60 protein-coding genes (2 of these 60 running past the window's edge) are annotated in these 55,793 nt (G+C 69.1%); 41 read left to right on the forward strand and 19 right to left on the reverse strand.

Annotation, left to right across the window (positions count from 1 at the left end; all coding sequences use genetic code 11):
- A protein-coding gene (locus A5700_RS22650; RefSeq protein WP_068073555.1) for a prolyl oligopeptidase family protein crosses the window boundary here: on the reverse strand, positions 1-1,621 show its 5' portion. The gene continues 485 nt to the left of window position 1, outside the view; the window shows 1,621 of its 2,106 coding nt (coding positions 1-1,621); the start codon lies at positions 1,619-1,621; the stop codon falls past the left edge of the window.
- A 66-nt stretch (positions 1,622-1,687) separates the two neighbouring features.
- Here A5700_RS22650 and A5700_RS22655 point away from each other — a divergent pair, with 66 nt between their 5' ends.
- Genes A5700_RS22655 through A5700_RS22680 form a run of 6 tightly spaced genes read left to right on the forward strand, consistent with a single transcriptional unit; the run spans position 1,688 to position 6,261 of the window.
- Complete coding sequence (locus A5700_RS22655; RefSeq protein WP_068073556.1) at positions 1,688-3,211, forward strand: aldehyde dehydrogenase family protein; 1,524 nt, start codon at positions 1,688-1,690, stop codon at positions 3,209-3,211.
- The gene (locus tag A5700_RS22660; protein ID WP_068205039.1) at positions 3,211-3,681 is read left to right on the forward strand and encodes a DUF779 domain-containing protein; all 471 of its coding nucleotides are present in this window, start codon (positions 3,211-3,213) and stop codon (positions 3,679-3,681) included. The genes A5700_RS22655 and A5700_RS22660 overlap by 1 nt, the downstream gene beginning before the upstream one ends.
- A 19-nt stretch (positions 3,682-3,700) precedes the next feature.
- Entirely contained in the window at positions 3,701-3,979 is a 279-nt protein-coding gene (locus A5700_RS22665) for a putative holin (RefSeq protein WP_197502918.1), read from the forward strand.
- On the forward strand, positions 3,972-4,541 hold the full coding sequence (locus A5700_RS22670; RefSeq protein ID WP_068073558.1) for a hypothetical protein: 570 nt from the start codon (positions 3,972-3,974) through the stop codon (positions 4,539-4,541). The genes A5700_RS22665 and A5700_RS22670 overlap by 8 nt, the downstream gene beginning before the upstream one ends.
- Positions 4,542-4,573: 32 nt before the next feature.
- The gene (gene lpdA, locus A5700_RS22675; RefSeq protein ID WP_068073559.1) at positions 4,574-5,971 is read left to right on the forward strand and encodes a dihydrolipoyl dehydrogenase; all 1,398 of its coding nucleotides are present in this window, start codon (positions 4,574-4,576) and stop codon (positions 5,969-5,971) included.
- A gap of 5 nt (positions 5,972-5,976) precedes the next feature.
- Positions 5,977-6,261, forward strand: coding sequence for a hypothetical protein (locus A5700_RS22680; RefSeq protein WP_068073561.1), 285 nt, complete (start codon positions 5,977-5,979; stop codon positions 6,259-6,261).
- Here the strand turns inward: A5700_RS22680 and A5700_RS22685 are convergent.
- Positions 6,252-6,821 (reverse strand): carboxymuconolactone decarboxylase family protein, encoded by a 570-nt coding sequence (locus A5700_RS22685; RefSeq protein WP_068073562.1) that lies wholly within the window; start codon positions 6,819-6,821, stop codon positions 6,252-6,254. The genes A5700_RS22680 and A5700_RS22685 overlap by 10 nt on opposite strands.
- The gene (gene ramB, locus A5700_RS22690; protein ID WP_068073563.1) at positions 6,818-8,242 is read right to left on the reverse strand and encodes an acetate metabolism transcriptional regulator RamB; all 1,425 of its coding nucleotides are present in this window, start codon (positions 8,240-8,242) and stop codon (positions 6,818-6,820) included. Before ramB ends, A5700_RS22685 begins: the two co-directional genes overlap by 4 nt.
- Positions 8,243-8,403: 161 nt before the next feature.
- On the opposite strand from ramB, the gene A5700_RS22695 reads away from it, so the two are divergent.
- From A5700_RS22695 to A5700_RS22705, 3 genes are all read left to right on the forward strand, one after another.
- Positions 8,404-9,198 carry an acyl-[acyl-carrier-protein] thioesterase gene (locus A5700_RS22695; protein WP_068073564.1) on the forward strand — a complete coding sequence of 265 codons (795 nt, stop codon included), beginning with the start codon at positions 8,404-8,406 and terminating at the stop codon, positions 9,196-9,198.
- 267 nt (positions 9,199-9,465) lie between these two features.
- Positions 9,466-10,752: an isocitrate lyase gene (gene aceA / locus A5700_RS22700; protein WP_068073566.1), complete on the forward strand. Its 1,287-nt coding sequence runs from the start codon at positions 9,466-9,468 to the stop codon at positions 10,750-10,752.
- 200 nt (positions 10,753-10,952) lie between these two features.
- Positions 10,953-11,816 carry a 3-hydroxybutyryl-CoA dehydrogenase gene (locus A5700_RS22705; protein WP_068073567.1) on the forward strand — a complete coding sequence of 288 codons (864 nt, stop codon included), beginning with the start codon at positions 10,953-10,955 and terminating at the stop codon, positions 11,814-11,816.
- Between the two features lie 135 nt (positions 11,817-11,951).
- On the opposite strand, the gene pcaA is transcribed toward A5700_RS22705, so the two are convergent.
- Both pcaA and A5700_RS22715 read right to left on the reverse strand, forming a co-directional pair.
- Entirely contained in the window at positions 11,952-12,824 is an 873-nt protein-coding gene (gene pcaA / locus A5700_RS22710; protein ID WP_068073569.1) for a cyclopropane mycolic acid synthase PcaA, read from the reverse strand.
- A 186-nt stretch (positions 12,825-13,010) separates the two neighbouring features.
- Positions 13,011-13,697 carry a TetR/AcrR family transcriptional regulator gene (locus A5700_RS22715; protein WP_082960633.1) on the reverse strand — a complete coding sequence of 229 codons (687 nt, stop codon included), beginning with the start codon at positions 13,695-13,697 and terminating at the stop codon, positions 13,011-13,013.
- A 223-nt stretch (positions 13,698-13,920) separates the two neighbouring features.
- Here A5700_RS22715 and A5700_RS22720 point away from each other — a divergent pair, with 223 nt between their 5' ends.
- From A5700_RS22720 to deoC, 6 genes are all read left to right on the forward strand, one after another.
- Complete coding sequence (locus tag A5700_RS22720; protein ID WP_068073573.1) at positions 13,921-15,246, forward strand: DUF445 domain-containing protein; 1,326 nt, start codon at positions 13,921-13,923, stop codon at positions 15,244-15,246.
- Positions 15,247-15,324: 78 nt separating this feature from the next.
- A complete protein-coding gene (locus A5700_RS22725; RefSeq protein WP_068073694.1) occupies positions 15,325-15,741 on the forward strand; it encodes a helix-turn-helix transcriptional regulator in 417 nt (138 codons plus the stop codon).
- A 242-nt stretch (positions 15,742-15,983) separates the two neighbouring features.
- Complete coding sequence (hbhA, locus tag A5700_RS22730) at positions 15,984-16,613, forward strand: heparin-binding hemagglutinin HbhA (protein WP_068073575.1); 630 nt, start codon at positions 15,984-15,986, stop codon at positions 16,611-16,613.
- Between the two features lie 109 nt (positions 16,614-16,722).
- Positions 16,723-17,010, forward strand: coding sequence for a DUF2516 family protein (locus A5700_RS22735; protein ID WP_068073577.1), 288 nt, complete (start codon positions 16,723-16,725; stop codon positions 17,008-17,010).
- Between the two features lie 4 nt (positions 17,011-17,014).
- Complete coding sequence (locus A5700_RS22740) at positions 17,015-17,455, forward strand: DUF2599 domain-containing protein (protein WP_068073579.1); 441 nt, start codon at positions 17,015-17,017, stop codon at positions 17,453-17,455.
- Positions 17,452-18,144, forward strand: a complete 693-nt coding sequence (deoC, locus tag A5700_RS22745; protein WP_068073581.1) for a deoxyribose-phosphate aldolase — start codon at positions 17,452-17,454, stop codon at positions 18,142-18,144. Before A5700_RS22740 ends, deoC begins: the two co-directional genes overlap by 4 nt.
- A gap of 6 nt (positions 18,145-18,150) precedes the next feature.
- On the opposite strand, the gene A5700_RS22750 is transcribed toward deoC, so the two are convergent.
- Genes A5700_RS22750 through A5700_RS22760 form a run of 3 tightly spaced genes read right to left on the reverse strand, consistent with a single transcriptional unit; the run spans position 18,151 to position 20,571 of the window.
- The gene (locus tag A5700_RS22750; protein WP_197502920.1) at positions 18,151-19,188 is read right to left on the reverse strand and encodes a DUF2993 domain-containing protein; all 1,038 of its coding nucleotides are present in this window, start codon (positions 19,186-19,188) and stop codon (positions 18,151-18,153) included.
- Entirely contained in the window at positions 19,185-20,006 is an 822-nt protein-coding gene (locus A5700_RS22755; protein ID WP_068073582.1) for a carbon-nitrogen hydrolase family protein, read from the reverse strand. Before A5700_RS22755 ends, A5700_RS22750 begins: the two co-directional genes overlap by 4 nt.
- Before the next feature lie 46 nt (positions 20,007-20,052).
- Positions 20,053-20,571, reverse strand: a complete 519-nt coding sequence (locus tag A5700_RS22760; protein ID WP_068073584.1) for a DUF2505 domain-containing protein — start codon at positions 20,569-20,571, stop codon at positions 20,053-20,055.
- A 26-nt stretch (positions 20,572-20,597) separates the two neighbouring features.
- Here A5700_RS22760 and A5700_RS22765 point away from each other — a divergent pair, with 26 nt between their 5' ends.
- A complete protein-coding gene (locus A5700_RS22765) occupies positions 20,598-21,695 on the forward strand; it encodes a UDP-N-acetylmuramate dehydrogenase (RefSeq protein ID WP_068073585.1) in 1,098 nt (365 codons plus the stop codon).
- A 71-nt stretch (positions 21,696-21,766) separates the two neighbouring features.
- Positions 21,767-23,128 (forward strand): Ig-like domain-containing protein, encoded by a 1,362-nt coding sequence (locus A5700_RS22770; protein WP_068073589.1) that lies wholly within the window; start codon positions 21,767-21,769, stop codon positions 23,126-23,128.
- On the opposite strand, the gene A5700_RS22775 is transcribed toward A5700_RS22770, so the two are convergent.
- Entirely contained in the window at positions 23,112-23,861 is a 750-nt protein-coding gene (locus A5700_RS22775; protein ID WP_068073591.1) for an SDR family oxidoreductase, read from the reverse strand. The two genes, A5700_RS22770 and A5700_RS22775, sit on opposite strands and share 17 nt — an antisense overlap.
- Before the next feature lie 233 nt (positions 23,862-24,094).
- Here A5700_RS22775 and A5700_RS22780 point away from each other — a divergent pair, with 233 nt between their 5' ends.
- The 6 genes from A5700_RS22780 (at position 24,095) to regX (ending at position 30,191) form a co-directional block, all read left to right on the forward strand.
- The gene (locus A5700_RS22780; RefSeq protein WP_369828301.1) at positions 24,095-25,375 is read left to right on the forward strand and encodes an ROK family protein; all 1,281 of its coding nucleotides are present in this window, start codon (positions 24,095-24,097) and stop codon (positions 25,373-25,375) included.
- A 60-nt stretch (positions 25,376-25,435) separates the two neighbouring features.
- On the forward strand, positions 25,436-26,710 hold the full coding sequence (gene mshA / locus A5700_RS22785) for a D-inositol-3-phosphate glycosyltransferase (protein ID WP_068073597.1): 1,275 nt from the start codon (positions 25,436-25,438) through the stop codon (positions 26,708-26,710).
- Positions 26,707-27,216, forward strand: coding sequence for a YbjN domain-containing protein (locus tag A5700_RS22790; RefSeq protein WP_068073599.1), 510 nt, complete (start codon positions 26,707-26,709; stop codon positions 27,214-27,216). Before mshA ends, A5700_RS22790 begins: the two co-directional genes overlap by 4 nt.
- A gap of 110 nt (positions 27,217-27,326) precedes the next feature.
- Entirely contained in the window at positions 27,327-28,076 is a 750-nt protein-coding gene (locus A5700_RS22795) for a phosphoglyceromutase (protein WP_068073601.1), read from the forward strand.
- Positions 28,077-28,228: 152 nt separating this feature from the next.
- Positions 28,229-29,458, forward strand: a complete 1,230-nt coding sequence (locus tag A5700_RS22800) for a cell wall metabolism sensor histidine kinase WalK (protein ID WP_156671383.1) — start codon at positions 28,229-28,231, stop codon at positions 29,456-29,458.
- 49 nt (positions 29,459-29,507) lie between these two features.
- Positions 29,508-30,191 carry a two-component sensory transduction protein RegX gene (gene regX, locus A5700_RS22805; RefSeq protein ID WP_007768263.1) on the forward strand — a complete coding sequence of 228 codons (684 nt, stop codon included), beginning with the start codon at positions 29,508-29,510 and terminating at the stop codon, positions 30,189-30,191.
- A 31-nt stretch (positions 30,192-30,222) separates the two neighbouring features.
- Here regX and A5700_RS22810 read toward each other — a convergent pair whose 3' ends face one another.
- Positions 30,223-31,017, reverse strand: a complete 795-nt coding sequence (locus A5700_RS22810; protein WP_068073604.1) for a hypothetical protein — start codon at positions 31,015-31,017, stop codon at positions 30,223-30,225.
- A gap of 118 nt (positions 31,018-31,135) precedes the next feature.
- On the opposite strand from A5700_RS22810, the gene A5700_RS22815 reads away from it, so the two are divergent.
- The 9 genes from A5700_RS22815 (at position 31,136) to A5700_RS22850 (ending at position 38,625) form a co-directional block, all read left to right on the forward strand.
- Positions 31,136-32,152, forward strand: a complete 1,017-nt coding sequence (locus A5700_RS22815; RefSeq protein WP_068073606.1) for a Ppx/GppA family phosphatase — start codon at positions 31,136-31,138, stop codon at positions 32,150-32,152.
- Positions 32,149-33,126 carry a hypothetical protein gene (locus A5700_RS22820; RefSeq protein WP_068073608.1) on the forward strand — a complete coding sequence of 326 codons (978 nt, stop codon included), beginning with the start codon at positions 32,149-32,151 and terminating at the stop codon, positions 33,124-33,126. The genes A5700_RS22815 and A5700_RS22820 overlap by 4 nt, the downstream gene beginning before the upstream one ends.
- 15 nt (positions 33,127-33,141) lie before the next feature.
- Entirely contained in the window at positions 33,142-33,984 is an 843-nt protein-coding gene (locus tag A5700_RS22825; protein WP_068073610.1) for a sugar phosphate isomerase/epimerase, read from the forward strand.
- 28 nt (positions 33,985-34,012) lie between these two features.
- Positions 34,013-34,834 (forward strand): thioesterase family protein, encoded by an 822-nt coding sequence (locus A5700_RS22830; RefSeq protein WP_068073612.1) that lies wholly within the window; start codon positions 34,013-34,015, stop codon positions 34,832-34,834.
- A 27-nt stretch (positions 34,835-34,861) separates the two neighbouring features.
- Positions 34,862-35,734, forward strand: a complete 873-nt coding sequence (gene proC / locus A5700_RS22835) for a pyrroline-5-carboxylate reductase (RefSeq protein ID WP_197502921.1) — start codon at positions 34,862-34,864, stop codon at positions 35,732-35,734.
- 138 nt (positions 35,735-35,872) lie between these two features.
- A complete protein-coding gene (locus tag A5700_RS22840; RefSeq protein ID WP_068073618.1) occupies positions 35,873-36,130 on the forward strand; it encodes a cell division/environmental response transcriptional regulator in 258 nt (85 codons plus the stop codon).
- Between the two features lie 152 nt (positions 36,131-36,282).
- Positions 36,283-36,384: a 30S ribosomal protein bS22 gene (locus A5700_RS25665; RefSeq protein ID WP_003402602.1), complete on the forward strand. Its 102-nt coding sequence runs from the start codon at positions 36,283-36,285 to the stop codon at positions 36,382-36,384.
- 46 nt (positions 36,385-36,430) lie between these two features.
- Entirely contained in the window at positions 36,431-37,558 is a 1,128-nt protein-coding gene (locus A5700_RS22845; protein WP_068073621.1) for an SDR family oxidoreductase, read from the forward strand.
- On the forward strand, positions 37,540-38,625 hold the full coding sequence (locus A5700_RS22850) for a lysophospholipid acyltransferase family protein (protein ID WP_197502922.1): 1,086 nt from the start codon (positions 37,540-37,542) through the stop codon (positions 38,623-38,625). The genes A5700_RS22845 and A5700_RS22850 overlap by 19 nt, the downstream gene beginning before the upstream one ends.
- Before the next feature lie 104 nt (positions 38,626-38,729).
- On the opposite strand, the gene A5700_RS22855 is transcribed toward A5700_RS22850, so the two are convergent.
- The 7 genes from A5700_RS22855 to A5700_RS22885 all read right to left on the reverse strand — a co-directional run bounded on the left by A5700_RS22855 (position 38,730) and on the right by A5700_RS22885 (position 45,156).
- A complete protein-coding gene (locus A5700_RS22855) occupies positions 38,730-39,653 on the reverse strand; it encodes a cyclopropane mycolic acid synthase family methyltransferase (protein WP_068073626.1) in 924 nt (307 codons plus the stop codon).
- 10 nt (positions 39,654-39,663) lie between these two features.
- Complete coding sequence (locus tag A5700_RS22860) at positions 39,664-40,176, reverse strand: MaoC family dehydratase N-terminal domain-containing protein (RefSeq protein ID WP_068073628.1); 513 nt, start codon at positions 40,174-40,176, stop codon at positions 39,664-39,666.
- Between the two features lie 46 nt (positions 40,177-40,222).
- The gene (locus A5700_RS22865; protein WP_068073630.1) at positions 40,223-41,140 is read right to left on the reverse strand and encodes an HAD family phosphatase; all 918 of its coding nucleotides are present in this window, start codon (positions 41,138-41,140) and stop codon (positions 40,223-40,225) included.
- A gap of 159 nt (positions 41,141-41,299) precedes the next feature.
- Entirely contained in the window at positions 41,300-41,980 is a 681-nt protein-coding gene (locus tag A5700_RS27120) for a hypothetical protein (RefSeq protein ID WP_231973893.1), read from the reverse strand.
- Positions 41,981-42,070: 90 nt separating this feature from the next.
- On the reverse strand, positions 42,071-44,557 hold the full coding sequence (locus A5700_RS25670) for a glycohydrolase toxin TNT-related protein (RefSeq protein WP_231991446.1): 2,487 nt from the start codon (positions 44,555-44,557) through the stop codon (positions 42,071-42,073).
- A 4-nt stretch (positions 44,558-44,561) separates the two neighbouring features.
- Positions 44,562-44,852, reverse strand: a complete 291-nt coding sequence (locus A5700_RS22880; protein ID WP_068073634.1) for a WXG100 family type VII secretion target — start codon at positions 44,850-44,852, stop codon at positions 44,562-44,564.
- On the reverse strand, positions 44,845-45,156 hold the full coding sequence (locus A5700_RS22885) for a WXG100 family type VII secretion target (RefSeq protein ID WP_068073635.1): 312 nt from the start codon (positions 45,154-45,156) through the stop codon (positions 44,845-44,847). Before A5700_RS22885 ends, A5700_RS22880 begins: the two co-directional genes overlap by 8 nt.
- Positions 45,157-45,250: 94 nt before the next feature.
- On the opposite strand from A5700_RS22885, the gene A5700_RS22890 reads away from it, so the two are divergent.
- From A5700_RS22890 to A5700_RS22920, 7 genes are all read left to right on the forward strand, one after another.
- Entirely contained in the window at positions 45,251-45,520 is a 270-nt protein-coding gene (locus tag A5700_RS22890; protein WP_068073637.1) for a glutaredoxin family protein, read from the forward strand.
- Positions 45,521-45,644: 124 nt separating this feature from the next.
- Positions 45,645-47,021, forward strand: a complete 1,377-nt coding sequence (locus A5700_RS22895; RefSeq protein WP_068073639.1) for a glutamyl-tRNA reductase — start codon at positions 45,645-45,647, stop codon at positions 47,019-47,021.
- A gap of 13 nt (positions 47,022-47,034) precedes the next feature.
- Complete coding sequence (hemC, locus tag A5700_RS22900; RefSeq protein WP_068073702.1) at positions 47,035-47,982, forward strand: hydroxymethylbilane synthase; 948 nt, start codon at positions 47,035-47,037, stop codon at positions 47,980-47,982.
- 23 nt (positions 47,983-48,005) lie between these two features.
- Positions 48,006-49,664: a uroporphyrinogen-III synthase gene (locus tag A5700_RS22905; protein WP_068073641.1), complete on the forward strand. Its 1,659-nt coding sequence runs from the start codon at positions 48,006-48,008 to the stop codon at positions 49,662-49,664.
- Positions 49,665-49,671: 7 nt separating this feature from the next.
- Positions 49,672-50,661, forward strand: coding sequence for a porphobilinogen synthase (hemB, locus tag A5700_RS22910; RefSeq protein WP_082960631.1), 990 nt, complete (start codon positions 49,672-49,674; stop codon positions 50,659-50,661).
- 40 nt (positions 50,662-50,701) lie between these two features.
- Entirely contained in the window at positions 50,702-51,253 is a 552-nt protein-coding gene (locus A5700_RS22915; RefSeq protein WP_068073642.1) for a DUF3093 family protein, read from the forward strand.
- Positions 51,250-51,513 (forward strand): hypothetical protein, encoded by a 264-nt coding sequence (locus tag A5700_RS22920; RefSeq protein WP_068073643.1) that lies wholly within the window; start codon positions 51,250-51,252, stop codon positions 51,511-51,513. Before A5700_RS22915 ends, A5700_RS22920 begins: the two co-directional genes overlap by 4 nt.
- Here the strand turns inward: A5700_RS22920 and A5700_RS22925 are convergent.
- Positions 51,497-51,934 carry an STAS domain-containing protein gene (locus tag A5700_RS22925; protein WP_068073644.1) on the reverse strand — a complete coding sequence of 146 codons (438 nt, stop codon included), beginning with the start codon at positions 51,932-51,934 and terminating at the stop codon, positions 51,497-51,499. The genes A5700_RS22920 and A5700_RS22925 overlap by 17 nt on opposite strands.
- Positions 51,935-52,282: 348 nt before the next feature.
- Between A5700_RS22925 and A5700_RS22930 the strand changes: the two genes are divergently transcribed.
- The gene (locus A5700_RS22930) at positions 52,283-53,515 is read left to right on the forward strand and encodes an acyltransferase (protein ID WP_068073646.1); all 1,233 of its coding nucleotides are present in this window, start codon (positions 52,283-52,285) and stop codon (positions 53,513-53,515) included.
- An 85-nt stretch (positions 53,516-53,600) separates the two neighbouring features.
- On the forward strand, positions 53,601-54,287 hold the full coding sequence (locus A5700_RS22935) for a GDSL lipase (RefSeq protein ID WP_068073705.1): 687 nt from the start codon (positions 53,601-53,603) through the stop codon (positions 54,285-54,287).
- A gap of 186 nt (positions 54,288-54,473) precedes the next feature.
- On the opposite strand, the gene A5700_RS22940 is transcribed toward A5700_RS22935, so the two are convergent.
- A protein-coding gene (locus A5700_RS22940; protein ID WP_068205042.1) for an acyltransferase family protein crosses the window boundary here: on the reverse strand, positions 54,474-55,793 show its 3' portion. 831 nt of this gene lie beyond the right edge of the window; 1,320 of the gene's 2,151 nt are visible here — the last part of the coding sequence; its start codon lies off the right edge, out of view; its stop codon occupies positions 54,474-54,476.

Consider the following 55,793-nt stretch of genomic DNA (forward strand, 5'->3'; position numbering starts at 1 on the left):
TGTTGCGGCTCACCAAATCCGTTGCCACGGCAGCGAAGTCCTCGGCCACCTTATGCCGGCCCTCCCGCATCGCCTGGGTGTGCCAGTTCGGCCCGTACTCGCCGCCGCCGCGGATGTTGGCCAGCACGTAGGTGCCGCCCCGGGCCAGCCACAACCGGCCGAGCACGCCGCTGTAGGCGGGGGTGTTCGCGTTCTCGAAGCCGCCGTAGCCGTAGAGCATGGTGGGCCCGGGGCCGGCCGCGTCGGTGGGCCGCACCACGAAGTAGGGAATCCTGGTCCCGTCGTCAGAGGTTGCGAAATGCTGTGCGACGGCCAGGTTTTCGGCGTCGAAAAAGGACGGCGCGGACTTGACCTGCTCGAGGGCTCCGTCGCCGGTGCCGCGCAGCAGGCGTGAGGGCGTGACGAATCCGCTGGAGTCGAGGAAGAACTCGTCACCGTCGTCGTCGGCGGTGACGACGACGGTGTTGGTCGCCTCCGGGATGCCGGCCAGCGGCTCACGTCGCCAGGGCGGCGGCGAAGCCGGGCGCTGCGGGTCGTCACGTGGTGGTGGCGTGACGATCTCGACCCGGCTGGCCACGTCGGCGAGGGTGACCATGAGCAGACGGTCGCGCGTCCACGCGTAATGATTCAACGCGGTGTGCTCGTCGGGCTCGAACACCACGCTCAATTGCGCTGTCCCGGCGAGAAACTCGTCGTAGTCCGCCGCCAGCAGGGACCCCGCGGCGTAGCTGGCGGATCCGAATAGCCAGTCGGTGCGCAGCTCGATCAGCAACCAGTTGCGGTGGACCGACACGCTGGCGTCGGTGGGCGCGTCGATGCGAATGAGCTCCGCGCCGCGCAACTCATAGACCTGCTCGTTCCAGAAGTCGACCGCCCGCGCCAGAAAGGTGCGTTCGAAACCCGGCGTGCGGTCCACCGACACCGCGACGCGCACGTCGGCGCGGTCGCCTTCGAAGACCGTCTCCGCGTCGGCCAGCGGCGTGCCCCGGTGCCACCGCTTGATCACCCGCGGGTAGCCCGACTCCGTCAGCGACCCGGCCCCGAAGTCGGTGCCCACGAACACCGTGTCGGGGTCGGCCCAGGTGATCTGCGACTTGGCCTCCGGCAGCGTGAACCCGCCGGCGACGAAATCCCGTGTCTGCATGTCGAATTCGCGCACGATCGAGGCGTCCGAGCCGCCGCGCGACAGGCCGACGAGCGCCCGCGTGTATTCCGGGGCGATGACCCCCGCCCCCGCCCACACCCACTTTTCGTCGTCGGCCCGGCCCAACGCGTCGACGTCGATCAGCACGTCCCAGTCGGGGGTTGCGGCGCGGTAGCTGTCCAGCGTGGTGCGCCGCCACAGGCCGCGGGGGTTGGTGGCGTCGCGCCAGAAGTTGTACAGGTAGTCCCCGCGGCGCACCACGTACGGAATGCGGGCGTCGGTGTCGAGGACCTCGAGCGCCTCGGCGCGCATCCGTTCGAATTCCTCGTCGCGGAATCGCGCCAGAGTGGGCTCGTTGCGCGCGCGCACCCAGTCCAGGGCCCGCTCGTCGGTGACCTCCTCGAGCCAGAGGTACGGGTCGTCGGGCGCGGCTACGCCGGGGGCGGCGTCGGGAGTCTCGGAGGAGAGCGAAGGCATGGGACCCATTGTGGCCAACGGCGGTACTGTGAGGTGTATTACACGAGGGACGAGGGGTGAGAGCGAATGACCGTTTTCGCACGTCCCGGCTCTGCCGGGGCGCTGATGTCGTATGAATCCCGCTACGAGAACTTCATCGGCGGCCAGTGGGTGGCGCCGGTGGGCGGCCGCTACTTCGAGAACCCCACCCCGGTGACCGGCCAGCCGTTCTGCGAGGTGGCCCGCTCGGAGGCGGCCGACGTGGAGAAGGCGCTGGACGCCGCCCACGGCGCGGCCAAGGCGTGGGGCAAGACCGCACCGGCCGAGCGGGCGGCGATCCTGAACAAGATCGCCGACCGCATCGAGGAGAACACCGCCGCCCTCGCGGTGGCCGAGGTGTGGGACAACGGCAAGCCGGTCCGCGAGGCCTTGGCCGCCGACATCCCGCTGGCCGCCGACCACTTCCGCTATTTCGCCGGCGCCATCCGGGCGCAGGAGGGCTCGCTGTCCCAGATCGACGAGGACACGGTGGCCTACCACTTCCACGAGCCCCTCGGCGTCGTCGGACAGATCATCCCGTGGAACTTTCCGATCCTGATGGCCGCCTGGAAGATGGCCCCGGCGCTGGCCGCCGGCAACGCGGTGGTGCTCAAACCCGCTGAGCAGACGCCGGTCTCGGTGCTCTACCTGATGTCGCTCATCGGTGACCTGCTTCCGGCCGGCGTGCTCAACGTCGTCAACGGGTTCGGGGCCGAGGCCGGCAAGCCACTGGCGTCGAGCAACCGGATCGCCAAGATCGCCTTCACCGGCGAGACCACCACCGGGCGCCTGATCATGCAGTACGCGTCGCAGAACCTGATCCCGGTCACCCTGGAGCTGGGCGGCAAGAGCCCGAACATCTTCTTCTCCGACGTGCTGGCCAGAGCCGACGACTTCCAGGACAAGGCGCTCGAGGGCTTCACCATGTTCGCCCTCAACCAGGGCGAGGTGTGTACGTGCCCGTCGCGCAGCCTGATTCAGGCCGACATCTACGACGAGTTCCTCGAGCTCGCCGCGATCCGCACCAAGGCCGTCCGGCAGGGCGACCCCCTGGACAGCGAGACGATGCTGGGTTCTCAGGCTTCCAACGACCAGCTTGAGAAGATCCTGTCCTACATCGAGATCGGCAAGGACGAGGGCGCCACGATCGTCACCGGCGGCGAGCGCGCCGAACTCGGCGGCGACCTGTCCGGCGGCTACTACATGCAGCCCACCATCTTCGCCGGCACCAACCGCATGCGGGTCTTCCAGGAGGAGATCTTCGGGCCGGTGGTGACGGTCACGTCATTCGACGACTACGACGACGCGATCTCGATCGCCAACGACACCCTCTACGGCCTCGGCGCGGGCGTGTGGAGCCGCGACGGCAACACCGCTTACCGGGCGGGTCGCGACATCCAAGCCGGCCGGGTGTGGGTGAACTGCTACCACCTCTATCCCGCGCACGCCGCGTTCGGCGGCTACAAGCAGTCCGGCATCGGCCGCGAGAACCATAAGATGATGCTCGACCACTACCAGCAGACCAAGAACCTCATGGTGTCCTATTCGGAGAAGGCGCAGGGCTTCTTCTGATGGTCACCGGGGTGGTGATGACCGCGCCGGCCGCCGAGCTGCTGGCGTCGCTGCAGGAGCGGCACGGCCCCGTGATGTTCCATCAGTCCGGCGGCTGCTGCGACGGGTCGTCGCCGATGTGCTATCCCCGCGGCGACTTCCTGGTCGGCGACCGCGATGTGCTGCTCGGCGTGCTGGACGTGGGCGCCGACGGGGTGCCGGTGTGGATCTCGGGCCCGCAGTACCAGGCGTGGAAACACACGCAGCTGGTGATCGACGTGGTGCCGGGCCGCGGCGGTGGCTTCAGCCTGGAGGCCCCCGACGGGGTGCGGTTCCTGAGCCGCGGCCGCGTGTTCACCGAGGAGGAACGGGCGGCGCTGGCGGCCGCGCCGCCCATCACCGGCGCCGATTATGAGGGCGGACAGCGCCCCGCGTCCCGCGGTCAGGTGGTGACCGGCGGAGCTTCCGCGACCTGCCGCACCGGCGGCTGACGGCAGTACAGTCGTCACCGTGATCCCCCTGCCGCGGCCCTGGCTTCTGGCCAGCGCCATGCTGATTGGCAGCGCGGTCGGGTTTTTGGCGGGGGTGGCCTGCAAGGTGGTCGTGCACGCCGCCGTCCACCCGGGTGTCGCCGTCGCGGCCGCGGTCGGGGTTCCCAGCGTCGTCGGGCTGACCATGATGCTGCTGTCCGGACGGCGGTGGGTCACGACCCTCGGCGCGTTGATCGTGGCGGTGGCGCCCGGCTGGTTGGGTGTGCTGGTCGCCCTGCGGGTGAGCGCCGGTGGCTGACGATAAGGACGGGACCAACCCGGGCACCGAGGCGTTCGTGCCGGACTTCTCCGAGGACGACGACGAGGACACCGGCACCCGCTCGTGGGTCCCCGACTTCTCCGACGACACCGGGCCGCAGGCTGTAGAACCCGCCGCCGCGACACCGGCCGAGGCGGCGGCGGTCGAGGCGCCCGACGAACAGGAGGACGGGGCGGGCGCGGGCGGGCCGGTGCAATCGGTCACCGTGCCCGGCCGCTACGTCTACCTCAAGTGGTGGAAGCTGGCCCTGGTCCTGCTGGGCGTGTGGCTGGTGGCCGCCGAGGTGGGGCTCGGCCTGTTCTATTGGTGGTATCACTCGCCGGACAAGACACCGGCCGGGTTCGCGGCCCTGGTGTACGTGGTGGCGTGCATCGTCGCGGGCGTGATGCTGGCGATGGTGCCGGGCAAGCCGCTCGTGTCGGCCCTGTCGGTCGCGGTGATGTCGGGGCCGTTCGCCGCCGTCGCCGCCGCGGCGCCCCTGTACGGCTACTACTACTGCGAACGGGTGGGCCACTGCGTGGCCGGCGTCCTTCCGTATTAACGCCGCGCCCACGTGCCCACTAGGGTGGGCACGTGACTTCTCACTTTGACGTCGTCGTCCTCGGGGCCGGTCCCGGCGGATATGTCGCAGCTATCCGCGCCGCGCAGCTCGGCCTGAACACCGCGGTCATCGAGCCGAAGTATTGGGGCGGGGTCTGCCTCAACGTCGGCTGCATCCCGTCCAAGGCATTGCTGCGCAACGCCGAACTGGTGCACATCTTCACCAAAGAGGCCAAGACCTTCGGTATCACCGGCGAGGCCAGCTTCGACTACGGCGTCGCCTACGACCGCAGTCGCAAGGTGGCCGAGGGCAGGGTCGCCGGCGTGCACTTCCTGATGAAGAAGAACAAGATCACCGAGATCCACGGCTACGGGAAGTTCACCGACCCGCACACGCTGTCGGTCGACCTCAACGAGGGCGGCACCGAGACCGTCACCTTCGACAACGTCATCGTCGCCACGGGTGCCAGCACGCGGCTGGTCCCGGGCACCACGCTGTCGGAGAACGTGGTGACCTACGAGGAACAGATCATGAAGCGGGAGCTGCCCGCGTCGATCGTGATCGCCGGGGCCGGCGCCGTCGGCATGGAATTCGGCTACGTCATGAAGAACTACGGGGTCGACGTCACCATCGTCGAATTCCTGCCGCGCGCGCTCCCCAACGAGGACGCCGAGGTGTCCAAGGAGATCGAGAAGCAGTTCAAAAAGCTCGGCATCACCATCCGCACCGGGACCAAGGTGGAGTCCATCACCGACGACGGGTCTGGGGTCACCGTCGTGGTCAGCAAGGACGGCAAGTCCGAGGAGCTCAAGGCCGACAAGGTGCTGCAGGCCATCGGGTTCGTGCCCAACGTCGAGGGCTACGGGCTGGACAAGGCGGGCGTCGCGCTCACCGACCGCGGGGCGATCGGCATCACCGACTACATGCGCACCAACGTCGAGCACATTTACGCTATCGGCGACGTGACCGGCAAGCTGCAGCTGGCGCACGTCGCCGAGGCCCAGGGCGTGGTCGCGGCCGAAACCATCGCGGGCGCAGAGACTTTGGCGTTGGGTGACTATCGCATGATGCCGCGCGCGACGTTCTGCCAGCCGCAGGTGGCCAGCTTCGGGCTCACCGAACAACAGGCCCGCGACGCGGGGCACGACGTGGTGGTCGCCAAGTTCCCGTTCACCGCCAACGCTAAGGCGCACGGGGTGGGTGACCCGAGCGGCTTCGTCAAGCTGATCGCCGACGCCAGGTACGGCGAGCTGTTGGGCGGGCACCTGATCGGCCACGATGTCTCCGAGCTGCTGCCCGAGCTGACGCTCGCGCAAAAGTGGGACCTGACGGCGACCGAGCTGGCGCGCAACGTGCACACGCACCCGACGCTGTCGGAGGCGTTGCAAGAGTGCTTCCACGGCCTCATCGGCCACATGATCAACTTCTGAGCGCCATGAGGAGCACCGTCCGGCCGGAGACCCTCGCGGGCGCCATCGGCGGCCTGGGAGCGGGTTACGTGCTGTGGCTGCTTGCCATTTCGATCGGCGAAGACACCGCGACGGCAAGCGTGTGGAGCCTGACGGTGTTGGTGGTGTCGGCCGCGGTGGGCGTGATCGCGGCGCTGTGGGGCCTCTGGCAGCGCCGACGCCGCAGGTACGGGCTGGCGGCGCTGGCGTTCGGGCTGCCGGTGCTGCCGCTGGTGTTGACGCTGGCCGTGCTGGCCGACCTCTACTTGTAGCCGGCCGGGTTGTCCAGCGGGATGGCCAGCGCCGACATGGTCGCGGCCAGGCCGTCGTATTGGCTTGCCAGCAAGCAGAATTCGATGAGCTCGCGCCGGTCGAGGTGACCGGCCAGCGCGGCCCAGGTGTCGTCGGTGACGGTGCGCCTCTCGACGAACTCGTCGGTCGCCGTCAGCAGGGCGCGCTGGCGTGCGCTCAACCGGTCCGCGGCCGCGACCGTGGTGTCGGGCCAGGCAAAGATCGCGGCCTGCAGGTCCGCGTCCAGGCCCTGGTTGCGGGCCATCCTGCGGTGATGCTGCAGCTCGTATTCGCAGTTCCGCAGGTGCGCGACGCGCAGGACCACCAGTTCGGCGTCGATCGCGGGCAGCCGGCCGCGCAGGAGGCGGCCGCTGTAGATGCTCCACGCCACAAACAGGGACCGGTGCTGCCCCAGCGTGGTGAACAGGTGCATCTCGGGCGCGCGGACGGTCCGCGCCGCCGCCTTGGCGAGCACCCAGTTGAGGGGGCCCAGCTCGCGGAACCGTCCCGACGGGATGCGGCCGACCGTCCCGCCCGTCACGGCTGCTTCACCAGGTAGGGCGACACCGTGCTGCGGTGCTCGTCGAGATCGAGCGCGTGGCCCAGCGCGGGGAAGGCCCGCTGCGGGCAGTTGTCGCGTTCGCAGACGCGGCAGCCCGCGCCGATGGGCGTGGCCACGACGTTGAGATCCCCCGACAAATCGAGTCCTTCCGAGTAGACGAGCCGGTGAGCGTGGCGCAACTCGCAGCCCAGCCCGATCGCGAAGGTCTTACCCGGCTGACCATACCGGGCGGCGCGCCGCTCGACGGTGCGGGCCACCCACATGTAGTTGCGGCCGTCGGGCATCTGCGCTATCTGCACCAGGATCTTGCCCGGGTTGGCGAAGGTCTCGTAGACGTTCCACAACGGGCAGGTGCCGCCGCTGGAGGAGAAGTGAAAACCGGTGGCGGACTGACGTTTTGACATGTTGCCGGCCCGGTCCACCCTGACGAAGGAGAAGGGCACGCCGCGCATCGAGGGCCGTTGCAACGTGGAGAGCCGGTGCGCGATGGTCTCGTAGCTGACCGAGTAGAACGAGGACAGCCGCTCGACGTCGTAGCGGAAATTCTCCGCGACGTCGTGGAACTGCCGGTACGGCAGCACCGTCGCGGCGGCGAAATAGTTGGCCAGGCCCAACCGGGCGAGCGTGTGTGACTCGTCGCTGGTGAACTTGCCGTCGGTGACCAGGGCGTCGATCAGGTCACCGAATTCGAGGTAGGCCAATTCGGCGGCCATCTTGAACACCTGCTGCCCCAGCGACAGGTGGTTGCTGATCTCCAGCGTCTTGGTCTGCGGCTCGTAGCGGTGTAATACCGTGTCGCCCAAGTCGATTCGACGGTTGATGTGCACCCCGTGCACCTCGGTGAGCCGGCGGTTCAACTCCCGGGCCAGGTCGCCGTGGTGCAGGCGCATCTTGCTGGTGAGGTCCTCGGCGGCGGTGTCCAGCTCGTGCAGATAATTCTGGCGCTGGTAGAAGTAGTCGCGGACTTCCTCGTGCGGCATGGTGATCGAACCGCTGCCGCTGCCGTCGGAGTAGCGCTCCTCGGTGGCGGCGGCGAGCTGGGCCGTGGTGATGCGGTAGCGGCGGTGCAGGTTGACCACCGCGCGGGCCAGCGCGGGATGCGCGCTGACCATCTCGGCAACCTCGGTCGGGTCCACGTCGATGTCGAGGTCCCGGTCCATCGTCACCTCGCGCAGCTCGGCGACCAGGCGGGTGTCGTCGTGTGAGGCGAAGAAGGTGGCGTCCACCCCGAACACCTCGGTGATGCGCAGCAGCACGGCCACGGTCAGCGGGCGGACGTCGTGCTCGATCTGGTTGAGGTAGCTCGGGGAGATCTCCAGCATCTGCGCGAGCGCGGCCTGGGAAAACCCACGCTCGCTGCGCAACTGGCGCACGCGTGACCCCACGAAGGTTTTCGACACGCTTTTCAGGGTACGACGCATTGCGAAGTTGCGCTTCGCAGAGTTCGCAGAGCTCGACGTCGGGTCAGGTTTGGCATTCGGCGCGCCGCGTTGGCATGATTCGCAACAAGGCCCCAGGGCTAGCCTGAGGTGACCAACCAGGAGGAAATGGGAGCGACGCCGTGAGCCTGGACAAACAACTGATGCCGGTGCCCGACGGCCACCCCGACGTCTTCGACCGCGAATGGCCGCTGCGCGTCGCCGACATCGACCGCACGGGACGCCTGCGCCTGGACGCGGCCGCCCGGCACATCCAGGACATCGGCCAGGACCAGCTTCGCGAGATGGGCTTCGAGGAGACCCATCCCTTGTGGATCGTCCGGCGCACCATGGTGGACCTGATCAAGCCGATCGAGTTCGGTGACATGCTGCGCTGTCGGCGCTGGTGCTCGGGCACCTCCAACCGGTGGTGCGAGATGCGGGTGCGCATCGACGGCCGCAAGGGTGGGCTCATCGAATCCGAGGCGTTCTGGATCAACATCAACCGGGACACCCAGATGCCGTCGCGCATCGCCGACGACTTCCTGGCGGGCCTGCACAAGACGACCTCCGTCGACCGGCTGCGGTGGAAGTCGTACCTGAAGCCGGGCAGCCGCGACGACGCGGTCGAGATCCACGAGTTCCCCGTGCGCGTCACCGACATCGACCTGTTCGACCACATGAACAATTCGGTGTACTGGAGCGTGGTCGAGGACTATCTGGCGTCGCATCTGGCGCTGATGGCGCGGCCGCTGCGCATCACGATCGAGCACGAGGCGCCGGTCGCGCTGGGCGACAAGTTGGAGATCATCTCCCACTTGCACCCCGCGGGATCCACCGATCAGTTCGGCCCGAACCTCACCGATCGGCCTGTTACAACGCTCACATATGCGGTCGGCGACGAGACGAAAGCCGTCGCCGCGCTCTTCAACCGCTAACCGGACAAGCGTCCCGTTAAATGCCCAGCTGACCTGCGGATTCTTGTTACCGGCGGGTAGATTCTGAAACGGTTCAGTTCCCCCGCAGCTTCGCAAGATTCGCAAATACGGGCGGTGCCGTTGCTGAAATTGGCAACTGAAATGGGTGGACCTGCGGGAACATGGTGTGCCATCTTCGAGTTAGCACATCAGCGAAGTTAAGCACGTAGCTACCGCCGGTGAGGCCTTCTGCAATCCAGTAGTGAAGATCGTGAAGGAGCATGCCCAATGTCTGTCGTTGGCACCCCCAAGAGCGCCGAACAGATCAAGAAGGACTGGGACACCAACCCCCGTTGGAAGGGTGTCACCCGCACCTACAGCGCCGAGGACGTCGTCGCGCTGCAGGGCACCGTCGTGGAGGAGGCCACCCTGGCCCGGCGCGGCGCCGAGGTCCTGTGGGAGCAGCTGCACGACCTGGAGTACATCAACGCGCTGGGCGCGCTGACGGGCAACATGGCCGTCCAGCAGGTCCGCGCCGGCCTGAAGGCCATCTACCTGTCGGGTTGGCAGGTCGCCGGTGACGCGAACCTGTCCGGCCACACCTACCCGGACCAGAGCCTGTACCCGGCCAACTCGGTGCCGCAGGTGGTCCGCCGCATCAACAACGCGCTGCTGCGCGCCGACGAGATCGCCAAGGTCGAGGGCGACACCTCGGTCGAGAACTGGCTGGCCCCGATCGTCGCCGACGGTGAGGCCGGTTTCGGTGGTGCGCTCAACGTCTACGAGCTGCAGAAGGCGATGATCGCCGCCGGTGTGGCCGGTTCGCACTGGGAGGACCAGCTGGCCTCGGAGAAGAAGTGCGGCCACCTCGGTGGCAAGGTGCTGATCCCGACACAGCAGCACATCCGCACCCTGACCTCGGCCCGCCTCGCGGCCGACGTCGCCGACGTGCCGACCGTCGTGATCGCGCGCACCGACGCCGAGGCCGCCACGCTGATCACCTCCGACGTCGACGAGCGCGACCAGCCGTTCATCACCGGTGAGCGGACCAAGGAGGGCTTCTACCGGGTCCGCAACGGGCTGGAGCCCTGCATCGCGCGGGCCAAGGCCTACGCGCCGTTCTCCGACCTGATCTGGATGGAGACCGGTACCCCGGACCTCGAGCTGGCCGCCAAGTTCGCCGAGGGCGTCAAGTCCGAGTTCCCCGACCAGATGCTGGCCTACAACTGCTCGCCGTCGTTCAACTGGAAGAAGCACCTCGACGACAGCACCATCGCGAAGTTCCAGAAGGAGCTTGGCGCAATGGGATTCAAGTTCCAGTTCATCACGCTGGCCGGCTTCCACGCCCTCAACTACTCGATGTTCGATCTGGCCTACGGCTACGCCCGCAACCAGATGAGCGCTTACGTCGAGCTGCAGGAGCGCGAGTTCGCCGCCGAGGAGCGCGGCTACACCGCCACCAAGCACCAGCGCGAGGTGGGTGCCGGTTACTTCGACCGCATCGCCACCACGGTGGACCCGACCTCGTCGACCACCGCGCTGACGGGCTCCACCGAAGAGGGGCAGTTTCACTGAGACCGAGCGGGCTTTAGGCCGCGAGGGTGAAGTGAAACCGGCGGGTTGAGTCACTGAGACCGAGCGGGCTTTGGCCCGAAGGACTGAGCCGCTAGAGGAACCAAGCCGTAGATCCGGCTGAAGTAGCATAGGCCCCGCCCAGCGATCCTGGGCGGGGCCTATTGCGGTGCAAGGCGATACAACGTCGAAAGAAGAAGACAGTGAGTGACGCAGGGATTCAGCGAGTGGGCGTAGTCGGGGCCGGTCAGATGGGGTCCGGCATCGCCGAGGTCTCCGTGCGCGCCGGCGTCGACGTGACGGTGTTCGAGACCACCGACGCCCTGATCACCGCGGGGCGCAACCGCATCGTGAAGTCGCTGGAGCGCGGCGTCAGCGCGGGCAAGGTCACTGAGCGGGAACGCGACCGGGCGCTGAGCCAGCTGACCTTCACCACCGACCTCAAGGACCTGGCCGACCGCCAGCTGGTCATCGAGGCGATCATCGAGGACGACGCCGTCAAGGCGCAGGTGTTCGCCGAACTCGACCGGGTCATCACCGACCCGGACGCGGTACTCGCGTCCAACACCTCCAGCATCCCGATCATGAAGATCGCCGCGGCCACCAAGAACCCGCAACGGGTGCTGGGCCTGCACTTCTTCAACCCGGTCCCGGTGCTGCCGCTGGTCGAACTGGTCAGCACGCTCGTCACCGACGAGGCCGCCGCCGCCAGGACCGAACAGTTCGCCAGCGCGGTGCTGGGCAAGCAGGTGGTGCGCTGCTCCGACCGGTCCGGTTTCGTCGTCAACGCGCTGCTGGTGCCCTACCTGCTCTCGGCGGTCCGCATGGTCGAAGCGGGGTTCGCCAGCATCGAGGACGTCGACAAAGCCGTGGTCGCCGGGCTGTCGCACCCCATGGGCCCGCTGCGGCTGTCCGATCTGGTGGGGCTGGACACGCTGAAGCTCATCGCGGACAAGATGTTCGAGGAATTCAAGGAGCCACACTTCGCTCCGCCGCCGCTGCTACTGCGCATGGTGGAGGCGGGCCGGCTGGGCAAGAAGACGGGGCAGGGCTTCTACTCGTACTGACGAGGCGTGCGGCGCCGCGCGAAACATGCTGGGGCGCAACGACACCCGATACGGTAGCCCTGGGCGGTAGGCGCGCGAAACCCCAAGCCGGACAGCGCCCGCCGGCGACGGCCAGTTGAAAGCCGCCCTGGCGGACTACTTTTGCAACTTCTCCAGCGTGAACTGGTCGACGTCGGTGTACCCCTCGTGGAACAGCTTCGCGCAGCCGGTCAGGTACTTCATGTAGCGGTCGTAGACCTCTTCGGACTGGATCGCGATGGCCTCGTCGCGGCGGGCCTCCAGGGCGGCCGCCCACGTCTCCAGCGTGCGGGCGTAGTGCAGCTGCAGCGACTGGACGCGCGTCAGTTCGAACCCCGCCGTCACGCCGTACTCGCCGACGGTCTGCGGCGTCGGAAGCCAACCGCCGGGGAAGATCTCGGCCAAGATGAATTGCGAAAACTGCACGATTTCGTGCGTCAGCTTCATGCCGCGCGCGCGGGCGTCCTTGAACGAAGGCCGAACGATGGTGTGCAGCAACATCACTCCGCCGGGCGGCAGCGCCTCGTAGGCCATCTTGAAGAAGCGGCCGTAGCGTTGCCGGCCGAAGTGTTCGAACGCGCCGATCGAGACGATCCGGTCCACCGGCTCGTGGAACTTCTCCCAGCCCTCCAGCAGCACCCGACGGGTGCGCGAGGTGTCCATCTCGTCGAACTTCTTCTGCACGTGCTGCGCCTGGTTCTCCGACAGCGTCAGGCCCACGACGTTGACGTCGTACTTCTCGATAGCCCGCCGCATGGTGGCCCCCCACCCGCACCCGATGTCGAGCAACGTCATGCCGGGTTGCAGCTTCAGCTTGCCCAGCGCCAGATCGATCTTGGCGAGCTGCGCCTCTTCCAGGGTCATGTCGTCACGCTCGAAGTAGGCGCAGCTGTAGGTCTGCGTGGGATCGAGGAACAACCGGAAGAAGTCATCGGACAGGTCGTAGTGGGCCTGCACGTTGCCAAAATGCGGCGTGAGCTGGACGGACATCGCGAGGAGGGCCTTTCTATTTTCGGAAGCAGGGGAGGGCGGCCGACCAGCGGGCCTCGCATCACCCCCGATGCATCCCCTGCATGCTAGCCCTTTGGGCGGCTGTCGCGCCTTCCCCGGCGCACTCTAGCGTCACACGGAAGGGCCGAAATACCCAAAACGGCACTCGTCAGCAAATGGCTTCTGCTATAACGCGGATCCGTCTCGGCGGTCGCGGGGCGGCACCATCGGCGAGGGGTGGGGTTCGGCGCGGAATTGTTCGAGCGATCCGCCGACCTCCACGATGCCCTTGAGGGCGTTCCAGCTCAGCATCGTCAAGTAATCGATCAACGCGTCCCGGCTCATCCGGGGGTCCGACATCCACGAGTGCGTGGCCAACTGCACGCCGCCGACGATCAGATAGGACCAGGGCTCGACGCCGCCGGTGTCCATGCCGGCCTGCTGCATCCGCCGGCGGATCATGACCGCCAGCATCCGGGCGATGATCCGCTCGGAATCGGCGATCACCTTGCTCTTGCTGGCCGAGTTGTTGGTCATCACGAACCGGTACGGCTCCGGCTCGTTGGCGACGGTCTCGACGTACACCCGGATGACCTCGCGGGCCAGATCGAACCCGTCCAGGTTCGATGTGAGGGCGGCGGCCATGTTGGGAATCAGGGTGGTCTGGGTGAACCGCATCATCACCGCGGTCGTCAGGTCGTTCTTGTCGACGAAGTAGCGGTACAACACGGTCTTGGAAACGCCGATCTCCGCGGCGATCTCGTCCATGCTCAGAGCGCCGCCGTGCCGGCGAATCGCGTCGATCGTGCCGTCGACGAGCTCGTTGCGGCGCTCCACCTTGTGCTGGTGCCAGCGCCGCTTGCGGCCGTCCATTTTGACGCTCACAACCGAGATTTGCTCTGTCACTATCGTCAATTTCCGTTCACTCGACGCCCTCGATCTTACGGCGGTGAGGCGGGGTTTGAGTCCTCGGCACCGGCCCCCGGGGTTGCCGCGAGCTGTGTCGTCGCACCAATCGGCCGCGAAGATAGATGATGGTGTGGTGGTACACAGGGCCTCGCAAGGAGGCGAACCGACGCACGCGCCGGCAGTGGGCATGAACGAGGCGGCCTCGCACCCCGCGGCCGGCCAGGCCCGGCCATCTCTCGCGGAATCCTTTGCCGGCGCCGATCCGGAGGCGGACGCCGAACGGCGCGTCGCGCTGCGCCGCATGAAGGCGGTGGCGCTGAGCTTTTTGATCGGCGCCAGCGTTGTCTTCCTCGCCTGCCGCTGGGCACAGGCGCACGCCAGCCTGGGCGCCTGGGTCGGTTATGTCGGTGCGGCGGCGGAAGCCGGGATGGTCGGCGCCCTGGCCGACTGGTTCGCCGTGACGGCGTTGTTCCGCCACCCGCTGGGCATCCCCATCCCGCACACCGCGATCATCAAGCGCAAGAAGGACCAGCTCGGGGAGGGGCTGGGGACCTTCGTCCGGGAGAACTTCCTGTCGGCGCCCGTCGTGGAGACGAAGTTGCGCGACGCCCAGGTGCCCGGGCGGCTGGGCAAGTGGCTGTCGGAGCCGGCGCACGCCGAGCGGGTGGCCGGCGAGGCCGCGACCGTGTTGCGCGTGCTGGTGGAGCTGCTGCGCGACGACGACGTGCAGCAGGTGATCGACCGGATGATCGTGCGCCGCATCGGGGAGCCGCAGTGGGGGCCGCCGGTGGGGCGGGTGCTGGCGACGCTGCTGGCCGAAAACCGGCAGGAGGCGTTGATCCAGCTGCTGGCCGACCGGGCGTTCCAGTGGTCGCTCAACGCCGGGGAGGTCATTCAGCGGGTGATCGAGCGCGACTCCCCGACGTGGTCGCCGCGGTTCATCGATCACCTCGTGGGCGACCGCATCCACCGCGAGCTGATGGACTTCACCGATAAGGTGCGCCGCAACCCCGACCACGAACTGCGCCGTTCGGCGACCCGCTTCCTGTTCGAGTTCGCCGAGGACCTGCAGCACGACGACACCACGATCGCCCGCGCCGAGGCCGTCAAGGAGCAGTTGATGGCCCGAGACGAGATCGCCAACGCCGCCGCGACGGCGTGGAAGACGCTCAAGCGGCTGGTGCTCGAGGGCGTCGACGACCCGTCGAGCAGCTTGCGGACCCGCATCGCCGAGACGGCGATCCGGGTCGGCGAATCGCTGCGCGACGACGCCGAGTTGCGCGACAAGGTCGACAACTGGCTGGTCCGGGCCGCGCAGCACCTGGTGTCCCAATACGGGGTGGAGATCACCGCCATCATCACCGACACGATCGAGCGCTGGGACGCCGAGGAGGCCAGCCGGCGCATCGAGCTGCACGTCGGTCGCGATCTGCAGTTCATCCGCATCAACGGCACCGTCGTGGGGTCGCTCGCGGGCCTCGTCATTTACGCCATCGCCCAGCTGCTCTTCTAGTGGTGCTAACAAGTGCTTGCAAATGCAAGCACTTGTCCGTAGTCTGTGGTCGACCACCACCAGACGCAGGAGTACGCCATGGCAACCGAGGAGAAGCTCTCCGCCAAGGTGTCCAGCGCTGCTTCGGACATGGCGTCGGACATCGGCAGCTTCATCCGCAGCCAGCGTGAGCTTGCCCAGGTGTCCGTGCGTCAGCTCGCCGAGAAGTCCGGCGTCAGCAATCCCTACCTCAGCCAGGTGGAGCGCGGGCTGCGTAAACCGTCCGCCGACGTGTTGAACCAGATCGCGAAGGCGTTGCGGGTGTCCGCCGAGGTGCTTTACGTGCAGGCCGGAATTCTCGAGCCCAGCGACAAAAGTCAGGTGCGGGACGCCATCATCACCGACACCTCGATCACCGAGCGTCAAAAACAAATCCTGCTCGACATCTACGCATCGTTCGCCCACGAAAACGAATCCAGCAGCACCGAGGAGTGTCCGACCGAATCAGACGAGTGACTGGCCGCCGGGCAGGGCGTTCACCAATCGCCAGCGAGTCGCGATGTATAGACGACCGGCCGCCGCGGTTATCCCAGAGGAAGGGAATTCCACGATCCCTCCGACTGCTCCCGACGAAATCCGCGTCGACGGTCACCAGCTTTCAAGGAGGCGCTTGAACCGAGCTTCCCGACTTCGACAGACCAGACCGCACCGACACGAATGACGCTGATCGTGAAAACAACACCATGAAAGGAAAAGACATGGCGGAAAATTCGAACATCGAGGAATTGCGGGCCCCGTTGCTTGCGGCCCTGGGCGCGGCCGACCTGGCCCTGGCCACCGTCAACGAGCTGCTCGCCGGCCTGCGGGACCGCGCCGAGGAGACCCGCGCCGACACCCGCAGCCGGGTCGAGGAGAGCCGCGCTCGCCTGACCAAGCTGCAGGAAGACCTGCCCGAGCAGATCACCGAGCTGCGCGACCGGTTCACCAGCGAAGAGCTGCGCAAGGCCGCCGAGGGCTACCTGGAGGCCGCCACCAACCGCTACAACGAACTGGTCGAGCGTGGCGAGGCCGCCCTGCAGCGGCTGCGCAGCCAGACCGCGTTCGACGACGCGTCGGCGCGCGCCGAGGGCTACGTGGACCAGGCCGTCGAGCTGACGCAGGAGGCGCTGGGCACCGTGGCGTCGCAGACCCGCGCGGTCGGCGAGCGAGCCGCCAAGCTGGTCGGCATCGAGCTGCCCAAGAAGACCGACGAGACGGCTCAGAAGGCGCAGAAGGCCGTCGGCAAGGCGCCGGAGAAGGCCGTTGCCAAGAAGGCGCCGGCCAAGAAGGCCCCGGCCAAGAAGGCTCCCGCCAAGAAGGCGCCGGCCAAGAAGGTCACCCAGAAGTAGGACCCCGGCCGCCCGACGGCGGCCGGCCGCACCACACAGTCGGCTCAGAGTTGTTCGAGGGGGCAACTCTGAGTCGACGTTTGGGTTGACGCCCGCCTACCCTGAAGGCGTGAGTCAACTCGTGGGCACCGTCATGCTGGTCCTGCAGATCGCCGTCCTCATCATGGCGGTCTACGCGTTCGTGCATGCGGCGCTGCAGCGCCCCGACGCCTATACCGCCGCCGACAAGCTGACCAAGCCGGTCTGGCTGGTGATCCTCGGGCTGGCCGTCGTGATGACATCCCTGCTCTACCCCGTGTTCGGCGTGCTCGGCATGGCGATCGCGGCCTGCGGGGCAGGCGTGTACCTGGTGGATGTGCGGCCCAAGCTCCTCGAAATCCAGGGCAAGTCGCGCTGACGGGGTGAGGGCCCTGTTGGTCGCGGCGACCGCGCTGCTGGCCGCCTGCTGCCCCGCGCTCGCGCACGCGAATTCCGGGGCGCTCACCGCGGGCCCGGCCGCGCCGTCGGTTCCGTCGCCACCCTTCGTGGACCACACCGAGTGGTCGCTCTGGCAGGGCCGCAGCAGCCTGCGGGTCTTCCCGTCAGCGTCCGGGCGGCTGGCCGCCCGACAGCCCGGCAGCGGCGCCCTCGCCGACGAGGCGTGGGGCGAGGTGCTCGCCGCCGCACCCGACGCCGACACCCCCGGCATGCGCGCGCAATTCGACTGCCACTGGCAATTCGCCGAGCTGGCGCAGCCCGGCAAGCCCAGCTGGAACCTGGAGCCGTGGCGCCCCGTCGTGGACGACACCGAGATGGTGGCCTCGGGGTGCAACCCCGGCGGCCCGGAGGAGAGCTTCCCGTGAGCCGATACAGCCGGGCCGACGTCGCCGCAAGGGTCGACCACACCCTGCTCAAGCCCGAGGCCACCGAGGCCGACGTGGCCGCGCTAGTGGCCGACGCCAAGCAGCTCGGCGTCTACGCGGTGTGCGTCTCGCCCCCCATGGTGCCGGCCGCGGTGCGGGGGGCCGGGGGCCTGGCCGTGGCGAGCGTCGCGGGCTTCCCGTCGGGCAAGCACCTGTCGGCGGTCAAGGCTTACGAGGCCGCCCAGGCGGTCGCGTCCGGCGCGGCCGAGGTCGACATGGTCATCGATGTGGGCGCGGCCCTGGCGGGCGATTACGCCGCCGTCCGTTCGGACATCGCCGCCGTGCGCGACGCCGCAACGGGAATCGTGCTGAAGGTGATCGTCGAATCGTCGGCGCTGCTCGCCCTGGCCGACGAGCGCGCCCTCGCCCAAGTGTGCCGGGCGGCCGAGGACGCCGGCGCCGACTACGTCAAGACCTCGACCGGCTTCCATCCCAGCGGCGGCGCGACGGTGCCGGCGGTCGCGCTGATGGCCGAGACCGTTGGTGGGCGGCTGGGGATCAAGGCCAGCGGCGGCATCCGCACCGCCGCCGACGCGATCGCGATGCTCGACGCCGGGGCCACCCGGCTCGGCCTGTCAGGCACCCGCGCCGTGCTCGACGGGCTCGGCGCGGACCCGTCGACCCCGTAGCCCTCGTCAGAGGTTGGCGAAGCAGGGGTCGTTGTTGTCGCCGGCCGGGATGCTCGCGTTCTGCGTCGAAAAGTGGCTCGTGACACCGGTATCCGTCACCTGCACGCTGTCGGCGTGGATCCCCAGCGGGTAGTTCTTGGTGAGGTTGGAGGTGAAGTCGTCCAGCGTCGACTGCACGGTCTCCTTAGGCAGCGTGAAGCCGAGCGCGTTGAAGCTGGCGATCTGCAGCTGCAGCCCGGTGCCCGACACCACCGGCTTGGCGGTGATGTTCTCCAACATGCCCTTCATCTCGATCGTGCCGTCGGCCGGGTGGGTGGTCACGCTGTTGGTGACGAACGGGCCCAGCACCGGGATCGCGTTCTGCACCGTCTGCTTGATGCCGTCGGTGGTCCAGGTGATGGTGGCGTCCAGCGAGCCGATGGTGCCCTTGGAATTGCCCGAGTCCTTGATCCGGACGTCCTTGATGTTGAGCGCCAGCTTCATGCCCTTGGCGTCACGGAGCTGGTTACCGGCCGTCTGCACCGAGATGTTGGTGTAGTGCTTGGTCGCCTGCTGCCACAGCATCAGCGGCGTCACGCCGAACGACGCGGTCGCCTGATCCTTGACCTCGCAGGCCACCGCCTGGGCCACCTTGGTGTCCGCGACATGCCGGACGTACAGTTCGGCGCCGACGAACCCGGCGATGACGAGCGCGAACACGATGATGAAGACCAGCGCGACCGACAGCGGGTCGCGAAGGAAGCGGCGCTTCCGCTTTCCCGACGCGGGGTCCTCGTCCGGGGCGGCGAGCCGCTCGGTGGGGGCGGCCGGTGGGGTCGGCGGCGGCGGGTACTGAGGTTGCTGCAGATTGGGCTGGGGGGCGCCGAACTGCTCGGTAGCCGCTTGCGAGGCGCCCGCCACGGGCTGCGGCGGCGCCTGCCGCGGGCCGCCGGTGTTGATCCGCTCGGTCGGCCGCTCAGTGGGCGGCGGGCCGAAGGGGCCCTGGCTGCCGGGACGGCCCCACGTCGGCGGGTCCTGGTTCGGGGGTCCTTGCGGGTTCGTCACCCGACCGATTCTGCACTATCAACCTGTGTGAAGTCCGACTGGTTTCTCAGCACCGCGATGCTCTCCCGGGCCTTGGCGACCCGGTCCACGTCGATGTCGGCGACGAGCAGCTGCGGCTGCGATCCCGCGGACGCGACCACCTCGCCCAGCGGCGACGCGACCAGGCTGCCGCCCACGCCGGTCGGGGCGCCCGCGCCGTCCAGGGCTTTGCCGGGGTCCGCCTGACCGGCGGCGGCGAGGTAGCTCATCGAGTCGAGCGCGCGGGCCCGCGCCAGCAGCGTCCACTGCTCGAGTTTCCCGGGACCGGCGCCCCAGGACGCGCACACGGTGATCAGCTGGGCCCCGCGGCGGGCCAGCTCGGTGTACAGCGCGGGGAAGCGGATGTCGTAGCAGACGGTCAGCCCCACGCCTACCCCGTCGACGGTGATGACCACCGGCTCGCGGCCGGCGGCGACCGTGCGGGACTCGGTGAACCCGAACGCGTCGTAGAGGTGGATCTTGTCGTAGTGGGCGCTCGACCCGTCGGGACCCGCGGCGATCAGCGTGTTCTTGACCCGGCCGTCACCGGACGGGGTGAACATCCCCGCGACCACGGTGAGGCCGGAGTTGGTCGCGATCCGGCGCACCCCGTCGGCCCAGGGGCCGTCGACCGGCTCGGCGACCGGCGCCAGCGGGACACCGAAGCGGCACATGGTGGCCTCCGGGAACACCACCAGCCGCGCGCCGGCGTCGGCGGCCTGGGCGCTGTAATCGCGCACCAGCTGCAGATTCGCCGCGGGATCGGTGCCGCTGAGCAGCTGCGCCAAGGCGATTCGCATGGGGGCCAGCTTAGCCGCGGCGGGCCCCGGCGAACCGGGCGACGGCTCAGGCCGTCTTGGCGATCCACTCCGTGGTGAACCGCTGTTCGGCGGCCATCAGCTCGGCCAGTTGGCTGCCGATGATGTTCTCCAATTTTCCGCCGATGATCGGGACGCGCACCTGCACGGTGGCGCGGAACGTCAGCCGGGTGCCGCCTGTCTCGGCGATGGGCGCCAGCTCCGCGGTGCCGGACAGGTTGACCGGGGCGTCGACGATGGAGCCCAGGACCGAACCCTGCGCCGCCCCACCGGTCACCGGCCCCCAGGACTCCTCACGGCGGATGCACAGGTCGCCGGCGTGCAGCTGGGTGACCATACCCGGCAACTTGTGGCTGCGGATGACCTGCAGCGTGACCACGTCGACGGTGTCCTCCCCGGATTCGCCGAGGGTCATCGACTCCAGGGTGGCGACGTCCACGCCCGAGCCGGCCAGCCGGGCCCGCCAATAATTTTCGTCCGTGAAAGCGCGGTGCACCTGGTCAACGCTGCCGTCGTAGTCGGCCGACAAGTCGAATGAACGCGGCATAGCTGGTCAGGCTACCGTTACGGGCCATGAAGACCAGCGCTGCCGGGGCGAAGTTCGCCGGCGCGGTGGTGGCCGAGGGGGTGCCGCTGGCGCCGCTGACCACCCTGCGGGTGGGGCCGGTCGCGCGTCGCCTCATCACCTGCGTCTCCAGCGAGCAGGTGATCGCGGTCCTGCGGCAACTCGACCGCCACGCCGCCGAACGCGTGCTGGTGTTCGCCGGGGGATCCAACGTGGTACTCGCCGACTCGCTGACCGACCTGACGGCGGTGCGGCTGGCCAACGACGGCATCGCCGTCGAGGGCAACCTGGTCCGCGCCGAGGCGGGCGCGGGCTGGGACGACGTCGTCGTCACGGCCCTCGACCACGGCCTCGGCGGCCTGGAATGCCTGTCCGGCATCCCCGGCTCGGCCGGGGCCACCCCGGTGCAGAACGTGGGGGCCTACGGCGTGGAGGTCTCCGACAGCATCACCCGGGTGCGGGTGCTGGACCGCGCCAGCGGCGAGACGCGCTGGCTGCCGGCCGGTGAGCTGGGCTTCGGCTACCGCACCAGCGTGCTCAAACGGGCCGGACAGCGGCTGCCGCTGGTGGTGTTGGAGGTGGAGTTCGCGCTGGACGCGTCGGGCCGCAGCGCCCCGCTGCGCTACGCCGAGCTGACCGCCGCGCTGGGCGTCCGCGCCGGCGAGCGCGCGGACCCGCGCGCCGTGCGCGACGCGGTGCTGGCGTTGCGGGGCCGCAAGGGCATGGTGCTCGACACCGCCGACCATGACACCTGGAGCGTCGGCTCCTTCTTCACCAACCCGGTCGTCGCCCCCGAGGTCTACGACCGCCTCGCGCGCGACACCGCCGGGCCGGTGCCGCACTACCCGGCCCCGGACGGGGTCAAGCTCGCCGCCGGCTGGCTGGTGGAGCGGGCCGGCTTCGGCAAGGGCTATCCGCAACCGGACGGCGCCTGCGGCGAACCACCCTGCCGGCTGTCCACCAAGCACGCGCTGGCACTGACCAACCGCGGGCACGCCCGCTCGGACGATGTGCTGGCCCTGGCCCGGACCGTCCGTGACGGAGTCCGCAGCGTGTTTGGTATCACATTGGAGCCCGAGCCCGTCCTGGTCGGCTGCAGGCTGTAGCCGCAAATTTCGCCGCGCCGCGCGCGGCGCCGCTTCGTCGCGACCGAGTTGGCCGATTCTGCCCGGTATCTTTGTCTTTCGTGAGCCCGTCCCGCCCGCCGAAGCCGATCAACCGGCGTCTGGCTTTGGCGACCCTCGGGCTCGGTGTGCTCTCTCCCGGCGTGCTGGCCGCCTGCTCCGGCTCGACCGCCAAGCAAGCGGAGAAAAAGGAGCAGCCGGCTCCCCAGATCAAGTACTCGCCGGCGACCTCCGCCGAGAACGTGGTGCCGGTCACCCCGGTCAGCGTGGAGATCACCGACGGCTGGTTCCAGAAGGTGACGCTGACCAACTCGGCGGGCAAGGCCGTCGCTGGCGCGTTCAACGCCGACCGCACGGTCTACTCGACCACCGAGCCGCTGGGCTATGACACGACCTACACCTGGAGCGGGTCGGCCGTCGGGCACGACGGCAAGGCGCTCCCCGTCGCGGGCAAGTTCACGACGGTGGCCCCGACCAAGAAGATCGGTGGCGCCTTCCAGTTGGCGGACGGCCAGACCGTCGGCGTCGCCGCGCCCATCATCATCCAGTTCGACGCGCCGATCAGCGACAAGGCGGCCGTCGAGAAGGCCCTCACGGTGACCACGAACCCGCCGGTCGAGGGCAGCTGGGCCTGGCTGCCCGACGAGGCGCAGGGCGCCCGCGCGCACTGGCGCACCCGCGAGTACTACCCCGCGGGCACCACCGTCAACGTGGAGGCCAAGCTCTACGGCCTGCCGTTCGGCGACAACGCCTACGGCGCCGACGACATCTCGTTGAACATTCAGATCGGCCGCCGGCAGGTGGTCAAGGCCGAGGTCTCGTCACACCGGATCCAGGTGGTGCGCGACGAGGGCGTTGTCATGGACTTCCCGTGCAGCTACGGCGAGGCGGACAAGGCGCGCAACGTGACCCGCAACGGCATCCACGTCGTCAGCGAGAAGTACTCCGATTTCTACATGTCCAACCCCGCCGCCGGTTACAGCAACGTGCACGAACGCTGGGCGGTCCGCATCTCCAACAACGGCGAGTTCATCCACGCCAACCCGTCCAGCGCGGGGGCGCAGGGCAACAGCAACGTCACGAACGGCTGCATCAACCTCTCGACCAGCGACGCCGAGCAGTATTTCCACACCGCCATGTACGGGGACCCGGTCGAAGTCACCGGCAGCACGATCCAGCTGTCGTACTCCGACGGCGACATCTGGGACTGGGCCGTGGACTGGGACACCTGGGTGGCCATGTCGGCGCTGCCGCCCCCGACTGCGCGCCCGCCGTCGACCCAGATCCCGGTCACCGCGCCGGTGACGCCGTCGAACGCGCCCACCCTGTCCGGCACGCCGACGACGACGACCTCCACGTCGACCAGTCCGACTTCGACGTCGACCAGTCCGACGTCGACTAGCTCCGGCGGTTGAACCGGCTCGTCGACGCCTGATCACGCGGTTTGAGGACGATCAGGTCCAGGTCGACGTGCGGCGGCCGCGAGGCCACGAACCCGATCACCTCGGCCACGTCGGCCGCCACCAGCGGCGTGATGCCGCTGTACACGGCGTCCGCGCGTTGCTGGTCTCCGTCGAAGCGAATCAGCGAGAACTCGGTCTCGACCGCGCCCGGGGCGATCTCGGTGAGCCGGACCGGTTTGCCCAGCAGCTCGCCGCGCAGCGTGCGGTGCAACGCCCCCTGGCCGTGCTTGGCCGCGGTGTAGCCGGCGCCGCCGTCGTAAACCTCAAGCGCCGCAACCGAAGTCACGGTCACGATCAACCCGTCGCCGGAGGCGATCAGCTGGGGCAGTAGCGCCCGGGTGACCCGCAACGTGCCCAGCACGTTGGTCTCCCACATCCAGCGCCAGTGCTCCAGGTCGGCCTCGGCGACGGGCGCCAGGCCCCGGGCCCCGCCGGCGTTGTTCACCAGAACGTCCACCCGGCTCAGCCGTTCGGCCAGCGCCGCCACCGCCGCATCGTCTGTGACATCAGCCACAATCGCGGTGCCGCCGATGTCGTTAGCCAGCGCCTCGATGCGGTCCGCCCTGCGGGCCACCGCGACGACGTGAAAGCCCTGCGCAGCAAGGATTCGCGCGGTTGCCTCGCCAATCCCGGAGCTGGCCCCGGTCACCACTGCTACCCGTTGATTTTCGCCGAATCCCGTCACCGGAATAACTGTAATGAACGTGCTAAATTTCCGTTGTGCACCTCAGCGCCCTGTCCCACACCACCACCACCGCGTGTCTTTGCGCGGCGGGTGCGTGTTGTTGCTGCGCACTTTGCCGCTCCTGACCCAGACCAGGACGTGGCCAACGACCGGCCAGCAAATTCGGACAAAGGACGCTCGTGCGCTCGAACACCCTCACTCATTCGCACCATTCTTCTAATCGGGCGGTAGCCCTGGGATCGGGCCAGAAGGCCCATCGGTCGGTGCGCCGGCAGATCGTGCCGCCGGCGCTGCACATCCCCGACTCCGCGGCGGCCTCGGTGTTCCGCGCCGTCCGGCTGCGCGGCCCCGTCGGCCGTGACGTCATCGCCAACGTCACCTCGCTCAGCATCGCCACCGTCAACCGTCAGGTCATCGCGCTGCTCGAGGTCGGCCTGCTCCGTGAGCGCGCCGACCTGGCCGTCTCCGGGGCGATCGGGCGTCCCCGCGTCCCCGTCGAGGTCAATCACGAGCCGTTCGTGACGCTGGGCATCCACATCGGCGCGCGGACCACCAGCATCGTGGCCACCGACCTGTTCGGCCGGACCCTGGACACCGTCGAGACGCCCACGCCGCGCAACCCCGCCGGGCCCGCGCTGGCGTCGCTGGCCGACAGCGCCAGGCGGTACCTCAGGCGCTGGCACCGGCGGCGGCCGCTGTGGGTGGGCGTCGCCATCGGCGGCACCGTCGACAGCGCCACCGGTCACGTGGACCACCCGCGGTTGGGTTGGCGGCAGGCCCCGGTGGGGTCGGTGTTGGCCGACGCGCTGGGCCTGCCGGTGTCGGTGGCCTCGCACGTCGACTCGATGGCCGGCGCCGAGCTGCTGCTCGGCATGCGGCGGTTCCTGCCCAGCTCGCCGACCAGCCTCTACGTCTACGCCCGCGAGACCGTGGGCTACGCCTTGGTGATCGGCGGCCGGGTGCACTGCCCCACCAGCGGCCCCGGCACCATCGCGGCCCTGCCGGCCCACTCGGAGCTGCTCGGGGGTACCGGGCAGCTGGAGTCGACGGTGAGCGACGAAGCCGTGGTGGCCGCGGCGCGCCAGCTGCGGATCCTGCCGTTCGCCCCCACCGGTCGCGCCGCCGGGTCCGCCGCCGGCATCAGCGACCTGTTGCGGATCGCCCGCGCGGGCAACCAGCAGGCCAAGGACCTGCTGGCCGAGCGCGGCCGGGTCCTCGGCGAGGCGGTCGCGCTGCTGCGCGACATGCTCAACCCCGACGAGCTGGTGGTCGGCGGCCAGGGCTTCACCGAGTACCCCGAGGCCATGGATGCCGTCGAGGCGGCCTTTGCCGAGCGGTCCGTGCTGGGACCGCGCGACATCCGCGTCACCGTCTTCGGCAACCGGGTGCAGGAGGCCGGCGCGGGCACCGTCTCGCTGGCCGGGCTGTACGCCGACCCGCTGGGCGCGATGCGGCGGGCCGGCGCGCTGGACGCCCGGCTGCGTGACGACGCTCGGGACGAGTCGTCCGCCTGACGCGACCCCGTGTCCTGCGCGCTTGGTCTGACCGGCGGATCGTCCTGTAAAGATGACAGAGTGCGGCACGATGACGTCTACCGGCTGAATGAGCCGCGTCGGGTCGCAGTGTTGGCGGTGCACACCTCCCCGCTGGCCCAGCCCGGCACCGGCGATGCCGGGGGCATGAACGTCTACGTCCTGCAGACCGCGCTGCACCTGGCGCGGCGGGGCATCGAGGTCGAGATCTTCACCAGGGCGACCGCGTCCGCCGACCCGCCGGTCGCGCGGGTGGCGCCCGGGGTGCTGGTGCGCAACGTGGTCGCCGGCCCGTTCGAGGGCCTCGACAAGTACGACCTGCCCACCCAGCTGTGCGCGTTCGCGGCAGGGGTGCTGCGCGCCGAGGCGTCGCACGAGCCGGGCTATTACGACATCGTGCACTCCCACTACTGGCTGTCCGGGCAGGTCGGGTGGCTGGCCCGCGACCGGTGGGCGGTGCCGCTGGTGCACACCGCGCACACGCTGGCCGCGGTCAAGAACGCCGCGCTGGCGGACGGGGACACGCCGGAGCCGCCGCTGCGCACGGTCGGGGAGCAGCAGGTGGTCGACGAGGCCGACCGGTTGATCGTCAACACCGACGACGAGGCCAAGCAGCTGATCTCGATCCACCACGCGGACCCGGGACGCATCGACGTCGTGCATCCCGGGGTCGACCTCGAGGTGTTCCGCGCGGGCGACCGCCGCGCCGCGCGCGCCGCGTTGGGCCTGGGCGTCGATGAGCCCGTGGTCGCGTTCGTCGGCCGGATTCAGCCGCTCAAGGCGCCCGACATCGTGTTGCGCGCCGCCGCGCAGCTGCCGGGGGTGCGCGTCGTCGTGGCCGGTGGCCCGTCGGGCAGCGGGCTGGCCGCCCCCGACGGGCTGATCCGGCTCGCCGCGGCGCTGGGCATCACCGACCGGGTGACGTTCCTGCCCCCGCAGAGCCGCCCCGACCTGGCCACCCTGTTCCGCGCCGCCGACCTGGTCGCCGTGCCCAGCTACTCCGAGTCGTTCGGCCTGGTCGCGCTGGAGGCGCAGGCGTGCGGCACGCCGGTGGTGGCCGCCGCGGTCGGGGGGTTGCCCGTGGCCGTGCGCGACGGCGTGACCGGGTCCCTGGTGGACGGGCACGACGTGGACCGGTGGGCGACGGCCCTGGACCGGATGCTGCGCCTGCCGGCAGCGCGCGCGACGCAGATGAGCGCCGCGGCCGCCGCGCACGCGGCCACCTTCTCCTGGGATCACACCACCGACGCGCTGTTGGGCAGCTATCGACGCGCCATCCGGGACTACACCGCCGAGCGCAGGGGAGTGGGCGCATGACGACGACCGTGACCGAGACGATCGAGGACGCGCTGCGGGGCAGCGGGCTGACCTACTCGAAACACGAAGGGGCCCATGGCGGGTTGCCCGGCCTGGTGGTCGAGCTGCCGGGGGAGCGCAGGCTCAAGACCAACACCATCCTGACCGTCGGCGAGCATTCGGTGCGGGTGGAGGCGTTCGTGTGCCGCAAGCCCGACGAGAACAACGAGGGCGTCTACCGGTTCCTGCTCAAGCGCAACCGGCGGCTCTACGGCGTGGCCTACACGTTGGACAACGTCGGGGACATCTACCTGGTCGGGCGCATGTCGCTGGCGTCGGTGGACGCCGACGAGCTCGATCGGGTGCTCGGGCAGGTGCTCGAGGCGGTGGACGCCGACTTCAACACGTTGCTGGAGTTGGGTTTCCGCTCGTCCATTCAGAAGGAATGGGAGTGGCGGGTGTCGCGCGGTGAGTCGCTGAAGAACCTGCAGGCCTTCGCGCATCTCATCGACGACGATTCGGACTAGCGGTGACGACCTCGGCTCCGCGACCGTAAGCTGGCCGCGCTGCTGGGGCCCGAATCCCGCAGTGGGCTTACGCTCGGCGAGCCGCAGACGCTGCGTGAGAGACTCTGTGCATGGGTGACACTGCCACGCTGGTGCTGCTTCGCCATGGCGAAAGCGAATGGAACTCGCTGAACCTCTTCACCGGCTGGGTGGACGTCGGGCTGACCGACAAGGGGCGCGCCGAGGCGGTGCGCAGCGGCCAGCTCCTGGCCGAGCACGGCCTGCTGCCCGACGTGCTCTACACGTCGCTGCTGCGCCGGGCCATCACCACCGCACACCTGGCCCTGGACGCCGCCGACCGGTTGTGGATCCCCGTGCATCGCAGCTGGCGCCTCAACGAGCGCCATTACGGCGCGCTGCAGGGCTTGGACAAGGCCGAAACCAAGGCCCGGTACGGCGACGAGCAGTTCATGGCCTGGCGGCGCAGCTACGACATCCCGCCGCCGCCGATAGAGAAGGGCAGCACCTACAGCCAGGACGCCGACCCCCGCTACGCCGACATCGGCGGCGGCCCGCTCACCGAGTGCCTGGCCGACGTGGTGGTGCGGTTCCTGCCGTACTTCACCGACGTCATCGTCCCCGACCTGCGCAGCGGCAAGACGGTGCTGATCGTGGCCCACGGCAACTCCCTGCGGGCGTTGGTCAAGCACCTCGACCAGGTGTCCGACGAGGAGATCGCCGGCCTGAACATCCCGACCGGCATTCCGCTGCGCTATGACCTGGACGCCGACCTGCGCCCGTTGCTGCCGGGCGGCAGCTACCTGGACCCGGAGGCCGCCGCCGCCGGGGCCGCCGCCGTCGCCAACCAAGGCGGCAAGTGAGCCGGGCTGACCACCCTTCCTGAGCACCGGCCCCCCGGATGCCAAACTCCGCGTGAACGGCAGCGGAACACCTGTGGCGCAATGTGTGACTTGTCCGATTTTGGCCTCGCTCCGCTAGGGCGGCGTTAAGGAAGATTTGTAGGATTTGCTATGTGACTGTGTTCTCGGCGGTGTTGCTCGCCGGGGTCGTGTCCGTGCTGGCGCTGGCCGTGGGAGTGGTGGCCGGTATCCGGCTGTCGGGCCGGGCGACGCAGCGCCGCCAGCAGGTGAACACCGCGTGGAGCGGCATCACGGTCGCGCAGATGCTCCAGCAGATCGTCGCGCTGATGCCGATGGGCGCCGCCGTGGTCGATTCCCACCGCGACGTCGTCTACCTCAACGACCGCGCCAAGGAGTTGGGCCTCGTCCGCGACCGTCAACTCGACGACCACGCGTGGGAGGCCGCGCAGCAGGCCCTGAGCGGTGTGGACGTCGAGTTCGACCTGAGGCCGGCGAAGCGCACGGGTGGGCGCTCCGGGCTCTCGGTGCACGGGCAGGCCCGGCTGCTCAGCGAGGAAGACCGGCGCTTCGCCGTGGTCTTCGCCCACGATCAGTCCGACTACGCCCGCATGGAGGCGACCCGGCGCGACTTCGTGGCCAACGTCAGCCACGAGCTCAAGACGCCCGTCGGCGCCATGGCGCTGCTCGCCGAGGCCCTGCTGGCGTCGGCCGACGATTCCGAGACCGTCCGGCGCTTCGCCGAGCGGGTCCTCGTCGAGGCGAACCGGCTGGGCGACATGGTGGCCGAGCTGATCGAGCTGTCCCGGCTGCAGGGTGCCGAGCGGTTGCCCAATGTCACCGAGGTTGATGTCGATCGCGTTGTGACCGAGGCGATTTCGCGGCACAAGGTGGGTGCCGACAACGCCGACATCGAAGTGCGTACCGACGCCCCCAGCGGCCTGCGGGTGCTGGGCGACGAGACCCTGCTGGTGACGGCACTGGCCAACCTGGTGTCGAACGCGATCGCCTATTCGCCGCCGGGCTCGCCGGTGTCCATCAGCCGTCGCCGCCGCGGGGAGAACATCGAGATCGCCGTCACCGACCGCGGCATCGGGATCGCGCTCGAGGACCAGGAGCGGGTGTTCGAGCGGTTCTTCCGCGGCGACAAGGCGCGGTCGCGCGCCACCGGTGGCAGCGGGCTGGGTCTGGCCATCGTCAAGCACGTCGCCGCCAACCACAACGGCAGCATCGGGGTGTGGAGCAAGCCGGGCACCGGATCGACGTTCACGTTGTCGATTCCGGCGGCGCTGCCGTCGGACGACGGCGAGGAGCAGGCCGACCAATTGCAGGGCCGCGAGGTGCGGCCCGGCCGGTCACAACGAGAGGAAGAACTGAGCCGATGACGCGCGCGTATGACGATGCAGGGCGCAGCGATGAGGAGGAATCGCGCCGATGACGAGTGTGCTGATTGTGGAGGACGAGGAGTCGCTGGCCGACCCGCTGGCGTTCCTGCTCCGCAAGGAGGGCTTTGAGGCCACCGTGGTGACCGATGGCTCGGCGGCGCTCGCCGAGTTCGACCGCGGCGGCGCCGACATCGTCCTGCTCGACCTCATGCTGCCCGGCATGTCGGGCACCGACGTGTGCAAGCAGCTGCGGGCCCGCTCCAGCGTGCCGGTGATCATGGTGACCGCCCGCGACAGTGAGATCGACAAGGTCGTCGGGCTGGAGTTGGGCGCCGACGACTATGTGACCAAGCCGTATTCGGCACGCGAGTTGATCGCCCGGATCCGGGCGGTGTTGCGCCGCGGCGGCGACGACGATTCGGAGATCAGCGACGGCGTGCTCGAATCCGGGCCGGTGCGGATGGACGTCGAACGCCACGTCGTCTCGGTCAACGGCGACACGATCACGTTGCCGCTCAAGGAGTTCGACCTTCTCGAGTACCTGATGCGCAACAGCGGCCGGGTGCTGACCCGCGGTCAGCTGATCGACCGGGTGTGGGGCGCGGACTACGTCGGCGACACCAAGACGCTCGACGTGCACGTCAAGCGGCTGCGGTCCAAGATCGAGGCCGACCCGGCCAACCCGGTGCACCTGGTGACCGTGCGCGGCCTCGGATACAAGCTCGAGGGCTGACGGGGCCCACCTCGGGCCTACGTCGCGGCGGCTACTCGGCGATGCGCGTCGCCGGGTGCACGGCGATAAGCCCTAACTTGCTGCGCCGCTTACACATTGCGGCCAGCTCCGCGTAGGCCTTGCTGCCCAGCAGCTCGGTCAGCTCGTCGGCCAGGCTCTCCCACACCTGCGTGGCGCCGACGTGCGCGGCCGGGTCGCCGGTGCAGTACCAGTGCAGGTCGGCGCCGCCGGAGCCCCAGCCGCGGCGGTCGTACTCGGTGACCCAGGTCTTGAGGATCTCGCTGCCGTCGGGCCGGGTCACCCACTCCTGGCTGCGGCGGATCGGCAGCTGCCAGCACACGTCGGGCTTCATGGTCAGCGGCGGCACCCCCAGCTTGAGGGCCTTGCTGTGCAGCGCGCAGCCGACGCCGCCGGGGAAACCGGGACGGTTCAAGAAGATGCAGGCGTCCTTGTGCTTGCGGGTGCGGTACTGCGGTTGCCCGTCGTGCTCGTCGAGCTCCAGGTATCCCTTGCGCCCCAGACCTTTTTCGCGGAACTGCCAGTCGCTGTCGGTCAGCTGCTGCACCGCGTCGTCGAGGCGGGCGCGGTCGTCGTCGTCGGAGAGGAAGGCGCCGTGCGAGCAGCACCCGTCGTCCGGGCGGCCCGCCACGGTGCCTTGGCAGGCCGGGGTGCCGAAAACACAGGTCCAGCGCGACAGCAGCCAGGTCAGGTCGGCCGCGATCAGGTGCTCGGGATTGTCTGGGTCGTAGAACTCCACCCATTCGCGGGCGAAGTCCAGCTCGACCTCTTCCCCCGGCCGGGGTTGCGAATTCGCCACGCAGTCCACGGTAGACCACGATTCGTGCCGTCCGGTTCGCTGACACTCGGCCCCTATGGTCCTCGTCACGGCGGTGAAACCGGGTCTCGAAAAGCACGCGCTCCGACGGCCACGTTAGGTTGTTGTCGTGCGATTGGGTGTGCTCGACGTGGGCAGCAACACGGTCCATCTGCTGGTGGTCGACGCCCACCGCGGCGGGCACCCGACGCCGATGAGCTCCACGAAGGCCACGCTGCGGCTGGCGGAGTCGATCGACAGCTCCGGCAAGCTCACCAAGCGGGGCGCCGAGAAGCTGATCTCGACCATCGACGAGTTCGCCAAGATCGCGGACAGCTCGGGCTGCGCGGAGCTGATGGCGTTCGCCACGTCGGCGGTGCGCGACGCCGAAAACTCCGACGACGTGCTCGCCCGGGTGCGTAAGGAGACCGGGGTCGAGCTGCAGGTGCTGACCGGGGTGGCCGAGTCGCGGTTCACCTTCCTGGCGGTGCGCCGGTGGTACGGCTGGAGCGCGGGGCGCATCATCAACCTCGACATCGGGGGCGGCTCGCTGGAGATGTCCAGCGGCGTCGACGAGGAGCCCGAGGTCGCGTTGTCGCTGCCGCTCGGCGCCGGGCGGTTGACCCGTGAATGGTTGCCCGACGACCCGCCCGGCCGGCGCCGGGTGGCGATGCTGCGGGATTGGCTGGACGCCGAGCTGGCCGAGGCCAGCGTGAGCGTCCTGGAGGCGGGCCACCCCGACCTGGCGGTGGCGACATCGAAGACGTTCCGCTCGCTGGCGCGGCTCACCGGTGCGGCCCCGTCGGCCGCCGGGCCGCGCGTCAAACGAACGCTGACCGCGAACGGCCTCAGGCAACTCATATCTTTCATCTCTAGGATGACGACCGCTGACCGGGCAGAACTGGAAGGGGTGAGCGCCGAGCGGGCGCCGCAGATCGTGGCGGGCGCGTTGGTGGCGGAGGCGAGCATGCGAGCGCTGTCTATCGAATCGGTCGATATTTGCCCGTGGGCATTACGGGAAGGTCTCATTCTGCGCAAACTCGACAGCGAAGCGGACGGAACGGCCTTGATGGGTCCGTCCGTGCGCGATGCTGGAGGGCAGGCAGTTGATCGGAACGGAAGCCGATCGAGAGGCGACAAACCATGACCGGACCGCACCCCGAGGCCGAGGGCGACAACACCAGGCCCATCTCGGTCGCCGAATTGCTGGCCAGGAATGGAACCATCGGCGCGCCGGCCGTCACCCGGCGCCGGCGGCGTCGGCGCGGTGACAGCGACGCGGTGACCGTCGCCGAACTCACCGGCGAAATCCCGGTGATCCGCGACGACGACTTCGACGAGCCCGGCGCCGACGACACCGCCCAGACCGGCGCGCCGGCCGCGCCGGAAGCTCCCGAACCCCCCGCGGCCGAGGACGCCACCCCTGCCCCGCGGCCCGCCAACAAGCCCGCGTCCGCCTACTGGTCCGAACCCGAGCCGCGCTGGCCCAAGTCCCCGCCGCAGCCGCCACGAACGCCCCGCCCCGAGCGCAGCGCCTACCCCCGTCCCGTCCGCCAGGCCGACGAGGGTCGCCCGGCCACGGGCGCCGGCCCGCTCGGGCAAGCGGCGGGCGCCGAGGAGATGAGCTTCGACCCGCTGGATCATTACGCCGACATCCCGGTCGACGTCATGGACTCCGAGGTGCGTGAGGCCGAGACCGCGTCCGAGGATTCCGCCTACGTGCGTTCCTTCCTGCGGACCGAGGACTCGGAGCTGCTCGACGAGGACGGCGCGGCCCCGGGCGACGCCCCCCTGACGGACGGGCACGCCGACCCCGCACCCGGCGACGCCGAGACCCCGCCGGCGCAGGGACGCTTGGAGAACCTCTGGCACGGCGCCCTGGTGGTGCTGCAGTCGATCATGGCCGTCGCCTTCGGCGCCGGCTTGTTCGTCGCGTTCGACCAACTGTGGCGCTGGAACAGCATCGTCGCGCTGGTGCTCTCCGTGCTGGTGATCCTCGGCCTGGTGGTCGGTGTCCGGGTGGTCCGCAAAACCGAGGACATCGCCAGCACACTGATCGCGGTCGCGGTCGGCGCGCTGATCACCCTCGGCCCGCTGGCGCTGTCGTTGCAGTCGGGTTAGCGACCACTTCAGACAGTGCGCCCAGCGATCAAAGTCGGCCTGTCCACGGCTTCGGTGTACCCGTTGCGGGCCGAGGCGGCCTTCGAGTACGCGGCCCGGCTGGGCTACGACGGCGTCGAGCTGATGGTGTGGGCCGAATCGGTCAGCCAGGACATCGACGCCGTGCAGAAGCTGTCGCGGCGCTACCGCATGCCGGTGTTGTCCGTGCACGCGCCCTGCCTGCTGATCTCCCAGCGGGTGTGGGGCGCCAACCCGATCCCGAAGCTGGAGCGCAGCGTGCGCGCCGCCGAGCAGCTGGGCGCCCAGACCGTCGTCGTGCATCCGCCGTTCCGCTGGCAGCGTCGCTACGCCGAGGGATTCAGCGAGCAAGTAGCGGCGTTGGAGGCCTCGAGCGGCGTCCTGGTCGCCGTCGAGAACATGTTTCCGTTTCGGGCGGACCGGTTCTTCGGGTCCGGGCAGTCCCTGGAGCGGATGCGCAGGCGCGGCGGCGGCCCCGGCCCGGCGATCTCGGCGTTCGCGCCGTCCTACGACCCGCTCGACGGCAACCACGCGCACTACACGCTGGACCTTTCGCACACCGCGACGGCGGGCACCGATTCCCTGGACATGGCGCGACGGATGGGGTCCGGCCTGGTGCACCTGCACCTGTGCGACGGCAACGGGCTGCCCGCCGACGAGCATCTGGTGCCCGGGCGCGGCAGCCAACCGACCGTCGAGGTATGCCAGATGCTGGCCAACAGCCAGTTCGCCGGCCACGTGATCCTGGAGGTGTCGACGTCCAGCGCGCGGTCAGCCAACGAGCGCGAAAGCATGCTCGCCGAATCGCTGCAGTTCGCCCGCACCCATCTGTTGCGTTGAGCCGACCCAGGAGACACCCCCACCGATCATGACTGCCCTCTTCACCACCGCAATGGCGTTGCGGGAGGTCGGCCCCGGCGTGTACGAGGCCGAGCTGAACAAACACTGGACCATCGGGCCCAAAGTCCACGGCGGCGCGATGCTGGCGTTATGCGCCAATGCCGCGCGCGAAGCGGGCGGTGGCGCCCTCGAGCCGGTGACCGTCTCGGCGAGCTTCCTGTGGGCGCCCGACCCCGGCGCGATGCGGCTGCTGACCAAGGTCCGCAAGAAGGGCCGCCGGATCAGCGTCGTCGACGTCGAGCTCACCCAGGGCGACCGCACGGCGGTGCACGCCGTGGTCAACCTCGGCGAGCCGGAGCACTTTCCCGCGGACGGACCCGCCAAGCCGCTGTTGTCGGCCAACCCGGTCGTGGACCTGATGGCGCCCGAACCGCCCGACGACATCGCCCCGATCGGCCCCGGTCATCCCCTGGCCGGGTTGGTGCACCTCGGCGAGGGCTGCGACGTGCGGCCGCTGCTGTCCACCTTGGGGCCCAGCGTCGACGGCAAGCCCCCGGTGATCCAGATGTGGGCGCGACCCCGCGGCGTGGCCCCGGACGCGCTGTTCGCGCTGATGTGCGGCGATCTGTCCGCGCCGGTGACCTTTGCCGTCGAACGCACCGGTTGGGCGCCCACGATCCAACTGACGGCCTTTCTGCGGGGTCTGCCCGCCGACGGCTGGCTGCGGATCATCGCGACGTGCACCGAGATCGGGCACGACTGGTTCGACGAGGACCACATCGTCGTCGACAGCCTGGGGCGCCTGGTGGTGCAGGCGCGGCAACTGGCGTTGGTCCCTGCCGCCGGCTGAACGCCGGTGTCTGCGATGCTGTCCGGCATGGCGAAAATCGCGATCATCGGTGGCGGCAGCATCGGGGAGGCGCTGCTGTCGGGCCTGCTGCGCGCGGGCCGCCACGTCAAGGACCTGGTGGTGGTGGAGCGGGTGCCCGAGCGCGCCGACTACCTGGCCGAGACCTACTCGGTGCGCGTCACGTCGGTCGCCGAGGCGGTGGACAACGCGTCCTTCGTCGTGGTCGCGGTGAAGCCCGCCGACGTCGACTCGGTGATGACCGAGATCGCCCGGGCGGTCGGCGCAGCCGAGAACGACACCGCCGAGCAGGTCTTTGTCACCGTCGCGGCCGGGATCACGATCACCTACTTCGAGGCCAAACTGCCCGCCGGGACCCCGGTGGTGCGGGCCATGCCGAACACGGCGGCGCTCGTGGGTGCCGGGGTGACCGCCCTGGCCAAGGGCCGGTTCGTCACCGGCCCGCAGCTCGAGGGCGTCACCGCGTTGTTCGACGCCGTCGGCGGCGTGCTGACCGTGCCGGAGGCGCAGATGGACACCGTCACGGCGCTGTCCGGCTCCGGACCCGCCTACTTCTTCCTGATGGTCGAGGCCCTGATCGACGCGGCCGTCGCCGCGGGCCTCGGCCGCGACGTCGCGACCGATTTGACCACCCAGACCATGGCCGGGGCGGCGGCCATGCTGCTCGAACGCCTGGACGCCGAGCGCACGGGTGACAACCAGGGCGCCGCCCCGCGGGTGGACACCACGCCCACCCAGCTGCGGGCCTCGGTGACCTCACCGGGCGGCACCACCGCCGCTGCGCTGCGCGAACTCGAACGGGGCGGCCTGCGGGCGACCGTCGACGCCGCCGTCCGGGCCGCCAAAACGCGCTCTGAGCAGCTAAGAATTACATCGGAATAATTTAAGATGTCGAAATTGATTGTCCCCCACCAGTACCAATAACCCCATCAGTACCGCTATTCTCCTCTTTGTAAGCACGTGTGGTGCCAGCGGAGGGGAAGCCGCTGGCATGCGCGTGCCTGACACGATTGGGTAGCGATGACGTCTACGAACGGGCCATCAGCGCGAGATTCCGCAGGCAAGACGCGGGACGGCGGTTCCGGCGATGGCCAGCAGGGCAGGACGCAATTCCTCACCGTCGCCGAGGTGGCGGCGTTGATGCGGGTCTCCAAGATGACGGTGTACCGGCTGGTGCACAACGGTGAACTGCCCGCGGTCAGGGTGGGACGGTCCTTCCGCGTCCACTCCAAGGCCGTGCACGACATGCTGGAGACGTCCTACTTCGACGCGGGCTGAGCGCAGCGTCCGCCCGCGGGCGGAGCCGAGCTTTCTGTCATCCGGCCGACGGGCGGCGCCCGTTTGGTGTTCCATGCGTGCGGCCGGGTAGAGTATCCGGGTCCAATCGATGTCCAATCGATGATGTAGGCCACGGTCAGATAGCGGAGTTCATGGGTTCAGTAATCAAGAAGCGGCGCAAGCGCATGTCGAAGAAAAAGCACCGTAAGCTGCTGCGTCGCACCCGGGTGCAGCGCAGAAAACTCGGCAAGTAAGCGCTGCCCGCGGCCCACGCGCCGTTTGTCTCGTTAGGCTGTTTGGGTGGATCCGACGAGTGGGGATGACGCCGGAGCGGGCGACACCACCGCTGCCGCGGCGCACTACCCGAAAGTCGTGCTGGTCACCGGTGCCTGTCGCTTTCTCGGCGGGTATCTGACAGCTCGGCTCGCGCAGAACCCGTCGATCAAGTCGGTGATCGCGGTCGACGCGATCGCCCCCAGCAAGGACATGCTGCGCCGGATGGGTCGCGCGGAGTTCGTGCGCGCCGACATCCGGAACCCCTTCATCGCCAAGGTGATTCGAAACGGCGACGTCGACACGGTGGTGCACGCCGCCGCCGCGTCCTACGCGCCGCGTTCCGGCGGCACCGCGGCGTTGAAGGAAATCAACGTGATGGGCGCGATGCAGCTGTTCGCCGCCTGCCAGAAGGCGCCCTCGGTGCGCCGCGTCGTGCTCAAGTCGACGTCGGAGGTCTACGGCTCCAGCGCCCACGATCCGGTGATGTTCACGGAGGACAGCACCAGCCGCCGGCCGTTTCGCAACGGCTTCGCCAAGGACAGTCTCGACATCGAGGCCTACGCGCGCGGGTTGGGGCGGCGCCGTCCCGATATCGCGGTGACGATCCTGCGGCTGGCCAACATGATCGGGCCGGCGATGGACACCACGCTGTCGCGTTATCTCGCCGGGCCCTTGGTGCCGACGATGTTCGGCCGCGACGGGCGCCTGCAGCTGCTGCACGAACAGGACGCGTTGGGCGCGCTCGAGCGGGCAGCGATGGTCGGCAAGGCCGGCACTTTCAACATCGGCGCCGACGGAATCATCATGTTGTCCCAGGCAATTCGACGAGCGGGCCGAATCCCGTTGCCAGTACCGGGTTTCGGCGTGTGGGCGCTGGATTCGTTGAGACGGGCTAACCGTTACAACGAAATCAGTCGCGATCAATTCGATTATCTAAGTTACGGCCGCGTCATGGACACCAGCCGAATGCGTTCCGAGCTTGGCTACCAGCCGAAATGGACGACGGCAGAAGCCTTCGACGACTATGTGCGCGGCAGAAGCCTGACTCCCATAATCGACCCGCATCGGGTACGCTCCTTGGAGAGTCGCGCCATATCCTTGGCCCAGCGCTGGGGTAGCCGAAATCCAATTCCGTGGGGTGGGGTCAGGTAGGTATCGTGGCGGGTGAAACAAGAGCGAATGTCATTCCGCTGCATAGCAATCGAGGTCGGGTAGCGGCGCGTCGCAAGGCCGATCAGCGCGCGGAGTCGTCCCGCCAGCACCCCTCGTTGCTCTCCGATCCGAACAGCCGCGCGTCGGCCGAGCAGATCGCCGCGGTGGTCCGCGAGATCGACGAGCACCGCCGCGCCAGCGGCTCGTCCGCGGACGCGCCGCTCAACGAACTGGCGCAACGCGTCGCCGCGGTGGCCGGCTTCTTCCGGCAGCGCCTCACCGGGGACTACACCGTCGACGAATTCGGCTTCGACCCGCACTTCAACAGCGCGATCGTGCGGCCGCTGCTCAGGCTCTTCTTCCGGTCATGGTTCCGGGTCGAGGTCACCGGCATCGAGAATCTGCCGGCCGAGGGCGCGGCGCTGGTGGTCGCCAACCACGCCGGTGTGCTGCCGTTCGACGGGTTGATGCTGTCGGTGGCCGTGCACGACGAACACCCCGCGCAGCGCGACATGCGATTGCTCGCCGCCGACATGGTGTTCGACCTGCCGGTGGTGGGGGAGGCGGCGCGCAAGGCGGGCCACACCATGGCGTGCACCACAGACGCGCACCGGCTGCTCGCCGCCGGCGAGCTCACCGCGGTCTTCCCGGAGGGCTACAAGGGGCTGGGCAAGCGATTTGAGGACCGGTACCGGCTGCAGCGGTTCGGTCGGGGCGGCTTCGTGACGGCGGCGCTGCGCACCAAGGCGCCCATCGTGCCGTGCTCGATCGTCGGCTCGGAAGAGATCTACCCGATGCTGACCGACGTGAAGCTGTTGGCCCGGCTGTTCGGGCTGCCGTATTTCCCGGTCACGCCGCTGTTCCCCCTGGCCGGACCGCTGGGCCTGGTGCCGCTGCCGTCGAAGTGGCGCATCGCGTTCGGCGAGCCGATTCACACCGACGACTACTCCGCGTCGGACGCCGACGACCCGATGGTCACCTTCGAGCTGACCGATCAGGTCCGCGAGACCATCCAGCAAACGCTGTATCGGCTGCTCGCCGGGCGGCGCAACATCTTCTTCGGCTGAAAGTCTTCGCTTCGCGGCCCGCGAGCCTTCGCTATCGGGCCAACGGACGCGAGCGCGAAAACGCCCCGGCGCCAATGGCTTCCGGGGCGTTTTGCGGTGTGGAGTTACTTGACCAGCGTGAACTGGCAGACGTTGGTGTAGCCGTCGCGGAACAGGTCGGAGCAGCCGCGTAGGTACTTCAGGTAGATGTCGTAGGTCTCCTGGCCCTTCAGGGCGATCGCCTCGTCCTTGTGCGCTTCGAGGGCGTCGCCCCACGCGGTCAGCGTCGGCACATAGTTCTTGCCGATGAAGTGGTGCCGCTCGATCTTGAAGCCCGCCTCGGTGGAGTACTTGTCGACCAGGTCGACCTGGGGCAGCTTCCCGCCCGGGTAGATCTCCTTGAGGATGAAGCTGATGAACCGCAGCAGGGTCATGTTGACCTTGAGGCCCATCTTGTTGCCCTCTTCGCGGCTCGGGACCACGATCGAGTGCAGCAACATGCGGCCGTCGTCGGGCAGCAGGTCGTAGTACTTCTTGAAGAAGGTGGCGTAGCGCTCGTATCCGGCGTCACCGGCACCGTCGGCGAAGTGCTCGAACGCACCCAGCGACACGATCCGGTCGACCGGCTCGTCGAACTCCTCCCAGCCCTGGATGCGCACCTCTTTGCGGCGGGGGCTGTCCATCTTCTCGAATTCGGCGACGCAGTGGGCGTGCTGGTTCTCGCTCAACGTCAAGCCGATGACGTCGACGTCGTACTCGGCCACCGCATGACGCATGGTCGAACCCCAGCCACTGCCGATGTCGAGCAGCGTCATGCCCGGCTCCAGGTTCAGCTTGTCCAAGGCGAGCTTGCGCTTGGCGTACTGGGCCTCTTCGAGCGTCTTGGTCAGATTGTTCGGATCGGGGTTTTCGTCGAAGTAGGCGCAGCTGTAGGTCATCGACGGATCAAGCCACAGCTTGAAGAACTCGTTGGACTTGTCGTAGTGGGAGCGGACTGCCTCGACTGGCGGCTTGAGCTGGGTGTTTCCCAGATCCCCCTGTGACGTCATTGAATTGACCCTACTTTCCGGCTGATATGGATGCAATTGCGGCAACTGTTTCCTCAGTGCCGGCCTCGTGATGTGCGGACTCCCCCAACATCGTGACGATGCTGGTGACCACCGGTTCGCCGTCGGCATTCGTCACCTCGCTGCGGATCTCAGCGAGCACGGTTCCGTGCGACTCAATCACCGAGTCTAAGTAGGTGTCAAAGTACAGCTTGTCGTGGGCCAAGATGGGCCGATGGAAGAGGAATTTCTGGTCGCGGTGGATGACCCGGGCGATGTTGATGGGGATGCTGAATTTGGTGAAGATCTCCAGCTGCACCCGGCGCCCCGCGACCGCTAGGAACGTCAGCGGCGCCACCACGGACGGGTAGCCGGCGGCGGCGGCGTCCTCTTCGCTGTAGTGCGTCGGGTGATCGTTCTTCACGGCCAGCGCGAACTCGCGGATCTTCTCGCGGCCCACCTCGAAGTAGTCCGGCGCCCGGTAATGGCTGCCGATGATGCTGTCGGCCTCTTGGAACCTTGCCATGCCGTCGTCACTCTCCGCTCGAATAGTCGCTCAGCGGCGCAGCCTATCAGCGCGATTGGCGCCGGGACGCCACAGCGGCCAACGCGCCGCCGGCCGCTCCCAGCGCCAGAGCCGAGGGCACGCCGATGCGCGCGGCCTTGCGCGCGGTGCGGAAGTCGCGAATCTCCCAGCCGCGCTCCCGGGCCAGCGTACGCAGCCGCGCGTCGGGGTTGATCGCGACCGCGGTGCCCACCAGCGACAGCATCGGGACGTCGTTGAAGCTGTCGGAGTAGGCGGTGCAGCGTTTGAGGTTCAGCCCCTCGCGGATGGCCAGCGAGCGCACGGCGTGCGCCTTGCCGGCGCCGTGCAGGATGTCGCCGACGAGCCGGCCGGTGAACACGCCGTCGACCGACTCGGCCACCGTGCCCAGCGCCCCCGTCAGGCCGAGCCGACGGGCGATGGTGGCGGCGAGCTCGTACGGGGTGGCGGTGATCAGCCACACCTGCTGGCCGGCGTCGAGGTGCATCTGGGTGAGCTCGCGGGTGCCGGGCCAGATCTTGTCGGCGATGATTTCTTCGTAGATCTCCTCGCCGAGGGCCACCAGCTCGTCGACCGACCGGCCCTCGATGAAGGTGAGGGCCTTGCGTCGGCCGGCCGCGACGTCGTTGCTGTTCTCCTTGCCGAGCACCTGAAACTTGGCCTGCGCGTAGATGAAGCCGAGCACGTCGCGGTAGGTGAAGTAATTACGCGCGGCGAGCCCGCGGCCGAAGTGCACAGCCGAGGAGCCCTGCACCAGGGTGTTGTCGACGTCGAAGAACGCGGCGGCAGTCAGGTCGATCGGGGGCTGCGGGCGGTCCGGGTCGGCCGCCGTCTCGCGCATGCCCTCGATGGCGCGGGCCGCGCTGGCGTCGGCGGCCAGCGATTCGGGGTCGACGCGACCGGCGGTACCGGTGTTCACCGGGTCATCCGCTTCAGAGGAAGTCATCGCCACACCTCCCAAATCGCTGTCCTCCCCGGTGACCAGTGAGCGGCCGGGATCAACACTATCGGGCGGCGCCGTCGCCGCCGAGTGTGACGCTGGCGTCAGGGGTGGAGGCGGTGATTGCGCTGAGGCGACGCTTCGGCGCGGGGTTAAGTGGTGGTCCTACTCCCGCCAAAGCTTGACCTGCGAGGTGATGCTCTCAGGCATGCCCTCCAGCAGGGCCTCGGTCAGCTCTTTAAGAGATAGCAGGAGTAGTTCCATCCTTGGTTGATCGGAGGGTAGCGCATATCCGTAAGAAGTGGCCGCGTTTATTGCCGTATAGCGCTTCAGGTATTTCTCGGCCGAACTTGCTGGCAGCTCAGGAAAAGCTTCTTGTAAGGCGGCTACCGCTTCTTGGGGGGCCGGTTCGACAAATATACGTGAATCCAGACCCTTTTCATCCCACTTAACAAAAAGCGTCTCTAAACCAACTTGATACCTCACGCTATCCCCGACTTGGAGAATGATGTACTTGCCCGCGTCGACTAAAGTAGAGAAAAAGGCGCCTACTGTTTCGGATCGTTGCGACTCGCGTTCGTGAAGTAGTGAGCGAGTGACGAAATAATAGTTATCGTGAGATGGATCGATAATCCAAGCGCCCCAGAAACCCTGTTCGGGCCAGCTCGGCCACTTCCGTGCTTTCTCGGAGTAGTCAGACCTGAAGTACAGTCGACCGTTGTCCCAATCTGGTGGGTCGTAGGGTCCGACTCCAACGAAGTTCGCAATTTTCCGCCAGACGTTATATTCGCGAACTATTTCGACGTATTTGTTGCCGTAGTACTGCCTGTCAACATGAGCGTTCACTGTTTGAGCTATCCCCTCGGTTCAGTCACGCGCCGCAGGTATCCCTCTTTCAGTAGGGTGTCAATAAGTACTATCTTCTGCTTAATCGTGTCATATACTACCCACTGCGTCCCCCCGGCCTGGCCAGCCGAACGCTTCTGCGATTTCGCCATACCTTAGTTCCCAGCCAGTCGGCAATGGTTTTCCTGTTCCGGCAAGAACGTTGTAGTCTCCCGACGATCCTGGGGCAAGTCCCCGTTGGGGGTAACTATCTCCTGCGCTCCCCAGGAAGTCCCCTCGTTGGCTGCTTATCTCTCCGATACGGTCCACCAATAGTCCTGGTGGGAACCGATCAGCGGTTTGCCAATGGCCGTCGGCGAATCCGTCGCTTTTAGGCCAGTCCCACGTGTTATGAACGGGATCCCAGAACTTTTCGAGAATTTCTCGTGTGGTCATCGCTGCATACGGGCTGTTAAGGGCGGACTCGGCAATCGCTGGCGGGCAGCCATGCTCGATCAGGTCTTTCATCAACTGCTGAGGGGATTCCGCGAGTGCCAACTGTGCGAGGTGCCACGGCCGCATATCCGACAAGTAGGGGTGATCCGCATTGTCCCCATCGGCGGGATGCTCTGAAGGCGTTCCGTCGTGAGGGTCTTTGCCGTCGCCGTGGTGTGGGGCATTGTGTTCACCCGGCTCGTGTGGCGGCCCGCCATCGCCGGGCGTGGGCGGGTCGCCGACGTGTGGTTTGGACGGTTGCGGCTGGTGGTCCTGCGGTTCACCCCCGTGGGGCGCCGGTGCCGTTTCAGGTGGCGGTCCGTTGCTCGGAACGGAAGCTGGGGTGTGCGGTCCATTCGGCCGGGTCGGCTCAGCGGAGTGCGCACCAGGCGCCGCGGGCGAGTGGGTGGGCGGCGGTTCTGCTCGATGCGAGTGCGGTGGCGGTGTGGGATCACCGGGTGTTGGTGACGTTGGTGGGGTGGTGGAGGACTTGGGCGGTTCACCGGTGGCCGGCTTTTCGACAGCCGGTGGCTTGGACTCGGTGGGGCTGGGCGGAAGGGGCCCATCGGCAGACCCAGGGGCGGGCTTCCCTCCGGTCGGGGGAGTCTCCGACCCGGGTGGCTTCTGACCGGCCGGGCCTTGAGCTCCCGGCGCCTTCGGATCGGAGGGCGTACCGTCGCCCGGAGACTTCGGGTGTTCGCTCGGGTTCGGTTCTCCCGGCTTCCCTTGCGTGGGAGTCGGTTGGCCCGGACGTTCGCCTAACGGCGATTTCGGCCCGCCCGACTTCTTGACCACTTTCTTCATTGCATCGGCGGCCCCGCGACCGAACTTTCCCAGCTTGGAAAGCGGGCCGCCGGGGATAGGCAACGTCAAGATGTCGAATGCGGATTCCCCGAGGGCCTTTGCTGGGTCTTTACTCCACTCGTCCCAGTGGGTGACTTCCTTGCCGAGCTCAAGCCACGATTCTCCCCAGCCGGGTCCGCCGTCCGGGCCTAAGCCGACGAGCGCGGCCGCCCCAACAACTTGGCCGCCGACTTCTTTGCCGTAACCGATCGGGTCGAGTATTGCGCGGATTTGGCTGACGTCATACAAACCATGGATCACCTGCTGGCCATGCTCATTGAACCCCCCTAGTGCTCTACCGAGCGGGGCCATTGCCACTTTGACGTGCTGTAGGAAGTGGTCCCACTCCTTGTCCGCCCAGTGGGCCATGTCCTTTGCCGCTGCGGCCGCCGCGGCCATGGCGTTGCGGATCTCACCGGCCAACGCCTCGGCCTCGTGCGCGAAGTTGTCGACCACCGTTTTGATGTCGTCGGCAATGCGCTTGATTTCGTCTTCGTCTTCGTCGGTCAGCAGATCCCAGACCTCTTTGATGCCGGTCATCGGGTCGCAGATGCGCGATAGCAGATCCACAATCGCGGTGTGCACCTGGTCGACGTGGTCGGCGTAGCTATTCAGCTGGGTTGCGATGGTCTGACATTGCCGCCCGACGTTGGTGGTGGCCTTGGTGGCTTCCGTCAGCGCTGTGACGATGGCGTCGCCCTCGGGTATCTGCTGGCCCGCGATGACGGCCATCGCGGGGCCACCCGACGTCACCTCGGTGGCCACGAAGCTGACCCACGCCTTCGTCCAAGCGCCCGCCGCCGTCCGCAATTTCGCCGAATCGCCGGTCGGCCAGATCATGCCGATATAGGGCTCCACCCATCCCCAACCGGCCGGCGCGCCCGTACCGGCACCGACCGCCGACGGCACCGCCCCGGCAATCAGCGGGCCCGTCACCTCCGGCTGCGGCAACCCGGCCGCGCGGCCCGTCACATCCGACGATGCGTTGGCCACGGCGTAGTTGTGCGCCGAGACACGCACGCCATCGCCGATGCTGCACAGCCCATTGCGGGCGTCGGCCATCGCCTGGATGACCTTGCCGGCCGCGCCGTCATAGGCCCGGCCCACCGACGCGCCCACGGGGTCGTCACCGGCCATGCCCTTGCTTCCCGACAGCGCGGCGACCAGGTCGGTGATCGCCGAACCCATCGTGACCCCGGCGGCCACCACCGTGGCACCCGTGCGGTCTAGGGCTGCGGGATCACACGCCAGCGGCGCCATCGCATCACGACCACATGCGCAGGTTCGTCGACATCGCCCCGGTGTAGTTGTCGTGCGCTGTCGTCGCCACCTTCTGCAGCTGCGTCAGCGCCTCGCGCATCATGGCCTCGCCGCGCGCCCAGTGCTGGTGCGCCTCGGCGTGCGCGGCCGCCGCCTCACCCGTCCAAGTCTCGTGCAAGCGTGTTACGCGCGAATCGATTTCGGCGATCGCCTCCTCGGCGTAGCGCTGAAACGCCGCCATCCGTCGCACGGCGTCGGCCAATGCCTGCGGATCCACTCGGAACGGCTCAGCCACCGCGCACCGCCCGCTCCGCCTGCGCCGACCGGGCCTCGTTGTTCTCGTACGCCTCACTGGCTTGCCCGACCAGGTGCGCCAGCAATGTCAGGCCGGCCTGCACTTCGCGCGCTCCCTGGTGCCACTGTCGCCACGCCGACGCGTAGGCCGACCCGGCCGTGCCCTGCCACCCGCCCAGAACCTGCCCCACTTGGTCGTCGAGCTGGGCCAGCTGCTGCATCAACTGCTCGGCCGCGCCGCCGACGGAGACTGCGTGCCCCTGCAACACGGTCGGATCGACGCGCACCGTCCCATCAGCGCTCATAGCGGGAAGCTAATCAATTTCGCGCGGTCCCACAATCCACCCTGGCGCCGCCGGGAAACGCCATCCGCGCCCGGCCGATGCCACACTGGTCCCCATGACCCAACCCGGCGGGCGGCCGCAGGTGCAGTTGCTCACCCGCGACGGCTGCACGTTGTGCGAGCGGGTGCACGCCAGGCTCCTCGCACTGGCGGGTGAGCTGGGCTTCGAGCTGTCGACGACGGATGTCGACGCCGCGGCCGCGGCGGGCGATGCGGGGCTGCGCGCCGAGTTCGGGGACCGGCTGCCGGTGGTCTTGCTCGACGGCCGCGAGCACAGCTATTGGGACATCGACGAGCCGCGATTGCGCGCCGACCTGGCCCGCTGACCGGGCGGCCCCGAGCGGGGCAGTGACGTCGGTCAATTATTTGGTAGCCCAGCTGATAAACGTTTACCGTGGACAGCAGTTCAGTTACTGGAGGAAGCAAGGGAGCTGGCCAGGTGATGCTGCCGTGAGCGTCTTGCTCTTCGGGGTTTCGCACCGCAGTGCGCCGGTATCCGTTCTGGAACAACTCAGCATCGACGAGTCCGATCAGGGCAAAATCGTCGACCGGGTGTTGCAGTCGCCGCTGGTGACCGAGGCGATGGTGCTGTCGACTTGCAACCGCGTCGAGGTCTATGCCGTGGTGGACGCGTTCCACGGCGGGTTGGCGGCCATCGGGCAGGTGCTGTCGGAACACTCCGGGTTGTCCATGGCCGACCTGACGAAACACGCCTACGTCCGCTACAGCGAGGCCGCCGTCGAGCACCTGTTCGCGGTGGCCAGCGGCCTGGACTCGGCGGTGATCGGTGAGCAGCAGGTGCTGGGCCAGGTGCGCCGCGCCTACGCCACCGCCGAGACCAACCGGACCGTCGGCCGGGTCCTGCACGAGCTGGCGCAGCGGGCGCTCTCGGTGGGCAAGCGGGTCCACTCGGAGACCGCCATCGACGCCGCGGGCGCCTCGGTGGTATCCGTCGCCTTGGACCTGGCCGAACGCCGGCTGGGCGGGCTGTCCGGCAAGACCGCCGTCGTGGTGGGGGCCGGCTCGATGGGCGCCCTGTCGGCCGCGCACCTGACCCGGGCGGGCATCCGGCGCGTCCACGTCCTGAATCGGTCGCTGTCCCGTGGGCAGCGGCTGGTGCACAAGATCCGCGAGAACGGCGTGCAGGCCGAGGCGTGGCCCTTGGACCACCTCGCGGACGCCCTGGCCGACGCCGACGTCGTGGTCAGCTGCACCGGCGCGGTGAGCCCGGTGGTGTCGCTGGCCGACGTGCACAACGCGTTGGCCGCGGCCCGCCGCGACGACGCGACGCCCCTGGTGATCTGCGACCTGGGCATGCCCCGCGACGTCGACCCAGCGGTGGCCGGCCTGCCCGGCGTCTGGGTCGTCGACGTCGACCGCGTCCAGCACGAGCCGTCCGCGCATGCCACCGCCGCCGACGTGGACGCCGCCCGCCACATCGTTGCCGCCGAGGTCGCCGCCTACCTCGCCGGGCAGCGGATGGCCGAGGTGACCCCGACCGTCACCGCGCTGCGCCAGCGCGCCGCCGACGTGGTCGAGGCGGAGCTGCTGCGGCTCGACAACCGGCTGCCCGGCCTGGAAACCGCGCAGCGCGAAGAGGTGGCCCGCACCGTGCGCCGCGTCGTGGACAAGCTGCTGCACGCCCCGACCGTCCGCATCAAGCAACTCGCCAGCGCACCCGGCGGTGACAGCTACGCCGAGGCGCTGCGTGAACTGTTCGAACTCGACCAAACTGCCATCGATTCCGTGGCCGCCGTCGCCGCAGCCGAATTACCGTTGCTCACAACGGAATTCGACGCGGGCCGCCCGCAGCAACCGGCCGAGTAGCCGATTGCGGAACGTGATCCGGATAGGCACGCGGGGCAGCCTGTTGGCCACCACCCAGGCCGGCACCGTGCGGGACGCCTTGATCGACCTCGGGCACCCGGCCGAGCTTGTCACCATCACCACCGCCGGCGACCGCTCGTCGGCGCCCATCGACACCCTCGGCGTGGGGGTCTTCACCACCGCGCTGCGTGAGGCCATGGTGGCGGGCCGGGTGGACGCCGCGGTGCACTCCCACAAGGACCTGCCGACCGCCGACGACCCGCGGTTTGCGATAGCGGCCATTCCCGCGCGCAACGACCCCCGGGACGCGGTGGTGGCCCGCGACGGCTTGGTGCTGGGAGAGTTGCCGCCCGGTTCGCTGGTGGGCACCTCGTCGCCGCGGCGGGCTGCGCAGCTTAGGGCATTGGGTCTCGGTTTGGAAATCCGCCCCCTACGAGGCAACCTAGATACCAGGTTGAACAGGGTAAGCAGTGGTGATCTTGACGCGATCGTGGTGGCCAGGGCCGGATTGGCCCGGCTGGGCCGCCTCGACGATGTCACCGAGACGCTAGAGCCGGTGCAGATGTTGCCCGCACCGGCCCAGGGCGCTCTCGCCGTCGAATGCCGCGCCGAAGACAGCGGGTTGGCGGCAGTGCTGGCGGAGTTGGACGACGCCGACACGCGTGCGGCGGTCACCGCGGAGCGAACCCTGCTGGCCGAACTGGAGGCCGGTTGCTCCGCACCGGTGGGCGCGATCGCCGAAGTGGTCGAGTCCATCGATGAGGACGGCCGGATCTTCGAAGAGCTGTCGCTGCGCGGTTGCGTGGCGGCGCTGGACGGGTCCGACGTGATCCGCGCGTCCGGCATCGGCTCTCCCGGAGGGGCACGGGAGCTTGGGCTTTCGGTCGCCGCGGAGTTGTTCGAGCTCGGGGCGCGGGAGCTGATGCGCGGAGCGCGGCAGGACCAGACGCGAGGGAATTAAGTGCGAGTTACGTGGGAGCGACAATGACGACGCGAGGGCGTAAGCCGACACCCGGCCGCATCACGTACGTGGGCTCCGGTCCGGGTGATCCGGGATTGCTGACGACGCGGGCCGCCGCGGTGCTGGCGAACGCCGCCTTGGTGTTCACCGACCCTGATGTGCCCGACGCGGTGCTGGCGTTGATCGGCAAGGACTTGCCGCCGGTCTCCGGCCCCGCCCCGGCCGCACCGGACACCGGTGACCAGCCCGGCGCCGAGCACGGCCCGACGCCGCCCGCGGTGATCTCCGCCGGCCCGGACGTTCGGCCCGCGCTGGGCGACCCCGCCGAGGTGGCCAAGACGCTGACGGCGGAGGCGCGTTCGGGCTGCGACGTGGTGCGGCTGGTCGCCGGTGACCCGCTGACGGTCGACGCCGTCATCACCGAGGTCAACGCGGTCGCGCGAAGTCACCTGCACATCGAGGTGGTGCCCGGCCTGGCCCCCACCAACGCCGTGCCCACCTACGCGGGCCTGCCGCTCGGCTCGTCGCACACCGTGGCCGACGTCCGCGACCCGCAGGTGGACTGGGACGCGCTGGCCGCCGCCCCCGGCCCGCTGATCCTGCAGGCCACCGCGTCGCATCTGGCCGACTCGGCGCGCACGCTGATCGAGCACGAACTGGCCGAGACGACCCCGTGCGTGGTGACCGCCCACGGCACCACCTGCCAGCAGCGTTCCATCGAGACGACGCTGCAGGGCCTGACCGACTCCGCCGTCCTGGGCGGCACCGACCCGGCCGGCCCGTTGACCGGGCCGCTCGTGGTGACCATCGGCAAGACGGTGGCCAGCCGCGCCAAGCTGAACTGGTGGGAGAGCCGCGCGCTGTACGGCTGGACCGTGCTGGTGCCCCGCACCAAGGACCAGGCCGGCGAGATGAGCGAGCGCCTCACCTCTTACGGCGCCCTGCCGATCGAGGTGCCGACCATCGCCGTCGAGCCGCCGCGCAGCCCCGCCCAGATGGAGCGGGCCGTCAAGGGCCTGGTCGACGGCCGCTTCCAGTGGGTCGTGTTCACCTCCACCAACGCGGTGCGCGCGGTGTGGGAGAAGTTCGGCGAGTTCGGGTTGGATGCGCGGGCGTTCTCGGGGGTGAAGATCGCCTGCGTGGGCGAGTCGACCGCGGACCGGGTTCGTGCCTTCGGGATCAGCCCCGAGCTGGTGCCCGCGGGCGAGCAGTCCTCGCTGGGCCTGCTCGACGACTTCCCGGACTACGACAGCATTTTCGACCCGGTCAACCGGGTATTGCTGCCGCGGGCCGACATCGCCACCGAGACGCTGGCCGAGGGGCTGCGCGAACGCGGCTGGGAGATCGAGGACGTCACCGCCTACCGGACGGTGCGGGCCGCCCCGCCGCCGGCCGAGACGCGCGAGATGATCAAGACCGGCGGGTTCGACGCCGTCTGCTTCACCTCCAGCTCGACCGTGCGCAATCTCGTCGGCATCGCCGGCAAGCCGCACGCGCGGACGATCATCGCCTGCATCGGCCCGAAAACCGCCGAGACGGCCGCCGAATTCGGTCTGCGGGTCGACGTTCAGCCCGAGACCGCCGCGGTCGGACCGTTGGTCGACGCCCTGGCCGAACACGCGGCGCGGTTGCGCGCCGAGGGTGCGCTGCCGCCGCCGCGCAAGAAGAGCCGCAGGCGTTAGCGAGACGATGAGCGTCGGCGGCTACCCGCGGCAGCGTCCGCGCCGGCTCCGCTCCGCGCCGGCGCTGCGTCGCCTGGTTGCCCAAACATCCTTGGAGCCAAGGCATTTGGTGCTCCCGATGTTCGTCGCCGACGGCATCGAGGAGCCGCGGCCGATCGCGTCGATGCCCGGGGTGGTGCAGCACACCCGTGACTCGCTGCGCCGCGCCGCGGCGGACGCCGTTGCGGCCGGGGTGGGCGGGCTGATGCTGTTCGGGGTGCCGCGCGACGAGGACAAGGACGCCACCGGTTCGGTGGGAACCGACCCCGACGGCATCCTCAACGTCGCCCTGCGCGACTTGGCCAAGGACCTCGGCGACGCGACGGTGCTGATGGCCGACACCTGCCTGGACGAGTTCACCGACCACGGGCACTGCGGCGTGCTGGACGACCGGGGCCGCGTCGACAACGACGCCACGCTGGTGCGCTACGTGAAACTCGCTGTGGCGCAAGCCGAATCGGGCGCCCACGTGGTGGGGCCGAGCGGCATGATGGACGGCCAGGTGGGGGCGATCCGCGACGGGTTGGACGCCGCCGGCTACACCGACGTCGCGATCCTGGCCTACGCCGCGAAATTCGCCTCGGTGTTCTACGGCCCCTTCCGCGAGGCGGTCAGCTCCAGCCTGTCCGGCGACCGGCGCACCTACCAGCAGGAGGCCGGCAACGCCCGGGAAGCGCTGCGGGAGGTCCGGCTCGACCTCGACGAGGGCGCCGACATCATCATGATCAAGCCGGCCCTGAGTTATCTGGACGTGGTGGCCGCCGCGGCGGAGATCTCGCCGGTGCCGGTGGCCGCCTACCAGGTGTCGGGGGAGTACGCGATGATCTGCGCCGCCGCCGCGCAGGACTGGATCGACGAACGCGCCGCCGCGCTGGAGTCGTTGACCAGTATTCGGCGCGCCGGGGCCGATATGGTGCTCACCTATTGGGCCGCGCGGGCGGCGAGGTGGTTAACGTAGCGGCCCGGCGGCGGCGACGATCGGCAGGTGAGGCGGACAGATGACATCAGCAGCGGAGGGCAGCGACCCCAGGCCGTTGTTCCGCGAACCCGGAGCCAGCTGGTGGTGGGTCCTGGCGGGACCGCTGGCCGCGGTGTCGATGATCCTGATCGAGGTGTGGAGCGGCGCCGGTGTCGGGCTGGTGGTGCCGGCGATCTTCTTGGTGATGGTGTCGGCATTCCTGGCGCTGCAGGTCAAGGCGGCGCGCATCCACGTCTCCGTCGAGCTCACCGAGGACGCGCTGCGCGAGGGCACCGAGACCATCCTTCTCCGCGAGATCGTCAAGGTGTACCCGGAGCCCGAGCACCACGAGGCCTCCGGCAAGGAGCTGGAGCGCTGGCAATCCGCCCGGGCGCTCGGTGAGCTGGTCGGCGTGCCGCGCGGCCGGATCGGCATCGGCCTCAAGCTCACCGGCGGCCGCACCGTGCAGGCCTGGGCGCGGCGCCACCGGCAGCTGCGGGCCGCGCTGACCCCACTGGTCCAGGAGCGGGTCGAGCCGGCCCGCTCCGAGCCCGACGACGGCGACGGCTTCGGCGACGGGCCGGCGCTGTGATCGGCCGCTCGCGGGCGCTGGTCGAGCTGCTCTTGGCGTGCGCGGCCCTCGCGGGCGCGGGCCTGAGCTGGACGCGCGCCCAGCACACCGTCGCCGTCGCGCCCATCGCCGACGGGCAGCCCGCCACGCAATCGCTGGTGTACGACCCTCAGCTGCTGTTGCTGAGCCTGCTGCTGCTGACGGGTGCGGGCATCGCGGCCGTCGTCGGGATCACCCGGCTGCCGGCCGCGCGGCGCCGCGCTGTTACGCGGGCCTTCTGACCAGCGGCGTCACCAGCCGACGCAGCCGGGCGACGGCGTCGGCCCGGGCGCGTAGCGCGTCGGGCACCGAGGCCGCCTGCGCGGCACCGGCCACCGCGCTCCCGCGGACCGCCTCGGCGACCGCGGGCGTGGCCACCAGCGTCCACTCGACGCCGGCGCCGCGACAATCGCCGTCGAACGCCGACAACAGCGAAACACCGACCGCAGCAAACACGTCGACGCCCGTGAGGTCCAGGATCACCGGGCTCTCGTCCCGGGTGAACCGCTGCAGGTGGGCCCGGAGCCGGTGGACGTTCGCGGCGCCGATCTCGCCCCGCAGGCGCACCACCGTGGCCAGGTGCCGGTGCTGCGCCCGCACCTGCGCGCCGTCGCAGTCGAAGAGGCCGTTGTCCTGCTGCTGCACCACACCCGCGACCGTCATGAGGACCCCTCGTTCTTCGTGGCGCTCGCCGCGCTGTCGCGACGTCGTGGACTCAACGTAACGCTCGTGCATAAGGGGACGCGGAGCCGCGTTTAACACTTTGGTGAGAAGCGCGCGGGTGGGGCGGACCGGCCGCTGTCGGCAAATCCGGCCGCCCAACGGCCGCGCCGCGGGCGGGACGGGCGACCCGGCGTGCCACGCCTCGGCCATCCAGCCATGCGGGCGGCCGCGCTGTTAGGCTGCCAAAGCTGTCGGTTGGGCGGTCGGGGGCAGGGGCACCGCGCGAGATCGCGATCCGCCGAACGAGTGAAGGCGAACGAACAGCAGCGTCAGACGGGAAGAAAGCTCGTGTGTACCGGAGAGATCAAGGGAGAGATCAAATCCCTGACGGGGCTCCGCATCATCGCCGCGCTGTGGGTCGTGCTCTTCCACTTCCGCCCGATGCTGGGGGACGTGTCGCCGGACTTCCGGGATGCGCTGGCGCCCGTCCTCAACTGCGGCGCCCAGGGCGTCGACCTGTTCTTCATCCTCAGCGGGTTCGTGCTGACCTGGAACTACCTCGACCGCATGGGCAAGTCCTGGTCGACGCGCGCCACCTTGCACTTTTTGTGGCTGCGGTTGGCCCGGGTGTGGCCGGTGTACCTGGTCACCCTGCACCTGGCGGCACTGTGGGTCCTGTTCACCCTGCACGTCGGCCACGTGCCCTCGCCCGACGCGAGCCAGCTCACCGCGATGAGCTACGTCCGCCAGATCGTGCTGGTCCAGCTGTGGTTCGAACCGTTCTTCGACGGGACCAGCTGGGACGGGCCGGCCTGGTCGATCAGCGCGGAATGGCTGGCCTACCTGCTGTTCGGGCTGATCGTGCTGATCGTGTTCCGGATGCGGCTGGCCACCCGGGCGCGCACGCTGATGTGGTTGGCCTTCGCGGCGTCGCTGCCGCCCGTGCTGCTGCTGCTGACCAGCGGGGTGTTCTACACCCCGTGGAGCTGGCTGCCGCGCATCGTCACCCAGTTCGTCGCCGGCGCGCTGGCCTGCGCCGCGGTGCGCCGGCTGCGGCTGAGCGACCGCGCCCGCCTGGCCGCCGGCTTCGCGTCGGTGCTGCTGGTCGCCGCCATGGTCAGCGTCCTCTACTTCTTCGACGCCCACCCGATCTCGGGCGTCATCGACAGCGGCGGCGTGGTCGACGTGCTGTTCGTCCCGCTGGTGCTGACGCTGGCGATCGGCACCGGCAGCCTGCCCCGGCTGCTGTCCACGCGCGTCATGGTCTACGGCGGCCAGATCTCATTCTGCCTCTACATGGTCCACGAGCTGGTGCACACCGCGTGGGGCTGGGCCGTCGAGCAGTTCGAGATCGACCCGCAGAGCAGCCCGTGGAAGTGGAACGTGCTGGGCCTGCTGGCGATCTCGGTGCTGGCCTCGGTTTTGCTGTATCACCTCGTCGAGGAGCCCGCCCGCCGCTGGATGCGCCGGATGGTCGACGTGCGGGCGGTGCACGACAGGACCGAGCCCGGCGGCCCGGCGAACAATAAACTGCATTCCGTCGACCGCCCGCTGGAAGCGGTTTCGGTCCGCGCGGTGTAACGGCCGCCGTCGTAGTCGGCCGGGGGGAAAGGTTTTTTCGACGACGCGGCGGCGTCCCACGACGTCGCCGACAGTGGAGGTGATGGTGAGTCGGCTGGCGACGTTCGTCATTGGTCTGACTCTTCTGGTCGGCGTGGGTGGCGCCTACCAGCCGCAGGTCCGGAACTACGAGACGCTCACCCTGGATTTTCGAATGAATCACCTTGCGGTGGTTGGGGATTCGTACACGACCGGCACAAACGAGGGTGGCCTGGGGCCGCGGTCGTGGACGTCGCGCGCCTGGCAGTTGCTGGCGACACGCGGAACGCGGGTCACCGCCGACGTGGCGGCCGAGGGCAGGGCCGGCTACGGCACCCCCGGCGACCACGGCAGCATCTTCGAGGACTTGACGGCCCGCGTGGTGCAACCCGACGACGCGCTGGTGGTGTTCTTCGGCTCCCGCAACGACCAGCCCGTCGACCCCGGGCTGATGGCGCTCAAGGCCGGCGAGACGCTGGATCTGGCCCGCCGCCTGGCCCCGGCGGCGCGGTTGCTGGTCATCGGGCCGCCGTGGCCGACCGCCGACGTGCCCGGGCCGATGCTGCAGATCCGCGACATCCTGGGCGGCGCGGCCGCGGCCGCGGGGGCGACGTTCATCGACCCGATCGCCGAACGCTGGTTCGTCGACCGGCCGGACCTGATCGGCGGCGACGGCGTGCACCCCAACGACGCGGGCCACCAGTACATGGCTACCAAGATCGCGCCGCTGATCCGCTCGCAGCTGTCGACCTGAGCGGCTCAGTCCTCGGCGTGCCGCTCGTAGTCCCACCGCTCCAGGCGGTCTTGCAGGCTGAGAAGCCCGAACCCCGCGACCGGGGTGGCGACCACGACGCAGGCCAGCAACAGCGGAGTCATGTCCGAGAACCTCCCAAACCCTTCACTGATCTGACGTTGGTGTTCCAGCGCAAGTTCATCGCCGTCAGCCGTCCGCGACCGCGCGGTCGACCAGCGCGCCCAGCACCGGGGTGAGCAGCTGCGCGTACTCGGTCGTGACGTGGTTGTCGTCCCGGAACACCAGGGTGTTGCCGACGATGGCGGGGCAGCGCTCGGGGCCGCAGAACAGGTCGGTGAGCTCGGCGTAGTGGCCGCCGTTGCCGCTGGTGGCCGCGAGCTCGGCGGTGACCCCGTCGCCGTTGACGGTGGCGCCGCGCGCCGGCGCGCAGGCCTCGGCGTCGTCGAGGTGCGCGGACAGGCAGGCGGGCGCGGACGCCTGCGGGTCGGCGGCGGGCCCCAGCACCAGCACGGTGGCGCCGGTGCGGCGCAACCGCGCGACGCTGCGGCCCAGGGTGTCGATCCAGGCGGGGTCGTACGAGGTGAACCCGAAGTCGGCGCCGTAGCGGCGGCTCATGTCCAGCACGACGAGGCGCGGGTGCTCGGCGTCGATGCGCGCCATGATCTGGCCTCGCCACTGTTCGCACTCGGTGTACTCGCGCCCCAGGTACGGGCTGCGGATGCGTAGGTCCTGCAACGGGCAGGTCACCTTGGCCAGGGTCTCCAGCCGCCAGTGCCGTTGCTCGGCGAGTTGTTGGAAGGCGGGGCTCCACATGGCGGCGTGCGAGTCGCCGACCAGAGCCACCGTGACCGGGGAGGCGAGGTCGCCGGTGGCGCAATCGCCCTGCCCCACCTCGCGCCACGACCGCACGCAACCGTTGACGAAGACGGCGGCCTTGTCGGCGGGCGCCGCGGCGAGCGGCGGATCGAGGTTGGACGGCACCTGGCGCAGGCCGGCGGCCGTCGCGAGCGCCGCGCGCACCTGTGCGAAGGCCTGCTGCACCGCGGCCTCCTGCGGGCTGACGGCGGCCGCGGGCGGCGGGAGCGCCACGATGTTGGCGCGCGAGGCGGCCACGCCGTGACCCACCGGGACGGGGAGCACGTTCAGCAGCACCAGGCAGGCGCCGGCGGTCGCCGCGCTGGCGACGCCGGCCACCGCCAGGCTGGCCCTGGCGGAGCGGCGCAGCGCGGCGGCGAAGCGGCCCGGATTTTCCACCAGGTGCAGCGTGATCACGGCGAGGCCGGCCGAGACCACCGTCGCGGCCAGCCGGGCGGGCAGCCCGGCGGGTTCGCCGAGCAGGGCGGGCAGCAGCAACAGCACCGGCCAGTGCCACAGGTACCACGAGTAGGACACCCGGCCGACGGCCCGCATCGACGGTCGGCACAGCAGTCGCCCGGCCCCCAGCCCGCCGGTGGCCGTGCCGCCCACGATGACCAGCGCGGTGCCCAGCACCGGCAGCAGCGCGGC

It is taken from the genome of Mycobacterium sp. E1214 (genome assembly GCF_001666755.1).
GTDB lineage: Bacteria > Actinomycetota > Actinomycetes > Mycobacteriales > Mycobacteriaceae > Mycobacterium.

What these genes read in the sequence shown, in the direction of transcription:
- A5700_RS22725 (WP_068073694.1), top strand. Translation starts at nt 15,325, where the DNA reads ATGGCAACCGAGGAGAAGCTCTCCGCCAAGGTGTCCAGCGCTGCTTCG.
- A5700_RS22830 (WP_068073612.1), top strand. Translation starts at nt 34,013, where the DNA reads ATGACTGCCCTCTTCACCACCGCAATGGCGTTGCGGGAGGTCGGCCCC.
- hbhA (WP_068073575.1), top strand. Translation starts at nt 15,984, where the DNA reads ATGGCGGAAAATTCGAACATCGAGGAATTGCGGGCCCCGTTGCTTGCG.
- A5700_RS22860 (WP_068073628.1), bottom strand. Translation starts at nt 40,176, where the DNA reads ATGGCAAGGTTCCAAGAGGCCGACAGCATCATCGGCAGCCATTACCGG.
- A5700_RS22760 (WP_068073584.1), bottom strand. Translation starts at nt 20,571, where the DNA reads ATGCCGCGTTCATTCGACTTGTCGGCCGACTACGACGGCAGCGTTGAC.
- A5700_RS22680 (WP_068073561.1), top strand. Translation starts at nt 5,977, where the DNA reads ATGAGGAGCACCGTCCGGCCGGAGACCCTCGCGGGCGCCATCGGCGGC.
- hemB (WP_082960631.1), top strand. Translation starts at nt 49,672, where the DNA reads ATGAGCGTCGGCGGCTACCCGCGGCAGCGTCCGCGCCGGCTCCGCTCC.
- A5700_RS22720 (WP_068073573.1), top strand. Translation starts at nt 13,921, where the DNA reads ATGAACGAGGCGGCCTCGCACCCCGCGGCCGGCCAGGCCCGGCCATCT.
- A5700_RS22865 (WP_068073630.1), bottom strand. Translation starts at nt 41,140, where the DNA reads ATGACTTCCTCTGAAGCGGATGACCCGGTGAACACCGGTACCGCCGGT.
- A5700_RS22655 (WP_068073556.1), top strand. Translation starts at nt 1,688, where the DNA reads ATGACCGTTTTCGCACGTCCCGGCTCTGCCGGGGCGCTGATGTCGTAT.
- proC (WP_197502921.1), top strand. Translation starts at nt 34,862, where the DNA reads ATGGCGAAAATCGCGATCATCGGTGGCGGCAGCATCGGGGAGGCGCTG.
- A5700_RS22755 (WP_068073582.1), bottom strand. Translation starts at nt 20,006, where the DNA reads ATGCGAATCGCCTTGGCGCAGCTGCTCAGCGGCACCGATCCCGCGGCG.
- A5700_RS22715 (WP_082960633.1), bottom strand. Translation starts at nt 13,697, where the DNA reads ATGGACGGCCGCAAGCGGCGCTGGCACCAGCACAAGGTGGAGCGCCGC.
- A5700_RS25670 (WP_231991446.1), bottom strand. Translation starts at nt 44,557, where the DNA reads ATGGCGCCGCTGGCGTGTGATCCCGCAGCCCTAGACCGCACGGGTGCC.
- A5700_RS22840 (WP_068073618.1), top strand. Translation starts at nt 35,873, where the DNA reads ATGACGTCTACGAACGGGCCATCAGCGCGAGATTCCGCAGGCAAGACG.
- regX (WP_007768263.1), top strand. Translation starts at nt 29,508, where the DNA reads ATGACGAGTGTGCTGATTGTGGAGGACGAGGAGTCGCTGGCCGACCCG.
- A5700_RS22890 (WP_068073637.1), top strand. Translation starts at nt 45,251, where the DNA reads ATGACCCAACCCGGCGGGCGGCCGCAGGTGCAGTTGCTCACCCGCGAC.
- A5700_RS22795 (WP_068073601.1), top strand. Translation starts at nt 27,327, where the DNA reads ATGGGTGACACTGCCACGCTGGTGCTGCTTCGCCATGGCGAAAGCGAA.
- A5700_RS22885 (WP_068073635.1), bottom strand. Translation starts at nt 45,156, where the DNA reads ATGAGCGCTGATGGGACGGTGCGCGTCGATCCGACCGTGTTGCAGGGG.
- A5700_RS25665 (WP_003402602.1), top strand. Translation starts at nt 36,283, where the DNA reads ATGGGTTCAGTAATCAAGAAGCGGCGCAAGCGCATGTCGAAGAAAAAG.
- aceA (WP_068073566.1), top strand. Translation starts at nt 9,466, where the DNA reads ATGTCTGTCGTTGGCACCCCCAAGAGCGCCGAACAGATCAAGAAGGAC.
- A5700_RS22905 (WP_068073641.1), top strand. Translation starts at nt 48,006, where the DNA reads ATGACGACGCGAGGGCGTAAGCCGACACCCGGCCGCATCACGTACGTG.
- A5700_RS22765 (WP_068073585.1), top strand. Translation starts at nt 20,598, where the DNA reads ATGAAGACCAGCGCTGCCGGGGCGAAGTTCGCCGGCGCGGTGGTGGCC.
- A5700_RS22790 (WP_068073599.1), top strand. Translation starts at nt 26,707, where the DNA reads ATGACGACGACCGTGACCGAGACGATCGAGGACGCGCTGCGGGGCAGC.
- A5700_RS22925 (WP_068073644.1), bottom strand. Translation starts at nt 51,934, where the DNA reads ATGACGGTCGCGGGTGTGGTGCAGCAGCAGGACAACGGCCTCTTCGAC.
- A5700_RS22820 (WP_068073608.1), top strand. Translation starts at nt 32,149, where the DNA reads ATGACCGGACCGCACCCCGAGGCCGAGGGCGACAACACCAGGCCCATC.
- A5700_RS22855 (WP_068073626.1), bottom strand. Translation starts at nt 39,653, where the DNA reads ATGACGTCACAGGGGGATCTGGGAAACACCCAGCTCAAGCCGCCAGTC.
- A5700_RS22660 (WP_068205039.1), top strand. Translation starts at nt 3,211, where the DNA reads ATGGTCACCGGGGTGGTGATGACCGCGCCGGCCGCCGAGCTGCTGGCG.
- pcaA (WP_068073569.1), bottom strand. Translation starts at nt 12,824, where the DNA reads ATGTCCGTCCAGCTCACGCCGCATTTTGGCAACGTGCAGGCCCACTAC.
- A5700_RS22915 (WP_068073642.1), top strand. Translation starts at nt 50,702, where the DNA reads ATGACATCAGCAGCGGAGGGCAGCGACCCCAGGCCGTTGTTCCGCGAA.